The organism is Lysobacter solisilvae, assembly GCF_016613535.2.
In the GTDB taxonomy this organism is placed as follows: domain Bacteria; phylum Pseudomonadota; class Gammaproteobacteria; order Xanthomonadales; family Xanthomonadaceae; genus Agrilutibacter; species Agrilutibacter solisilvae.
In genome coordinates, this window is the sequence record NZ_CP071518.1 from 2,616,482 (window position 1) to 2,673,324 (window position 56,843).

Genomic DNA, 56,843 nt, shown 5'->3' on the forward strand with positions numbered 1-56,843 from the left:
GGTGCTGCCGTCGTGCTGCTTGACCGAGACCACGTTGCCCGGCTGCAGCTGGCCGAAGCCGTAGAACGGGGTGACCTTGTTGGCCTTGAACAGCGAGGCGATGCCGCCGGTGAACTGCTTGACGATCTTGTCCTTGCGGCCAACCATCGTCTTGACGTCGATCTTCGCGTTGTCGAAGCCGATGCCGTGCTCGCCGAAGATGTGGCCCATGTTCCAGAACTGGCGCGAGCTGTCGAGCAGCGCCTTGGACGGGATGCAGCCCACGCGCAGGCAGGTGCCGCCCAGGGCCGGCTTGCCGTCCTTGCCCAGCGCGGCGTCGATGCACGCGGTCTTCAGGCCCAGCTGCGCGGCGCGGATGGCCGCGTGGTAACCGGCGGGGCCGGCACCGATGACGACGACGTCGAAGTTCTGCTGTTCGCTCATGGGGGAAATCCTAAAAGGCGGGAACAGGGAACGGGGAACGGGGAAGCGGGGCAGGCTCTGCTTCCCCGTTCCAGGTTCCCCGTTCCCGCTTCAATTACATGCCCAGCAGCATCCTGTGCGGATTCTCGAGCTGGTTCTTGATGTCCACCAGGAACAGCACCGCGTCCTTGCCGTCGATGATGCGGTGGTCGTAGGACAGGGCGATGTACATCATCGGCGCGGCCACGACCTGGCCGTTCTCGACGATCGCGCGCTCCTTGATGGCGTGCATGCCCAGGATCGCGCTCTGAGGCGGGTTGACGATCGGCGTGGACATCAGCGAGCCGAAGGTGCCGCCGTTGGTGATGGTGAAGGTGCCGCCCTGGAGATCTTCCAGCTTCAGGCCGCCCTCGCGGGCCGCCTTGGCGTAACCGGCGATGCCGGCTTCGACGTCGGCGAAGGTCATGCGCTCGACGTTGCGCAGCACCGGCGTGACCAGGCCCTTGTCGGTGGAAACGGCCACGGAGATGTCGGCGTAGCCGTGGTAGATCACGTCGTTGCCGTCGACCGAGGCGTTGACGATCGGGTGGCGCTGCAGCGCGTTGGCGGCGGCCTTGGCGAAGAAGCTCATGAAGCCCAGCTTGATGCCGTTGGCCTTCTCGAAGGACTCGCCCAGCTCCTTGCGCATGGCCATGACCTTGCCCAGGTTGACCTCGTTGAACGAGGTCAGCATCGCGATGGAGTTCTTCGACTGCATCAGGCGCTCGGCGATGCGGCTGCGCATGCGCGTCATCGGCACGCGCTCTTCCGGTCGCGCGCCGCCCGCGACGCCGGCCGTCTTGCCGGAGGCGTAGTTGACGATGTCTTCCTTGGTCACCGCGCCGCGGCGGCCGGTGCCTTCGACCTGGCTGGCGTCGACGCCCGCGGTGGCGGCGGCGAAACGCGCGCCCGGCGGCAGCTCGACACCCGCGGCCTTGGCGGCGGCGGGGGCGGCGGCAGCGGCGGCCTTGGACATCACCGGCTGCGCCTCGGCGACGGTCGCGGCCTTGTTCTTCGCGTCATCGGACGCGGCGGCCTTGGCCGGTGCGGCCTCGGCCACGGCGCCGGCTTCCACGATGCCGATCAGCTGCTGGCTGTTGACGGTCGCGCCTTCGGCGAACTTGATTTCCTTGAGCACGCCGTCGACCGGCGAGGGCACTTCCAGCACGACCTTGTCGGTTTCCAGGTCGACCAGGTTCTCGTCGCGCTTGACCGCGTCGCCCACCTTCTTGTGCCAGGTGGCGATGGTGGCGTCGGAAACCGACTCGGGCAGGACGGGAACTTTGATCTCGGTGCTCATGGCGGATCCTAAAAGGGGAGGAGTGAGTGGGGAGGAGTGAGAAATGAGTGGAGGCAAAAGGCGAGATCCCGGGCGTTCTGCTTCCTCTCTTTCCTCACTCCCTGGCGGCGCGGCCGCCCACTATTTTTCGGGGTTACTCGGCGCAGCCTTCGCCGCGCACGGGGTTGACCAGGGCATCGGCGACCAGGGCGGTCTGTTCGATGACGTGGTCGGAGAAATGTCCGGCCGCCGGCGACGGCGAGCGCGCGCGCCCGGCGTAGTGCAGCGACTGGCCCTTACCCAGGCAGGCGGCGAGGTGGTGGCGGATCTGGTACCACGCGCCCTGGTTCTGCGGCTCTTCCTGGCACCAGACCACGTCGGTGGCGCCGGCGAAGCGCTTGAGTTCGGCCGCCAGCTGCGTGCGCGGGAACGGATACAGCTGCTCCACGCGCACGAGGGCCACGTCGGTCAGGCCCTGCTTGGTCGCCTCTTCCAGCAGGTCGTAGTAGACCTTGCCGCCGCACAGGACCACGCGCTTGACCTTCTTGGCGTTGGCCGTGGCGTCGGGGATCAGTTCCTGGAAGCGGCCCTTGGCCAGCTCGTCCAGCGAGGACACCGCCAGCTTGTGCCGCAGCAGCGACTTGGGCGTCATCACCACCAGCGGCTTGCGCGTGTTCATGCGCATCTGCCGGCGGATCATGTGGTAGGCCTGCGCCGGCGTGGTCGGCGTGCAGACGATCATGTTCTCCAGCGCGCACATCTGCAGGAAACGCTCCAGTCGCGCGGAGGAGTGCTCCGGGCCCTGGCCTTCGTAGCCGTGCGGCAGGAACAGCGCCAGCCCGCACAGGCGGCCCCACTTGGCCTCACCCGACGACAGGAACTGGTCGATGACCACCTGCGCGCCGTTGGCGAAGTCGCCGAACTGCGCTTCCCAGATGTCCAGCGTCATCGGATCGGCCGTCGAATAGCCGTATTCGAAGGCCATCACCGCTTCCTCGCTCAGCAGCGAGTCGATGATGGTGACGTCGTTCGTGTTCTTGACCAGGCGGCGCAGCGGCAGGACGTATTCGTCGGTCGCCTGCTCGTGCAGGATCGCGTGGCGGTGGAAGAACGTGCCGCGGCCGCAGTCCTCGCCGACCAGGCGCAGCTTGAAGCCTTCGTCCAGCAGCGTGGCGTAGGCCAGGTTCTCGGCGAAGCCCCAGTCGCCCGGCTGCTCGCCGGCGCTCATCTTGCGGCGGTCCTCGTAGATCTTGGCCACGCGCGGGTGCAGCTTGACGGAATCGGGGATCTCGTTGATCACGTCGGCCAGCTTGCGCAGCTTCTTGCCGTCGAACGTGGTGTCGACCGGGTCGCTGATCTTGCCGGTCAGGTAGTTGCTCCAGTCGATCGCGAACTCGTCCGGCTTGACCGCCACCAGGTCGGTGGTCACCACGCCGTCGTCGAGCTTCTGGCGCAGGCCGTCGACCAGCGCCTGCGCGTCGGCCTCGGACACCACCCCTTCGGCCAGCAGCTGCGCGGCGTAGAGCTCGCGCGGCGTCTTGTGCTTGCGGATGACCTGGTACATCAGCGGCTGCGTGGCAGCCGGTTCGTCGGCCTCGTTGTGGCCGTGGCGGCGGTAACAGACCAGGTCGATGACCACGTCCTTGCCGAAGGTGTTGCGGAAATCCAGCGCCAGCTCGGCGCAGAACACCACCGCTTCGGGGTCGTCGCCGTTCACGTGCAGCACCGGGGCGCCGACCATCTTGGCCACGTCGGTGCAGTACAGCGTGGAGCGGGCGTCCTGGCGGTCGCTGGTGGTGAAGCCGACCTGGTTGTTGATGACCACGTGCAGCGTGCCGCCGACGCGGAAACCACGCGCCTGCGACATCTGGAACAGTTCCATCACCACGCCCTCGCCGGCGAAGGCCGCGTCGCCGTGGATCAGCACCGGAACCACCTGCCGCGCGCCGTTCTCGCCGCGCCGGGTCTGGCGCGAGCGCACGCTGCCGGCCACCACGGGGTCGACGATTTCCAGGTGCGAGGGGTTGAAGGCCAGGGCCAAGTGGACCGGGCCGCCGGGCGTGGCGACGTCGGCGCTGAAACCCATGTGGTACTTGACGTCGCCCTGGTGGGCCAGGTCGTTGTGGACGTGCTCGAACTTGCCTTCGAACTCGTCGAACAGGTGGCGCGGCGGCTTGCCGAGCGTGTTGACCAGCACGTTGAGGCGGCCGCGGTGGGCCATGCCGATGATCACGTCCTTGGCGCCCTGTTCGCCGGCGCGGCGGATGGTGGTGTCCATCAGCGGGATCAGTGCATCGCCGCCTTCCAGCGAGAACCGCTTCTGGCCGACGTACTTGGTGCCCAGGTAGCGCTCCAGGCCGTCGGCCGCGGTCAGCCGCTCCAGGATGCGCAGCTTGTCGTCGGCGGTGCGGCCGTACTTGCCACCGGCGCGCTCCATGCGCTCCTGCATCCAGCGACGCTGTTCGACGTCGGTGATGTGCATGTATTCGGCGCCGATCGAGCCGGTATAGGTCGCGCGCAGCAGGGTGACCAGGTCGCCGAGCTTCATCCGGTCCTTGCCGGCGACGCCGCCAGTGCTGAACTCGGTGGTGAAGTCGCGCTCGGACAGATGGTGGAAGGCCGGGTCGAGGTCCGGCGCCGGCGGGGCGAACATCATGCCCAGCGGGTCGAGCTTCGCCGCCAGGTGGCCGCGCGAGCGGTAGGCGGTGATCAGCTTGCCGACCGCGCGCTCGCGCTCGTCACCGGGCCCGGCCGCCGCCGCCAGCTTGCCGCTGGCCGCCATCCGGCCCGCCACCGCGATCTGGTCGATGACCGCCGAGTGGGGGACGTCGCCGGCCTCGCGGCCCTTGAAGCCGTCGAAATAGGCTTTCCATTTCGGCCCGACACTGTCCGGGGCGACCAGGTATTGCTCGTACAGGTCTTCGATATAGGCGGCGTTGGCGCCGAGCTGCGAGGACTGGGCAAACTGCTTGAGAAGACTGTCCACGATGGTGTCGGGAAGATCCGGTTGGATGGGCAAGCCGTTGATCCGGCGGGCTTTTGGGGGAAATCGCCGGCGTCACCGGCGAGCCGGTCACGAAAGGGCCAAAATTATAGCCGGACCCTATGTCGCGCTGCATCAAGCGCAAAAGGAATAAGTCGTCCCAATGACGACGGTGGGGCTCGGATATGCCCGCCAGGCAACGCCGGTAGGGGCGACGAGGTCCGCGGCCGCCAGGCCGTCTAGATGCCCAGGGCCCGGTATTCCGTGCAGGGCCGCGCGCGCTCCCAGAACGGTTCGAACACGTTTTCCAGCTGCCGTGCGCGGGCGGGCTGGTCGATGCGGGTCTCGCCGTCGGTGCGGTGTCCCAGCAGCCGGAAGTACCAGCCGCCGGCGTCGTTGCAGGCGAAGGCGGACGGATAGGCCCGGTCGACCGTCTCCTCGATCACCCGGAACAGAAAGGCGCTGGGCAGCCGCTGCGACAACGCGATCAGGGGCGCGTGCGCGGACTGCGGGGCCAGCACGTCCTGCAGCAGGATGCGTGTCTCGCCGCCGCGGGTGGCGAAGCGGCGCAGCGCTGTCATCACATCGGGCCGATCGAGCAGGCCCGGGTCGAGTTCGCGGCTGTAGAGCCACAAATGGCGGCGAGCGGTGCCGATCACGCCCAGCAGGGCTGCGACGGCGGCGTCGTGCGATTCGACCGGGTTGGGGCCGTCCAGCAGCCGGCGCATCGTCTGGTGTTCGATGCCCGCCTCCTCGAAGCGGGGGCCCTGCGGCAGGAAGCCGTGCCGCGCGTAGAACCCGATCGCCGACGCCTGGGCGTGCAGCGAGATCTCGTGCCAGCCCTGGCTGCGTGCCTGATCGATCAGGGCGTGCAGCAGGGCCTCGCCGACGCCGTGTCCGCGCCAGTCGGACAGCACGGCCATGCGGCCGATCTTGTGTTCCGGCGTCAGCCGCCCGGTGCCGATCGGCGCGCCGTCGGCGTCCAGGGCCAGGACGTGATGGCAGCGGGGGTCCAGGTCGTCCCACTCCAGCGACACGGGCACGCCCTGCTCCTGCACGAACACTGTTTCGCGGACCAGGCGCAGCTGCGGCAGCCCGCTCTCATAGTCCACCGCCGACACCGTGAACCGGCCCTTGGCCGTCAGACTGGCGCTCATGCCTGCTCCTCGTCCCCATCCCCGTCGTGGTCGTCGTTCGCCCCGGCCAGGCGGTAGTGGCCGGCCTGGAGGAGCTCGAAGACGCAGTCACGCCCGGCCTGCGACAGCGCCGCATAGGCCGGACCGTCGAGCTCTCCTGAATTGGCAACGCATTTGGCGTCGCGGACCGGCAACGTATGGTCCTCGCCGTTGACGTACAGGCGCGCCTGCTTGCCCGACTTGCGCCAGGCCATCCGCGACCACGGGTGGCGCTGCAGGCCGCCGCCCTGCTGCAGGTCCCACTCCACTTCGATGCGTGAGCGCGGCTCCGGCGCGGCCAGCACTTCGCCGGCATTGCGGTAGAGCGTGACGAAACGGCCGAACCAGTCGCCCAGGCGGTCCGGGTCGTTCATCCGCAACGCGTTGAGCGCCGCCACGGCCCGCGCCATGGCCGCGTCGTCGATCTGTGCCGGGTCCGTGGCGGGAGCGAGGTCGGGATCCTGGTAGCGCAGGGCCTCGTCGGCGTCGGCGGCCAGCGTGTCGACGAAATCCCCCAGCAACTCGGCCGCGCTCGGCGCGCGCATGCCGACCGAGAACGTCAGGCAGGCGTCCTCGGCCACGCCGTGGTGGGGCACGCCCGGCGGCAGGTAGAGCATGTCGCCCGGCCCGAGCACCCACTCATGGGTGGGCGAGAACCGGCTCAGCAGCTTGAGTTCCACGTCGTCGCGGAATCCGGTCGGCGGATTGGGCGAGGCATCGATCTGCCAGCGCCGATGGCCCTGAGCCTGCAGCAGGAACACGTCGTACTGGTCCACATGCGCGCCCACCGAGCCGCCCGGCGCGGCGAAGGACACCATGACGTCGTCGATGCGCCAGCGCGGCAGGAAGTCGAAGGCTTCCAGCAGGCGCGCGATGTCGGCGTCCCACTTGTCCATGTCCTGCACCAGCAGGGTCCAGTCCTCGTGCGGCATGTCCGGGAACATCGCCTCGTCGAAGGGCCCGGTGCGCAGCGTCCACGCATCGCGCGCGCGGTCGTGTTCGACGATGCGCGCCAGCGTGCCTTCCTCGCAGGCCAGCCCGGCGAGGTCTTCGGGTTCGATCGGCGAGACGAAGCCCGGGAAGGCGTTGCGGATCAGCAGCGGGCGCTTCTGCCAGTAATCGCGCAGGAACTCGCGCGGGTTCATGCCCAGTGGCGGGGCAGAAGCGGCGTCCACTTCGATGGGCGGAGCGGCGGCGGCGCTGGATTTACCGGCGGCCGCGGCAGCGGGCGTGGCGGAAGGGGATTTCTTTCGGGTGACCATCAGCAGTATTCAGTCCGGACGCGCCGGCAGGCGGGGGAGGGCGACGGCGGCGTGCGATCAGCCGTCGGCCAGTGCATCGTACCCGCGCGCGGTGAATTCGATCAGGCACCAGCCGTGGCCGAACGGATCGGCGACCTGCACGATCCGGCCCCAGGCCGCGCTGCGGACCTCGCCTTCCTGTCGCGCGCCGGCCCGGACCGCATCGTCGAGCGCAGCATCCAGATCCTCCACCGCGATGTCGCCGTGCACGGGTGTCCAGTGGCGGCCGTAGTCGCGCACGGATGTCCCCGCGCCCGTGGTGCCGGCGGCTTTGCGGAGCAGGTACACGGGAACCTGCAGGCCCAGCAGCTCGAGCACATCGGGGCCCAGCTGCCGTGAGGGCCGCAGCCCGAACGCGGCGGTGTAGAACGTCGTCGCGCGCTCGAGATCGGGAACGTCGATGTTGAGCAGGAAGTTCATCGTGGCTCCTTGCTACTTCCCCCCGCTCGCGGGGGAAGGTGGGGATGGGGGAAGACGGTCGCGGCGGTCTGGCCGGACGTCCCACGCACTACGTCCCTGCGGCCTGTTCCACCCTGACCACCCGCGCCCCAAGGAACCAGAAATTGTCGAGGTTCGACGGCTTGCCCTCGACCGCCGGATCCAGACAGAGGTAGAGCCCATCAGAACGCTCCACCAGCGTGCACTTGGTGATCCACTGCGTGTCGAAGTTCTGGTGGATGCCCCAGGACGTGAGCCGTTCGACGCGGAACAGTCGGTCCGCGCCGAAGGCCGTGCGCAGCGCCAGTTCGGCGAAGTGTTCCGACCGCTCCCAGTCGTAACCGACGAACAGTGCGGTGACCCAGCTGTCACGGAAGTCGGAGGAGGTGATCATCCGGGCGCGTCCGGCAGTTCCTCACGCCGCGCGCCGGCGTGCCTGCGACCGCTTCGGCTGCGCCTGCCTGGGAACGGCCACCCGTTCCTTCAGCTTCATCCCCACCTCGACGATCGCCCGGATCGCGGGAATCAACTCGCGCCCCAGTTCCGTCAGCGCGTACTCGGCCGAAGGCGGCGAGGTATCCAGGACGCGTCGCGTGATCAGTCCCTTGGTCTCCAGCTCGCGCAGCCGCGCGCTCAGCACGCGCGCGGAGATCGGCGGGATGTCGTGGCGCAGTTCCCCGAATCGGCGAGGTTCGCCGCTGAGGTACCAGATCACGTTCGGCGCCCACGCGCCCTGCAGCAGGCGCATGCACTCGGTCAGCGGGCAGACCGACGAAGGTTCGATGACTTTGCTCTTGCGCAGCGGCAGGCCCATGGCGCGGGTCCTCGGCAGTGACTGGTTACTTCGCGGTTACCACATTCTATCCCCGGGGCGGCCGAAGCGGTATACATCAGTAACTAGGTGGGCCTAGGATACGGCCATTCCATTGGCACGGACGGCACATGGCTCCCACCATCGCGAACGAGGCAACCCGCAGGCTGGGCATCGCCCATCCGGTCATCCAGGGCCCCTTCGGCGGCGGCCTGTCGACGACGGCGCTGGCGGCCGCGGTCTCCAACCTGGGCGGCCTGGGTTCCTTCGGTGCGCACATGCTTCCGCCCGAGCGCCTGGGTCCGCTTGCCGACGAACTGCGCGGACTGACGCGCGCACCGTTCGCCTTGAACCTGTGGGTGTCCGACCACGATGCGGGCGGCGAGCGCATCGACGCGGCGACCTTCGAGCAGGCATGGCCGCTGTTCGAGCCGTACTTCCGCGAACTCGGCCTGGAGCAACCCTTTCCGCCCGAGCGTGGCCATCCGCGCTTTGATGAACAGGTCGACGCGTTGCTGGAAGCGCGCCCGCCGGTCTTCAGTTTCGTTTTCGGCATTCCGTCACCGCGCATCCTGGCCGAGTGCCGGCGACGCGACATCGTCACCGTCGGCGCCGCCACGACCGTGGCCGAAGCGCTCGCGCTGGACGCGGCGGGCATCGACCTGATCGTCGCCACGGGCGCGGAGGCCGGCGGACATCGCCCCTCGTTCCTGGAAAGCGCCGAGGACTCGCTCACCGGCACCTTCGCCCTCGTGCAGCTGGTCGCTCCCCGCGTGCGCGTGCCGGTGATCGCCGCCGGCGGCATCAGCGACGGACGTGGCGTGCGCGCGGCGATGCTGCTGGGCGCACAGGCCGCGCAGATCGGCACGGCTTTCCTGGTCTGCGCGGAGTCCGGCACCACCGATGCCCATCGCGCCGCGCTGTTTTCCGGGCAGGCGCACCACACGACGCTGACGCGCGCCTTCACCGGTCGCCTCGCGCGCGGCCTGGTCAACCGCTGGACACGCGAACTCGCGCCGAGCTTCAGCCAGCTGCCGCCATTTCCGGTGACCAGCTGGTTCGTCTCGCAGTTGCGTCCCGCGGCGATCGCCGCCGGCCGCACGGATCTGGTCTCGCTCTGGAGCGGACAGATCGCCCCCAATCTGCGTCATCGCACCGCGGCGACGCTGATGCAGTCCCTGCTGGCCGACCTGGCCGGCGAGGCGCTGCTCCCACACCCCCACCCGGAGGCATCCCCCGCATGAAGCTCTACTACTCTCCCGGCGCCTGCTCGCTCTCGCCCCACATCGTCGCCCGTGAGCTGGGCCTGGACATCACCCTGGACAAGGTCGACCTCAAGGCGCGCCGCACGCAGTCGGGTGAGGACTACCTGCAGATCAATCCCAAGGGCTACGTCCCCGCGCTCGAACTCGACAACGGCCAGGTACTGACCGAAGGCACCGCGATCGTGCAATACCTCGCCGACCGCCACACCGGCGCGAAGCTCGCCCCGGCGAACGGCACGATCGAACGCGCGCGCCTGCAGGAGATGCTGGGCTACATCAGCACCGAACTGCACAAGAGCTATTCGCCGCTGTTCAACCCCGCCACGCCCGAACCCGTGCGCGAGGAGCGCAAGGCCTACCTGCGCAAGCGCTACGCGCTGCTCGAGCAGACACTGACCCAGCAGCCCCACCTGCTGGGCGATGACTTCACCGTCGCCGACGCCTACCTGTTCACCGTGACCAACTGGGCCGGCGGCGTCGACCTGGACCTGTCCGAATTCCCCGCGCTGCAGGCATTCCAGCAGCGCGTCGGCCAACGCCCGGCCGTGCAGGCGGCACTGGCGGCGGAAGGACTGGGCGGCAAGCAGCAGGCCGCCTGACACAGCATCAGCCCCTTCCCCCGTTTCACGGGGGAAAGTTGGATGGGGGCAGCCGATCGCCGCGACCCCAGCCAACGCAGCCAGGCCCAATCTCCTTCCCCCGTTTCACGGGGGAAGGTTGGGATGGGGGCAGCAGGTCGCCAGGATCCCAGGAGAAGCAGCGCTCAACTTCAATTCTTCCCGCATTCCACGGTGGAAGGTTGAGATGGGGCCAACTGATCGCCTCAATCCCACCACAGCACCCCAATTTCCCCATTCCACGACCCACGGTCTGCACGTTCCTCCCGCCACCCCAGCGCATGTATCAAAGTATGTCTGCATGTATCAAAGCAGATACAAATCCGCTGGCCGGCACGACACCATCTCCGCGTTTCCACCATGAGCGCGAACCCTCGCGCTTCTGGAACGCCGGCGCCGCCGACGAACAGACACATGGAACGCAAAAGGAGATTGCTGTGTCGCAGAACCTGATTTCGATCACCATTACCCAGGAACAGCAGGAAGCCGCGCTGGCGGCCATCGCACAACTGGAAGCCGCATTGCCCGGCCTGATTTCGCTGGGCACCGCCGAGCGTAAGACCCTGCATCACATGGGACACAAGAGCGAAGTCTTCGCCCGGGGCACCATCCGCGTGCTGTCGCAGAACCCGTCGATCGTCCCACCCAGCATGGACATCGCCGGCGCCCACCAGGACCTGGCCGCGTTCGACCGCTTGCGGCCGATCCAGGAGATCCTGTCCCGGGTCAACGCCATGGTCGCCTCCACCAGCGCCGCCCTGGGCCACGACCTGATGGACTTCGCCTTCGACGGCTACAGCCAGCTCAAGGTCTCCGGCGCCGCGCAAGGCCTCGAAGACCTGCGCCGGGAACTCGGCACCCGCTTCTCGCGCCGGCGCAGGGAGGTTGACGCCGGCCAGTGAGTCCACGACACGGGTTGAAAGGAAGCCGCCTTCGGGCGGCTTTTTTCGTGGCTGAAGTTGGGGGGCGCGGCAGGGGCAAGAGCGGGCAGGGCGCTCGCAGGTGCCAAGGCCGGGGTGCGACGCTCCCGGTGGGAGCAGCGGGGCCTTCCGGACCGGGCCTTCAGAGCCAAACGCTGGGGTCCGAAAGCCAAATGTTGGGGTTTGGGAGCCAAACGTTTGGCAATCAAAGCCAAACGCTGGGGTCCGAAAGCCAAACGCTGGGCTTTCAAAGCCAAACGATGGGCTTTCAAAGCCAAACGCTGGGCATTCAAAGCCAAACGATGGGGTCGGAAAGCCAAATGCTGGGCATTCAAAGCCAAACGATGGGGTCGGAAAGCCAAATGCTGGGCTTTCAAAGCCGAACGTTGGGGTCTGAAAGCCAAACGCTGCGCGTCCAAAGCCAAACCCTGGGGTCCGAAAGCCGAACGCCGGTGTCAGAGAGCCAAAGCCCGAATGTCTAAAGGCAGACAGGCCGCAGCGCCCGCGTTTGCCAGGGGGCAAGAACTCCGGGTGGGGCGGCAATCATATGGAGTGGAGCGCGTAACACTTACACCCGCTGGCTTGCGGGTGTAACAGACGGCACCATCGAACAGGAAGGCGCAGGACGTTGCAATCATCAGGTCGGGCCGCTTCAGGACCCAAGTCGATCCACGGCATACTTGCCGCAACGCCCCTGCGGAGGGGACAGGAACAATGGTCGCTCGCCCAGGCCAAGCAGCAATCGCTGGCTGGCGTCATCGAGGTTCATCTGGATACCGGAGCGGCATTCGAGTCTGGCCGAGTTGTCTGCTATCGACCTCAAGGCCAGAAGGCCTGGGAGGAGAAAGTCATGTTCAACTTGGGCGGCGGTGAAGAGCGCATCGCCAGACGCTTCGCGGACAGTCTGGCCGAGAAGATCAGGGGGCGCAGCTGCCCGTGACTGGGAAGTCGCATGACAGTTCTCTTCGCGGCCTTGCCTGACTCTGGCATTTGGCCTCGCACAACCCACATCGCAGGTTTCCGGCCATGAATGACGAAACGTACCCGTACGCCACACACCTGGACATCAAGTTTCCGGCGCTCGCCACCGTGGACGTCCCGGCGCTGGTCAAGGCGTGCACCGACCGCTGGTATAACCAGACGCTGTGCAAGGTCAACGACTCGGTCGTGCGCCTGGGTGTCATGCAGGGCGAGTATCACTGGCACAAGCACGAGAACGACGACGAGTTCTTCTTCGTGCTGGAGGGGCATTTCATCATTGATCTGGAGGACCGGTCGATCGACCTGCAGCCCCACGAAGGATTTGTCGTGCCCAAAGGCGTGGTCCATCGCACGCGCGCCCCGGACAGGGCTGTCATCCTGATGGTGGAAACGGCCGCCATAGTGCCCACCGGCGATGCCTGATCCGAAGTCGCTTCCGAGTTGGCTCGATCCCGGCGTAGGCCACCCACGACGCACCCAGGGAAAACCCATGATCACCACGCAGATTCCACCGTTCCTTGCAGAGCTCGAGGAGCGTTTCAACGCGGCGATGGTTTCCAACGACGTGGGGCGGATTGCCGGCTGCATCACGGACGACTGGCTCCTGGTCACGCCGGAGGCGGGGCCCGTGCCTCGCGCCCGCATCCTCGACGTGGTGGGTTCCGGCCGTCTGACGCATGCTTCAATGACCAAGGTGGCCACGCATGCGGCGGTGGTGGGCGACATGGCCTGGGTGACGGGCCGGGGGCAGAACACCGGCACGTTCAATGGGGCCCCGATCCAGGCGGACGAGTACATTACCGATGTCTATCGCCGGGTAGGGGACTGCTGGCTGTGCATGCTCACGCACCTCACGCCGGCGCAGAGCTAGGCGCCGCAGAAGTACGCTGCCTACCAGCTCATTCAAGCCCAAGCCGCATCGCGGCCCGGCCAGGTTCAGACGTTCAGGGGCCATGTGAGACTTCTTGCGATCCTTCTACTGAGCACCGCGGCGATCACGGCCAGCGCTTGGGTTCCCGCGAAGAAGGCCACCTTCGTCTACGTGGACAAGTCGGCGCGCGAACTCTTCCTGTTCAATGGGACGCAGTTGATCGCGAAATACAAGGTCGCGCTGGGGCGGTCGCCTGTCGGCCACAAGCAGCGCGAAGGCGACAAGAGGACGCCTGAGGGAGCGTACGTACTGGACTACAAGAACCCGAACAGCCAGTACCACCGCTCAATCCATATCTCGTATCCCTCCCGGCGCGATCAGGCGCTGGCCCGGCGAAAGGGTGTTCCGCCCGGGGGCGCCATCATGATTCACGGTCAGCCAAACGGGTTCGGGCGTGGCGCTCCGATCCTGCAGCAGTCCGACTGGACGGATGGCTGTATTGCTTTGACCGACGAGCAGATGGACGCGGTCTGGGACATGGTGGATGTCCCGGTCCGCATCCTGATTGCTCCCTGACAATTCACTCAAGCCAAGGCTTTCGCGGCCCGGCTTGTTTCAGGCGCCAGGCGCCAAGGAGACGCGGTGACCACAAGGGACATCCTCAGCACCTACCTGCACGTGCGCGACGGCGGGAAGACCGACGCCATTCCCGCGTCGGAATCGTTCTGGGAGGCGTTGGCGGGCGGCGGATATCCGCAGCTGGACCAGGGCAGGCTGATGTCTGCTTTCACCTTCAGCGAGTCATGGTCCACGTGGGAGCGGCATCCCGCCGGCGAGGAGGTGGTGCTGCTGCTGTCGGGGGCGGCGACGGTGGTGCTCGAGGAGCCTGGCGGGGAGCGCGCGGTGCCGCTCAGTCAGCCGGGCGCGTATGTCCTTGTGCCACCGAACACCTGGCACACCGCGACGACCACCGTCCCAACCACCATGCTCTTCCTCACGCCGGGCGCCGGCACTGAGCATCGGCCAGTGGACGAGCCCATTCGCGGCTCGACTTGATCCAGGCGTCAGGCTCCATGAGATTCACGCCACTCGAAAAGCCGTCGATCGCGAAAGCCGCTCTAGCCGCACCGCTCGTAACACCGTTGGTCGCATTCCTCCTACTGCATCGGTCCCGGGCGTGCCCGAAGTGGACCCGCTCGACCTTGTCGTCTTCTTTCCCATCCTATGCGTGGTCTCGCTGACCTGCGGGTACCTGGGCATGCTCCTGATCTGCATGCCTGCACTGGCGCTGCTGAGACATTTCGGCAGACTCAACGCGTTGAGCCTCTGTCTGACGGCCACGCTCGTCGGCGGCTGCTTGTGGGCGCTCAATGCCGCGGTGGACGCAGACGCGGAGTCGTCGAGGATCCTGGGCAGTTTCGTGATTGGTTCAGGCTGCAGCCTTGCCGTTGTCCTGCTCTTTTGCATAATGGCCGAGATTCGGTTTCGCCGTCCCGCCAGACCTGATCAGGCACGCTGAAGGCGTTTCGCGGCCCGGCTCGTTTCAGGGGTCCGGGTCCCTCGTTTGCAGGTTCAGAGGGCATTGTGAACATCCTCCTTCGCGGTACGCTACTTGGCATCGTTGCGTTCGGCCTCGCGGCCTGCGCGAGCAAGAGCCCCGGGCCGCTCGAGGGCACATGGAGGATGACCGACCCGTTTCCACTGACCGTGTCTTTCCGTCGTGGAGAACTGGAAGCCATGGGTGCCGTCAAGCGGGTTTCCTACAAGCGGTATTGGAGCGATGTCCTGGTCACGTACGAAGAGGGTGTCAACAAGGGCGCCAGCTTCCGGTACACGGTGATCGACGCTGATACCATCCGCTCGGATTCGGGCACCTTTCGCCGGGTGCGGTGAGGGCCCGGATTGTTGGTCCAAGGTGGTGTTCCAGGGCGCGCACTCGTCTCGCGGCACTGCCGACGAACTTTCAGTAGCGCTTCACTGGACGGCATCGTTTCGACATCCGCGGAGCGATTGACTCAGGCGGTTTTGGACCGTCCACCGACCCGGTAACCGATCCTGAAAGAGAACATCCTCCAACTGAAGGCAGACTGGCGTTTCGAGGAAAGCGAAGCGCCGCGGCACTACGTCATCGAGCCCTGGCTCGACGGCCGCCGTGTGGGCCGCGCCTATGGCTGGTTCGACCCCGGCGAGCTGTTTGTACTGGAGAAGATCGAGATCGACCCGGGCCAGCGCTCGCGCGGCTATGGCAGTGCCGTGATCGAGCAGTTGCGACAGAAGGCGCGTGAGAAGGGGTGCCGGGAGTTCGTCATCCAGAATGTGCGTTCGACCAATCGCCGGGCGATATCGCTTTACGAAGCGATGGGTGCCAAGGCCGTCCAGACGTCGGCGCAGTTGTACTCATTTGTCATTGCCCCGCCGTAAGCCTGACAATTGGGCCAGGCCGAAACCGCTTTTCGGCCGCGTATCCAGGCGCCGGGGAGCGCAACATGGGCATGACCGGTCTGATTGGAAGTCCGTATGCGTGGCTTGCTGCCTTCTTCTGCGGGGCTGCGTTCTGTGTCTGGAGAATCGACAGGGCGGCTGCACGACTCGGCATCAAGCGTTCCATTGAGCGGCGCCCGGCCCCGGGAGCAATCGTCGTCATGAGGGCGGTGTCGGTTACCGTGGCTCTGATGTTGGGCAGTCTCTATCTGCTCAACGGAACGTCCTTTCCGATCGCGCTGGTCTTCCTGGTGGCGGGAAGCCTCTATTTCTGGCGCCTGGCCTACACGGGCCGCGTCGTCCCGTTGGTGGCGGCTGGAATGCCTCGGCCAGAAGCCCGGCTTTTCGCCTTCATGCAATGGCTCTGGCTGGGGCCGTTGACGGTGGCATTGGCGCTGTTCGTCCGGGCCAAATACAGTACGCACTGATCGGTGCTGTTCTGGGTGTCGACCACGCATGGCTTGAGTCGGTGTCGGCCGGCGATTGTGGGGCCAGGGAGAGGCGATGAAACTTTCAGTTGCTCTTGCAGTAGCACTGGCGTGCATTTCGTCGAGTGGAAATGCCAAGGAAACAGCCGTTCCGGCGCAGTTTGTCGGTCACTGGGCCGGTAGCGTGGAATCGTGCGGTTCTGACGCTGACGACCTCACCCTGCGCATCACTGCAAGGCACATTTCCTTCTGGGAGAGCGAGGGGCCGATTCGGGCTGCCGTATCTCGCGGTGCAAGAGAGCTTGCACTGATCGTCGAGCTGACGGACGAAGGTGAGACCTGGCTCGCGACGATGACGTTCGAACTCTCCGCGGACGGCCAACGGCTCGTCGACAGCGGCAGGCAGATTGTGCGGTACAGGTGCCCAGCGTCGGGTGCCATCCGTCGGGACTAATCAACCCGAGCGGACGCCTGCGGGGGGCTCCCTGGCTGCCTGATTTGCGAAGACTTCCACCGTGCTTTACCGTCGCGACTGAGGCGGCTGCGGTCGCCCGCGCTCGTGTTCTGCAAGGGGGAAAACATGAGAAGCCTGCTCGTCCTGGCCATCCTGGGCGGACTCATCTGGTTCGGCTATACGCGGCATCTGAGCGAGGCGGCTTCGTTGGCGCCCGATCCGGTTCGCGCTTCCGCGTCGGCGTCGCCCGTTCCGGCGGCGGGGGCTTTCGCCTGTGATGGCCGCACGCACTGCTCGCAGATGAGGTCCTGCGAGGAGGCGACGTATTTCATCCAGCATTGCCCCAACACCAAGATGGACGGGAACCACGACGGCGTGCCGTGCGAACGGCAGTGGTGCGACTGATGAATCACGGGATGCGTGCGTGCCCAGTCGGGGCCCGGGTCCCTCCGGTTCGACAGTCCCCCCGTTCTCTTCGTCGCCGCGGGCGCCCTCATGAATGTCATGGAGAAGCTGCGTTCCGGCGCTGACGCATGATGCGGGCTGGAGTTCCCCCTGCAGTGATGAAAAGGGTTCTCGTGATCGGCTGCGGCGGCTCGGGCAAGTCGACGTTTGCGCAGCGGCTCGCGCAGAAGACCCGTCTGCCCGTCATCCACCTGGACACGCTCTACTGGAAGCCCGGCTGGACGGAAACGCCGCGCGCACAATGGCAGCAGATGATTCGCCAGCTCACCGCGGAAGACGCGTGGATCATGGATGGGAACTACGGCGGGTCACTGGACCTTCGCCTTGCCCAATGCGATACGGTCATCCTCCTGGACATGCCCACGCTTACCTGCCTGTCGCGGGTGTTGAAGCGTCGGCTGGGGTTCCATGGCAGGTCGCGCCCGGACATGGCGCCGGGTTGCCCCGAGCGCCTGGGCGTCGGATTCGCGTGGTGGATCCTGACGTATCGCCGCCGCCGGCTTCCCGGGATCCTGCGCAAGCTGGCCGTCGCCGCCACGGACGGTAAACAGGTGCAGCTCCTCCGGTCCGCGTCGGCGGTGGAGGATTTCCTGGCACAGGCCGACCGGCCTTCCACGGACAGCTAAGGCCCGGGCCTGCCAGCGGTCGGGCTCGTTGCATTGCGCTGGCCTTGCCGACGCTACACCTGCGAGCAGTTCGCTGGCAGGTCGCGTGCGCCGTGCTGGATCAGACCTCGCGCGCCAGCCGCTCGGCCAGGCCGGTGTAGCTGCCCGGGGTCATGTCGAGCAGGCGCTGTTTCGCGTCCGCCGGCAGGTCCAGCGTGGCGATGAACTCGCGCATGGAGTTGGCGGTGATGCCCTGGCCACGGGTAAGGGCCTTGAGCTGCTCGTACGGATTGGGCAGGCCATGGCGGCGCATCACCGTCTGCACGGCCTCGGCCAGCACTTCCCAGGAGGCGTCGAGGTCGGCGGCCAGGCGTTCGGGATTGACGCTCAGCTTGGCCAGGCCGCGCTGCAGCGAATCGAAGCCGATCAGCATGTGGCCGAAGGCGGTGCCCAGGGCGCGCAGGACGGTGGAGTCGGTGAGGTCGCGCTGCCAGCGGCTGATCGGCAGCTTGGCGGCGAAATGCTCGAACAGCGCACTGGCGACGCCGAAGTTGCCTTCGGCGTTCTCGAAGTCGATCGGGTTGACCTTGTGCGGCATGGTCGAGCTGCCGACTTCGCCGGCCTTCACCGCCTGCTTGAAGTAGCCCTGCGAGATGTAGCCCCAGATGTCGCGGCACAGGTCGATGGCGATGGTGTCGATTCGCTTGGCCACGTCGCACAGTTCGGCCACGCCGTCGTGCGGTTCGATCTGCGTGGTGTAGGGCTGCCAGGTGAGGTCGAGCGATTCGACGAAGCGTCGCGAAAGCGTCGCCCAGTCGACGTCGGGGTAGGCGGCCACGTGCGCGTTGTAGTTGCCGACCGCGCCGTTGATCTTGCCCGGCATCGGCAGGCCCGCCAGCACTTCGCCCTGGCGCTGCAGGCGGGCGACCACGTTGGCCAGTTCCTTGCCGACGGTGGTGGGCGAGGCCGTCTGGCCGTGGGTGCGCGACAGCATGGGGGCGGCGGCGTGGTCGTGCGCCATGGTGCGCAGGGTCTGGATCAGGGCGTCCAGGCGCGGCAGCAGCACGTCCTGGCGCGCCTGGTTGAGCATGAGGGCGTAGCTGAGGTTGTTGATGTCCTCGCTGGTGCAGGCGAAGTGCACGAACTCCAGCGCGGGCCCCAGTTCGGCGTCGTCCTTGAGCCGTTCCTTGATCAGGTACTCCACCGCCTTGACGTCGTGGTTGGTGGTGCGCTCGATCTCCTTGACCCGCGCGGCGTCGGCGACGGACAGGTGGTCGGCCCAGGGCGCGCAGGCGCGCTGCGGCGGCGTCGGAGAAGGGCGCGAGTTCCCCGATGCCCGGCTCGTGCGCCAGCGCGAGCAGCCACTCCACTTCCACCTTCACGCGGGCCTTGATCAGGCCGAACTCGGAGAAGATCGGCCGCAGCGGGTCGACCTTGCCCGCATAGCGGCCATCGAGCGGGGAGAGGGCGAGGAGCTGGGTTTCAGGGGACATGGCGCGGTCTGGCGGAAGGCAAACCGCGATTCTACCGGGGCCGGCGGGCCCGGTCGCCTGTCCCCGGCCCCCGGTGTCCCCGCCCGGCGCGATCGCATGCACCGGCCCTCGCCGGCCCGGCGTTATCCTGCGGAGCGGCCCGCGATGCGCCGGGCGATCGGAGAGGCGACCCATGGCGTCCAGCAAGATCGGCGGTTACCGGCTCGAGCACGACAGCATGGGCGAACTGCGGGTGCCGGCCGATGCGCTGTGGGGGGCGCAGACCCAGCGGGCGGTGCAGAACTTCCCGGTGTCGGGCGTCCCGATGCCGCGCGAGTTCATCCGCGCCCTGGGCCTGGTCAAGGCGGCCGCCGCGCAGGTCAACGGCGGCCTGGGACTGCTGGGCAAGGGCGACGCCGCGCTGATCCGCGCCGCCGCGCTGGAAGTGGCGCAGGGGTTCCACGACGCGCAGTTCCCCATCGACGTGTTCCAGACCGGCTCGGGCACCTCGAGCAACATGAACGCCAACGAGGTCATCGCCACGCTGGCGTCGCGGGCGGGGTCGGGCAAGCGCAAGACTGCGCGGGCGATCCATGCCAACGACCACGTCAACCTGGGCCAGAGTTCCAACGACGTGATTCCCAGCGCGATCCGCGTGAGTGCGCAGCTGGCCTGCGTGGAAACCCTGCTGCCGGCGCTGGTGCACCTGCGCACGACGGTGGACCGCCGGGCGCGCGAACTGGCCAAGGTCGTCAAGACCGGGCGCACGCACCTGATGGACGCGATGCCGCTGACCTTCGGGCAGGAGTTCGGTGCGTGGGCTTCGCAGCTGGTGTCGGCGCAGGCGCGCATCGACGATGCACTCAAGCGGCTGCGGCGCCTGCCCATCGGCGGCACCGCGATCGGCACCGGCATCAACGCCGACCGCCGGTTCGGCAAGGCGATGGCCAAGGCGCTGACGGAATTGTCAGGGGTCCGCTTCGACTCGGCGACGGACAAGTTCGAAGGCCTCGCCGCGCAGGACGACGCGGTGGAACTGTCCGGTCAGCTCAGCGCACTGGCCGTGGCGCTGATGAAGATCGCCAACGACCTGCGCTGGATGAATTCCGGCCCGCTGGCCGGGTTGGGCGAGATCGAGCTGCCGGCGTTGCAGCCGGGCAGTTCCATCATGCCGGGCAAGGTCAATCCGGTGATTCCCGAGTCGGTCGCCATGGTGTGCGCCCAGGTGATGGGCCACCACACCGCGATCACCATTGCGGGGCAGAGCGGCAACTTCCAGCTCAACGTGATGCTGCCGCTGATCGCCCACGACCTGCTCGATTCGATCCGCCTGCTGGCCAATGCCATGCGCCTGCTGGCCGACTCCGCCATCGCCGGCCTGCGTGCCCGCGAAGCGCACGTGCGCGAGGCGCTGGACCGCAATCCCATCCTGGTGACCGCGCTCAATCCCCTCATCGGCTACGAGAAGGCGGCCGCGATCGCCAAGCAGGCCTACAAGGAAGGCCGGCCCATCCTGGAAGTCGCGGTCGAGGCGACCGGGTTGCCCGAGAAGCAACTGCGCGGCCTGCTGGATCCGGGCGCGCTCACTCGCGGGGGCATCCACGGCGGGGGCGGGGCTGGCGGTTGAGCGACTCGAAGCGGACGGTCAGACAGCCATGAAAAAGGGACGGGCACCTGCGTGCCCGTCCCTCATCGATGACGCCATGCCGGTTCAGTTCGACAGTGCGTTGGCGGCCTCTTCGGCGGCATCGGCGGCTTCCTGGGCGGCATCCTTGGCTTCCTGGGCGGCGTCGGCGGCATCACCCGCCGCGGCAGCGACGTCCATGGCGGCGCTGGCCGTGTCGGTGGCCATCGTTTCGGTGTCGTCGTTCACTTCCTTCAGGCAGTCCTTGACGTCGGACTCGGTCATGTTCGCGTAGGGCTTGAACTCGGGCAGGACGGCGGCCAGTTTCTGCTGCGTGTCACGCATCGCCGGCAGGCGCCCGCAGAGCTTGGCGGCGCTGGCCTTGATCCTGTGCGTCTGGGCTTCCACGGACTTCTCGATTTCCTTCTCGGACTTGCCCGAGAACAGTCCCTTCACGGCTTCGCCCATCGCCTTGGCGGCCCAGGTCCGCGCCCTGCATCCCGATTTCCACGCCCGCCTCGGCGACCGAGGCGACATGGCCCCGGTACTGAAGCAGCAGGGCGCGCTGTTCGGCGTTGATGGTGACCGGCTTGCCTTCGATCAGCAGGTCGCCCTTGGGCGTGATCTCGGCCTTGGGCAGGTTCTGGCCATTGCCATGGTTGGAGATGGTGATGTTGCCTTCGTGGATTTCCTTGCGGGCTTCGGCGACGGCCTTGGCCGTGGCGGAGGAAATCACGGAGCTGTCTTCCTGCGGATCGGCCTTGTCCTTGCCGCAGGCGGTGAGCGCCAGGGCCAGCAGGGCGCAGCCTGCGATGGAGCGGACGACGTTGGAGCGTGCAAGCTTGGGGCGTGCGGCGTTGGAGCGGGCGTTGTTCACGAATGCGTCCTCGATGGGTTGGAGTGGAGTGGAGAGGGCCTCAGCCCTCTTCACGCCAGCGGCGCAGGCGGATCGCGCCGTAGATCATCGCCGCGCCGATCAGGGCACCGATCCAGACATCGGCGTGGCCGAACACCTGCCAGCTGTGGGCGGCGTCCAAGGCGCTGCCGAAGTCGGACGGATCCTGGATGCGCGACATGTCCATTTCGACCGTCGGCGCCCAGCTGCCGGGAACCACGCTGACCAGGCCGCGGTAGACGATGGTGTACCAGAGCTTGTCGTGCGGGATTTCCACGCCCGGGAAGATGCCCATGAAGCTGATCATCGCGCAGGTCAGGATCGGCAGCATCGTGGCCCAGAGGAAGGGCACGCGCCGCGACCAGGCCGAGCACAGCATCAGCCAGCCCACCGCGGGGAGCGACCACATGATCTGCACCGGCAGCGCCAGCAGGATGTTGCCGATCACCCTGAAGGGGTGCGAGTTGACCAGGATGCCAGTTCCACCGGGCAGGCCGTTGACCGTGGTGGTCGTGATCGCGATCAGCCAGAAGGCCAGGCCGATGATCAAGCCGATGCCGAGCGCGATCAGCGGCGCCAGCACCAGGGCCCAGGCGGCCTTGGACAGCACCATCTGCGCGTCGGAAACCGGCATCGACTTCCAGAACAGGATGCTGCGGTCGCGGCGGTCGTCGTACAGCGAACCCAGCGAGTAGAAGAAGACGACGAAGGCCAGGACCGCCATCGCCAGACCGATGCCGCCCATCAGGGCGCCATCACCCACGGCACCGGAGATGCGCGCCGCTTCGGACGGGACATCCTGGTCGAAGTGGACGCCATGCTTCTGCCCGATGACGGTGCCGGCGACGGCGGCCACCAGGGCGAACAGGATGGCGATGCCGCCGGCGATCAGCGGGGCCCAGAGGAAGCCGCCCTTGTGCTCCCAGAACTCGCGCCGCAGCAGCAGCTTGAGCTTGTGGGTGGCGTGCGGCGCCGCCAGGGGGGAACGGGGGTGAGCAATGGCGTTCATGCGTAGGTTCCCTTCATGGTGGCCACGAACAGGTCGGCCAGGCCGGGAGTGCGGGTTTCACCCAGGGCCGACAGCTGGCCTTGGTCGATGCCGTCGAACAGCATCACCGTCTTGCCGAACGGCAGGGCGCGTTCGTCGATGGGGCGCAGCCGGCGGGCTTCATCCTGCTTGCCCGCGTCGACGAGGACTTCGACGTAGCGGTTGGCGATGTCGTCCATCGGCGCGTCGATCACGATCTTGCCGTCGCGGATGAACATCACGTCGGTGAGGATGTGCTCGATCTCCTCCACCTGGTGGGTGGTGACGATGATGGTCTTCTCCTCGTCGAAGTAGTCCTCCAGCAGGCGCTGGTAGAACTGCTTGCGGTAGAGGATGTCCAGGCCCAGGGTCGGCTCGTCCAGGACCAGCAGCTTGGCGTCGATGGCCATGACCAGTGCCAGGTGCAGCTGCACGATCATGCCCTTGGACATCTCGCGAACCTTCATGTTCGGCGTGAGCTGGGTCTTGTCCAGGTAGCTCTGGCACTTGGCGCGGTCGAAGCGCGGGTGCACGCCGCTGACGAACTCGATGGCGTCCTTGACCTTCATCCAGCGCGGCAGCACGGCCACATCGGCGATGAAGCACACGTCGCGCATCAGGTCGTCGCGCTGGGTGCGGGGATCGCGGCCGAGCACGGACATGTGGCCGTCGAACTGGATCAGGCCGAGCATCGCCTTCAGTGCGGTCGTCTTGCCCGCGCCGTTGGGGCCGATCAGGCCGACGATGCGGCCGGTCGGGATGTCGAAGCTGGTGTCGTTCAGGGCCGCCTTGCTGCGGTAGACCTTGCGCAGGTTCCGTGCGGTCACGACCGAGCCGGTGGCGCCGGCGGCGTTGTGCGCGGGGGAGGGCGAGGGGGCGGTGGTGTCGAAGGCGGCGTTCACTGCACACCGTCCTTGCGGTCGTTGGACAGCAGTTCTTCGATGCTCAGGCCCAGCCGGCGGATGCGTTCGACGACCAGCGGCCATTCGTCGCGCAGGAAACGATCGCGCTCATTGACCAGCAACTTCCGTGCGGCTTCTTCAGTGACGTACATGCCAAGACCCCTGCGCTTTTCGACGAGAGCCTCGTCGGCCAGTTCCTGATAGGCCCGCGAGACTGTGATGGGATTGAGCTGATACTCGGCGGCGACCTGCCTCACGGAGGGCAGGGCATCGCCGGGCTTGAGGACACCGTCGAGCATCATCGCGATGACCCGGTCCTTCAGCTGGCGGTAGATGGGAGCGCTGTCGCTCCACTGGAATGCGGTCATGGTTCAGCCCCGCGGCGAGAAGGAGAAGTACGGCATGACGAGGGTCTGCCGGCGATGGCGCGCGCCCGGGGTGGACGTGCGGGTTTCTGGGGTCACTTCCATGTCGCGGGCTTCCAGGGCCAGGACGGAGGCCGCAGCCGCCGAACGTGCGACCGCGTGGGCCAGCGTCTGCAGGTGGGGCGCGGCCGGATCGAGGCCGGCGCCGGAGGCGTGCAGTTCGACCGCCTGAGGGGCGGCCTGGGTCACGACGTCCATGACTGGCGACGTCGTGGCCGGCACGGCCACCATCAGCGCGATCGCCAGCGACGCACCCGAGGCGACGAAGGCGGCGAACGTGTTGCGGAGCTTGCGGTTCATGGGAACGTCCTGCTCGTTGGTAGACCGGTGTTGTAGGCAACTATAACACCAGATTACGGAGAGTCAACAAGCACGTTCCCCAACTGAAGTCACGGTTGGGCCAGCGCCATGCCGGCGGCGAAAAGATTCTGTGAAATCAACAGGTTGCGCTACCCGTCAGATCGCGGATCTAAGGCAACGGCTGGTTAGCCTCAGCCGTGGAGGGGCTTGAGGCCAGCTCAACAGCGCTCGGAGTCGTGCCGCGGGGGCTGCCGACCATTGAAAAGGAGCTACTGCAGCCGGCCCTACGCGGGCGCTGCGCGCTGCGGGGTCCGCGGCAGCGGCCGCGAAGTGCGCCGACGCCCACTCGCGCCGCCGGTTCAGAGCTTGTCGATGTTCGAGCCGCCCATCAGATTGCAGACGATGCTGTACGTGATCCCGGACGTGGGGCCCGACGTCCACGTGTAGGCGAATCCGCTGACGATGTTGTCGCGCGCGTGGCTTTCGCCACCTTGGCAATAGATCGAATACTGCGCGGCCTTGTTCAGTGCCGGCCCGACGATGTGGTTGTAGCGGATGTAGTTCTGGCTGCTCGCTGCGTGGATGCCCCACGCATATCCGTTCCCGGCAGGCTGCAGGTTGCGGATGCGGTTGCGTTCGATGGCGCCGAAGCTGCCCGACACCGAAATGCCGGTGACGAAGCCATTGAGATTGACCAGGGGATTGGCGAAGACCGTATCGATCACGTTGTCGGTGATGTCGCTTCCACCGACGATGCCGGCGTTATGGCCCTCGAACGTCGCGTCGCCGCCCACGCGCAGGATGTGGTTGCGCCGGATCACCGTGGTGGGATCGGTCTGGATGCCGACGTGGCCGATGTCCTGGAGCAGGTTGTCCTCGATCGTGTTGCTTGCTCCCGACATGAGGACGCCGACGAAGAACCCGCGCACGTCGCAGTTGCGCACGATGTGGTTGGTGCCGCTGGCCCAGATTCCGCTGGAGCGGTTGCCAGGCAGGGTGTTCTCGATCCGGTAACCGTTGCAGTCGACCACGACGTTGTTGCGGTTGATCTGGATCCCGCCGCCGCCGCCCGCCGACGCCGTGGTGAGGTTGCCCCGCATGCACCAGGTGCCTGCCGTGTCGAGTTGCGCCGGAAGGCTGTCGATCCAGCCCACGCAGTTGTCGCGGCTCTCTCCGGCGAAGGCCGCCAGCGGGGCGCAAAGCAGCAGGGCGGCCCATGCGGCCAGGACCGGCCAGCGGGACTTGCGGCGCAAAAGATGGAAGTCCATCGGACGTTCTCCTAGCGCCGGTTCAGAGCATGTGGACGTTGCCGCCGCTGTCCGTGCATCCCTGGATGCCTGCCGGATAGCCATTGGCGACATTGCGCACCGCGGTGCCCTGGCTGCTGGCGCAGGTGATTCCCACGCCGTTGGCCTCGGCGCTGCCCGAGAGCAGGTTGTCGACGATCGCCACGCGCCCGCTGCCGATATTGCGGATGCCCGCGTGCGAACCGGTTCCCGCGGCCTGGACACCCCGCACCCGGTTGCCGATGAGGGAGCCGGCGAGGTTGGATTCGGTGCGGATGCCGGTGCCCGTTTTCGCGCCCGTGGCGTCGCTGGCCGCCAGCACGCCGTCGACCGTGTTGTCCACGATGTCGACGTTTTCGACGGTACCCACGCCGATCGCCGTGCCCTGGAAGCCGGGCAGGGTGGAGCCGCCGGTGTCCAGGATCGCGTTGCGGCGCACGATCGAGCCGTCGCCGGACACGCGCAGGCCCATGTAGGTGTTCGCGTTGAGGTTGTTGTCCTCGACCAGGTGGCCGCCGCCGTCCAGGTCGATGCCGGTATGGAAGCCCCGGATATTGCAGTTGCGCACGCGGATGTTCTGGCGCCCCTCGGCCTGCACGCCCCGCGCGGCCGTGGCCGTGCCGGCGGACAAACCGCCCAGCTTGAAGTCGTTGCAGTCCAGGGTGACGTTGTTGGTCGCCACGGTGATCGCCGCGCCGGCGGCGATGGCGGTGGAGACGTCCTTGCGCAGGCACCACACGCCCTCGGTGTTGATCGCGGCCGGCAGCGAGTCGATGAAGCCGGCGCAGTTGTCGTAACTCTCTGCCGCGCGGCCCTGGAAGGGCACGGCCATGGCCAGCAGGCCCAGCAGCGCCAGGCGTGTCGCGAAATGGTTCACGGATTTTCCCCTGTTCTGGCATTGCGCCAGGCACGGACTTTAAGCAAAAGCCGGGGGAGCAGGGAAGCGGGGGGGCGGATGGCGCCGCATGCGCGGCCCCGGCCACAAAAAAGGGTGGGCATGCCGGGCATGCCCACCCCCTTTGCCGTACCGGGCCTTACTGCTTGCGCAGTTCGGCCTTGATCAGCGCGATTTCCCGGCGCAGCTGCGCCAGTTCCGCGTCGCGCTTGTCGACGTCCTTCTTCAGGCCCTGCACGTCGCCGTGGAGCTGCTCGATGTACACGTGGGCGTACTCGAGTTCCTCCAGCATGCCCTGCGCGCGCTGGCCGACGTTGATCACGCCCTGGCCGTGCGCATTGGTCTGCGCCGGCTGCATCTTCGGCAGGTGGCTGTTCTTCCACATGAGCTTGGCGTGTTCCTGGATCGACGGGATCCGGAAGTCCTTCTTGAACACGTAGTCCGGCGTGATCGTGCCGGTGACCACCAGGTTGCCGTTGATGTCGACCGTGTTGCTGGCCAGTGCGCCAACGCGAAGCAGGTTGTTGTCGGCGCCGGCGCCCAGCTTGAACGGGATGCGCGCCGCGGTGGGATCGTCGGTGATCGTCAGGCGGCCCGAGCCGCTGTTGTTCTTGATGTCCCAGTCGGTGGTGACGCCGGTGGTGAGCAGGTTGCTGATACGGATCGTGGCGTCGCCGGCGCGGCCGACGTCCAGGCTGGCGGCGGGGGAGGCCGTACCGATGCCGACGTTGCCGGAGGCCGCGATGTCGAGGCTGCTGGTCGGCGCGCCCGGGCGGATGCGGAAGGGCAGGCGGCTGCCGGAGGTGACATCGCGCACGAAGAAGTTGGCTTCGTTGCCGGCCACGTCCCAGGTCTGCGCGCTGAAACCACCGGCGTTGTTCTGCTCGAAGCGGATGGCCGGCGTGTCGCTGGTATTCATGTGGAGGTCGAGCACGGGCGTGCTGGTGCGGAAGCCGACCTTGCCGTTGCTGCCCACGTAGAAGCTGTTGGTCGGTGCACCGGCGACGACGGTGAACGGCGTCTTGGCGCCCGTCACGTCTTCAATGGAGAACTTGCTCAGGCCGCCGCTGGCCGAGTCGTTGGCGAGCAGCTGCCAATCGTTGGCCGGGAAACCCGCCGATGCCGAGGTGTCGTCGAAGGCGATGCGGAGGTTGTTCTCTTTCAGGCGGATGGTGTCGAAGCCGAAGGATTCGTTCAGGACGCAGTCCAGGCCCACGCAGGTGCTGCCCTGGACGATGAGGTCGTCGGGAATCACCTGGTCGGCGGCCGGATTGTCGTCGGCCAGCGCCTTCATGCTGCGGCGCGTCTGCTCGGTGGCGCTGGTGGACACGAACAGGCGGCCGTCCTGGATGCGGAAGGAGCCGGTTTCCGACTGGGTCAGGGCCTTGACGGCGCCCCCGCCGGCCTGGCTCGCGCCGCGCACGGTGACGCCGCGCACCGGGGTGATCTCGTAGGTGAAGCTGCCATTGCCCCAGCCGCCCTTCATCTGACCGGGGGTCAGGATGATCGGCTCGTTGGCCATGTACAGGTTCTCGAACACCGCGCCGCTCGGCGCGACCAGGCGGACCTGGTAGGCGGGGGCGGCGATGCGCGGGTACAGCTGGACCGAACCGCCTCGGGCTTCGGCCTGTCCACCGGGCGAATTACCGGCGCTGGTGGGGAAGGCGACCGTCGAGATGAAGACGGCGGTGGACAGAGCGAGCGCCGACACCAGCATGGCGGTCGGGAAGGAATGAGGTCTCATCAAGTGTTTCCCCTGCATTGGATGTCATATCCCCCACGCCTGGCAGGCGTGTCACAGCGCGCGGCCGACGACCGGGGCGCGGGTCCTGCTGTGGCTGCACACGATAACGTGACGGCGTTCACTTGTCGGTCATTTTTGCGAAAATCCTGTGATCCCCGCGGGAGGGGCCGGCAGGCCCTTGAAGGGGGGCTGAAAGGCCGTGATTGCCCAAACTCGCACCGCCCCGCGACAATGGTGGTCTTGCGCCGCCGTGGCGGTGCACCCATAGGGAGTTCCCATGAAGTTTTCGCTGCGCGGCCTGGTCGCGCTGTTTTCCGCCGCGGCCCTGCTGTTTTCGACCGCCTACGCCCAGGACAAGACCGTGCTCAGTACCGAACGCGACAAAGTGAGTTACATGGTGGGTTCCGACATCGGCCGGTCGATCGCGCCGGTCGGCCCCGACCTCGACCTGGCCGCTTTCGAGCGCGCCATCCGCAATGCCTTCGATGGCGGCAAGCCGCTGCTGACGCCGGATGAGGCGCGCAGCACGGGCCAAGCCCTGATGGCCCGCATCAGCGCGCGCAGTGGTCAGACGCCGCCCCCGGGTGAAACGCCCACGGTCGGCAAGGACAAGGTCGGCCTGCTCGTCGGTACCGACGTCGGCCGTTCCCTGACCCCCATCAAGGAGGAGATCGATCTGGCGGTGGTCCTGCAGGCCGTGCGCACGGCGCTGGCCAAGGGCACCCCGCTGATGACCGACGCGGAGTCGGAAGCCGTCCGCAAGGCGTTCTCGACGCGCATGAACGCGCAGATGGAAGCCAAGGCCAGCGCCGCGCAGAAGAAGAACCAGGAAGATGGCGAGCGCTTCCTCGCGTCCAACAAGGCGAACAAGGGCGTGGTCACCACCCCGTCGGGCCTGCAGTACATGATCCTGCGCCCGGGCTCGGGCCCGCGTCCGAAGACCACCGACACTGTCCGCGTGAACTACGAAGGCTCCCTGCTGGACGGCACCGTGTTCGACAGCTCCTACCAGCGGGGCACCCCGGCCGAGTTCCCCCTCAACCAGGTGATCGCCGGCTGGACCGAAGGCGTGTCGATGATGCCGGTGGGCGCCAAGTACCGCTTCTGGGTGCCGGGCAACCTGGCCTATGGCGCCAAGGGCACCCCGGGCGGCCCGATCGGCCCCAATGCGACACTGGCCTTCGACGTCGAGTTGTTGTCGATCGTCCCCTGACCCCGATGGGCCAGGCCTCGTGCCGGGCCCATTCTCCAACCGCCGTTCGCGAGTGGCCCACGGCCACCATCGTGGACTGGCGGTCCCGTTTTCCCCGAATCAACAGACCCAGGAGTTCCAGATGACCCGTTTCCCGCGCCACGCCGCCGTGGCCCTGGCCGTGGCCACGCTGGCCGTGTCCGTCACCGCCTGCAACCCTCCGGCCGACAAGGCCAAGCCCGCTGACAAGGCCGAAGCCGCCAAGGGCGATGAAGGCCCGCAGATCGCCGGCCTGCCGACCGAGAAGGAAAAGGTCAGCTACATGATCGGCATGCAGATGGCCAAGAGCCTGGAGCCGGTCAAGGAAGAGGTCGACGTCGACATGATCGCCAAGGCGATCAAGGCCTCGCTGGCTGGCGAGAAGATGCTGATGGACGAAAAGCAGGCGCAGGCCATTGCCGAATCGTTCGGGCAGAAGATGCAGGCCAAGCAGATCGCCAAGATGATGGCCGATGCGAAGAAGAACCTGGCCGACGGCCAGAAGTTCCTGGCCGAGAACGCCAAGAAGCCGGGCGTCAAGACCACCGCGTCGGGCCTGCAGTACGAGATCGTCAAGCAGGGCACCGGCCCGGTCCCGAAGGATACCGACGTGGTGCGCGTGCACTACAAGGGCATGCTGCTCGACGGCAAGACGTTCGACAGCTCGATCGATCGCGGCGAGCCGGCGACCTTCCCGCTCACCGGCGTGATCCCCGGCTGGCGCGAAGGCCTGGCCCTGATGCCGGTCGGCAGCAAGTACAAGTTCTGGATCCCGTCGAACATCGCCTACGGCGAGAGCGGCACGCAGGGTGGCCCGATCGGCCCGAACGCGACGCTGGCCTTCGAAGTCGAGCTGCTCGAGATCGTCAAGTCCGACGCGAAGTAACACCATCCCGCGCCGCCGTCGTTTGACGGCGGCGCGGCGTCTTCGGCCCCCAGGTCCTGGCTCGTCCGTGGACCTGCACGGCTTGCGATACCCTGCGCTCCCACGTCGCGGCCCGGCCGCGACCCCGGACCCAAGAAGAAGAGAATCCACATGCGCGCCACCATTTTCGGCACGGGCTACGTTGGCCTGGTCACCGGTACCTGCCTGGCCGAGGTTGGCCACGACATCGTGTGCGTCGACATCGACGCGGCCAAGGTCGAGGGCCTCAACAATGGCGTGATCCCGATCTACGAGCCCGGCCTGGAGCCGATGGTGAAGGCGAACCACGCGGCCGGCCGGCTGCACTTCACCACCGATGCGGCCACCGCGGTTGGTCATGGGGACATCATCTTCATTGCCGTGGGCACTCCCCCCCGACGAGGACGGCAGCGCCGACCTGAAGTACGTGCTGGCCGTGGCCCGCACCATCGGCCAGAACCTCGGGCGCCCCGCGGTGATCGTCGACAAGTCGACCGTTCCGGTGGGCACCGCCGACAAGGTGCGCGCCGTGATCGCGCAGGAACTGGCGGCACGTGGCGTCCAGATCGACTTCGACGTCGCATCCAATCCCGAATTCCTGAAGGAGGGCGATGCCGTCAACGACTGCATGCGTCCCGACCGCATCGTGATCGGTGCCAGCAACCCGGCATCGATCGAGCACCTCAAGCGCCTGTACGCGCCGTTCAACCGCAATCACGAGCGCATCGTGGCGATGGACGTGCGTTCGGCCGAGCTGACCAAGTACGCGGCCAACGCGATGCTGGCCACCAAGATCAGTTTCATGAACGAGATGGCCAACATCGCCGAACGCGTCGGGGCGGACATCGAACACGTGCGCCATGGCATCGGCTCGGATCCGCGCATCGGCTACAGCTTCATATATCCCGGCGCCGGCTACGGCGGCTCGTGCTTCCCCAAGGACGTGCAGGCGCTGGAGAAGACGGCCAAGCAGTACGGCTACCGCGCCCAGATCCTGGAAGCGGTCGAGGCGGTCAACGATCGCCAGAAGAGCCGTTTGTTCGAGCTGATCCAGGCCCATTACAACGGCAACCTGGCCGGCAAGACGTTCGCCGTGTGGGGGCTGGCCTTCAAGCCCAACACCGATGACATGCGCGAGGCCTCCAGCCGGACGCTGCTGGCCAAGCTGTGGGAAGCCGGCGCCAAGGTGCGGGCCTACGACCCGGAAGCCGGCCACGAAGCGCAGCGCGTCTTCGGCGAGCGCGACGACCTGGTGCTGTGCGATTCCGACCACGCGGCCGTGGCCGGCGCCGATGCGCTGGTGGTGGTGACCGAGTGGAAACAGTTCCGCAGCCCGGATTTCACCCGCCTGCGCGATGCGTTGCCCGACAAGGTCATCTTCGACGGACGCAACATCTATCAGCCTGCCGAGGTCGAGGAATCGGGCATTGCCTATTACGGGATCGGGCGCGGCCGCTCGGTGCAGGGCAGGGGATCGGCGTGAGCCGGCGACATGACGCCTGAACAGCTGGAGATGCGGCTGGCTGAACTGGAAACGCGCGTGGCGTTCCAGGAGCACGCGCTGGGAGAGTTGAGCGACGCGCTGGCGATGGCCCGCGACGACGAGGCGCGCACGGCGCTGCTCCTGCACCGCGCGCTGGAGGAACTCAAGGCGATCCGCAGTACCCTGTCCGCCAGCCCGGTCACCGGCGATGCCTCGCTGGAACCGCCGCCTCCGCACTACTGATCCACTCGAACACGCTGGCGTTACGAAATGACCGACAGTCTCCGCGACCAACTTCTGGGTCTGGGCTTCAAGCCTGCCCCCAAGCCCGAGCGTCCCGCGCAGGGCCGTCCCGCCGGTCAGCCGACGGGCAAGGCACAGGGCCGGCCACAGGACCGTCCTGCGCACGGCAAGCCCGGCGGGCGTCCCGGCGACCGGTCGCAACAGCGGGCGGGCGAGCGCACGCAGCCCCCCCGCGGCGATCGCCCGCAGCAGCGTTCCGGCGACCGGCCGCAACAACGCACCGGCGGAAAGCCGCGCACCCGCGAGGAGATCGATCTCGCCAAGGCATACGCCTTGCGGGCGCAGCGCGAGAAGGACGAACGCATCGCGGCGGAGGCCGCCAAGCAGGAAGAGGCGCGCAAGCGCCGCGAAGCCCGCGCGCAGGTGACCGAGCTGGTGAAGGACAAGGCCCTCAACCAGGCCGACGCCGACATCGCCCGCCATTTCCCCTACGGCGGCAAGATCAAGCGCATCTACGTGACCGCCGACCAGCTCAAGGCGCTCAACGCCGGCGAGCTGGGCGTGCTGCAGCTTGACGGGCGCTACCTGCTGGTAACCGCGACGCTGCTGGCGGAGGCCGAAGGCATCTTCCCCGCCGCGGTGGCGCTGAAGGTCGACCCCGATGCCCCGGCTGGCGATGACCCGTATGCCGATCCGATGTACCAGGTGCCCGACGACCTGGTCTGGTGAGGCGCGTACGCCGGCGCCTGCGCCGGCGCGCCCGGACCGCGTTCAGTCCACGTCCAGTCCGACGATTTCTCCGGCCCTGCGGGCCAGACGTCGGACCGAGGATTCGCCGGGATCGCGGATCAGCCGGTGCGACCCATGCGGCACGGGCGAGGCATCCAGGTCGTGCGGCGCGACGTTCTTGCCGGGGACACCGGCATGGAACTCGATACCCGCCGCGGCGTAGCAGTGTTGCACCATCGCCGAGCAGTACAGCGCGCCTTCCTGCGCCAGGAGGTTGTCGCGACGGCGCAGGCGTGTGCTGTGCATCGCCAGCAGCGTGCCGGCCAGTTCGCGCAGCGAGTAGCAGCACAGGCCGGCCAGCAGGTCGAGCGCGGCGACCTGCACCTGCCGCGTTTGCACGTCGTCCAGGTTGAAATCCAGGATCGCCAGGTTGGGGAAAGCCTGGTCGTCGAAGTAGCGCGAGGCACGATTTTCCTGCACGCCCAGGCGGATCTGCTTGAACCTCAGGTCCAGGTCGGACTCGATCACCCACCAGTGGCCGTCGCTGCGCTGCTCGCTGAAGATGAAGGCGTGCGACCACAGGCTGCGGCGGCTGTCGGGCGTAAGCGGCGCCTGCGCCTTGCGGATCAGCTTGTTGACCAGGTCGCGGCCACCGCACAGGCCGATCCGGCCGGGCGCTGCGTGCTGGGCGATGAAGTCGGCGTTGTTCATGAGGTGGGAAGCCGGGTGGACGCCGTCATCGTGCCATGCCGCTTCGAGCCTGCACATGGCGTCTGGAGGCCCGTGCCGTTACGGGGGGCGGCGCACGACGAGTGTCGGCTGCGGGGCCGCAAGGCTCAAGCCGGTGGGGCAGGCGTCCTACCCCCCGCTGACGTACCCGCGGCCTATTCCGGGTCGTAATCCAGGTTCGACGCGAGCCACCGCTCGGCCTGCGCCAGGCTCACACCCTTGCGCCGCGCGTAATCCTCGACCTGTTCCTTCGATACCCGGCCCACCACGAAATACTGGCTCTGCGGGTGGCTGAAGTAATAGCCCGACACCGCGGCCGCGGGATACATCGCGAAGCTCTCGGTGAGCTGCACGCCGGCATTGGCCGGCGCGTCGAGCATCGCGAACAGCGTGGCCTTCTCGCTGTGCTCGGGACAGGCTGGATAGCCCGGCGCGGGCCGGATGCCCACGTAGGTCTCGTCGATGAGCGCGCTGTTGTCCAGCGTCTCGTCGGCGGCGTACCCCCAGAACTCCTTGCGGACGCGCTCATGCAGGCGTTCGGCGAAGGCCTCGGCCAGGCGGTCGGCCAGTGCCTTGAGCATGATCGCGTTGTAGTCGTCGTGCCCGGCCTCGAAGCGCGCCACGTGCGGCTCGATCCCCAGTCCGGCGGTGACCGCGAACCCACCGATCCAGTCCGCTAGGCCGCTGTCGCGCGGCGCGATGAAATCGGCCAGGCAGAAGTCCGGGCGGTCGGCGGGCTTGTCAGCCTGCTGTCGCAGGAAGCACAGCGTTGTGGGCTGGCCGTCGACATCGACCACCACGTCGTCGCCGACGGCGTTGGCGGGCCACAGGCCGAACACCGCCCGCGCCGTGAGCCACTTCTCGTCGATGATCTGCTTGAGCATGGCCTTGGCGTCGCGGAACAGTTCGGTGGCCTGCGTGCCCACGACCGCGTCGGTGAGGATGGCCGGGTACCGGCCGGCAAGTTCCCAAGTGTTGAAGAAGGGCGTCCAGTCGATGTAACGGGCCAGTTCGTCCAGCGGATAGTTGTCGATCACGTGCAGCCCCGGCTTGCGCGGCGTCGGCGGCACGTAAGATTCCCAGCCCCCTTCGAAGCGCTGGCCGCGCGCCTTGGCCAGCGATACCAGGCGCTTGCCGTCCCCGCGGTGCTTGTGGCGCTCGCGGATCTCCGCGTAGTCGGCGTCATTGGCCGCGACGAACGGGGCGCGCAGGTCGGCGCTGATCAGCGATTGCGCGACGCCCACGGCGCGCGAGGCGTCCTTCACCCATACCGTGGGCGATTTGTAATGCGGGTCGATCTTCAGCGCGGTGTGCGCGCGCGAAGTCGTCGCGCCGCCGATCAGCAGCGGCACGTGGAAGCCCTGGCGCTGCATCTCACGCGCGACGTGGCTCATCTCCTCCAAGGACGGCGTGATCAGCCCGGACAGGCCGATCAGATCGGCGTTCTCGGCCTTGGCCCGGTCCAGGATGGTCTGGGCGGGCACCATCACGCCCAAGTCGACGACGTCGAAGTTGTTGCAGGCCAGCACCACGCCGACGATGTTCTTGCCGATGTCGTGCACGTCGCCCTTGACGGTCGCCATGATGATCTTGCCGTTGGATTTGCCCACATCGCCGGTGCGCAGTTTTTCCGCCTCGATGTACGGAAGCAGGTAGGCGACGGCCTTCTTCATGACGCGGGCCGACTTCACCACCTGTGGCAGGAACATCTTGCCGGCCCCGAACAGGTCGCCGACCACATTCATCCCGTCCATGAGTGCGCCCTCGATGACATCCAGCGGGCGGGTGGCCTGGGCGCGGGCCTCCTCGGTATCGGTCTCGATGTACAGGTCGATGCCGTGCACCAGCGAGTGGCTCAGGCGTTCGCGCACGGGCTTGCCGCGCCAGGCCAGGTCCTCGACCCTCTTTTCGCCCTTCTTGCCCTTGAAGCGGTCGGCGATCTCGAGCAGCCGCTCGGTGGCGTCGGCGCGCCGATTGAGCACGACGTCCTCGACGCGCTCGCGAAGGTCCGCCTCGAGGTCGTCGTAGAGCGGCAGGGCGCCGGCGTTGACGATGCCCATGTCCATGCCGGCGCGGATCGCGTGGTACAGGAACACCACGTGGATGGCCTGGCGCACCGGCTCGTTGCCGCGGAAGGAGAACGACACGTTGGACACGCCGCCGGAGACATGGCAGTGCGGGAAGCGGCGCTTGAGCTCCCGGGTGCCTTCGATGAAGGCGACGGCATAGTCGTTGTGTTCCTCGATGCCGGTGGCGATCGCGAACACGTTGGGATCGAAGATGATGTCCTCAGGCGGGAATCCCACCTCGCGCGTCAGCAGTTCGTAGGCGCGTGAACAGATCTCGACCTTGCGCTGCACCGTGTCCGCCTGCCCCACCTCGTCGAAGGCCATCACCACCACGGCTGCGCCATAGCGGCGCACCAGGCGGGCCTGTTCGAGGAACTGCGCTTCGCCTTCCTTCATCGAGATCGAGTTGACGATGCCCTTGCCCTGCAGGCATTTGAGGCCGGCCTCGATGACGCTGAACTTCGAGCTGTCGACCATCACCGGCACGCGTGCGATGTCCGGCTCGGCCGCGATCAGGTTGAGGAAGGTGACCATGGCCTGCTCGGAATCGAGCATGCCCTCGTCCATGTTGACGTCCAGTACCTGGGCGCCGTTCTCCACCTGCTGGCGCGCGACCACCACCGCCTCGTCGAAGCGGCCATCCATGATCAGCTTCTTGAACTGCGCCGAGCCGGTGACGTTGGTGCGCTCACCGACGTTGACGAAGTTGCTCTGCGGGGTGATCTGCAGCGGCTCCAGGCCGCTCAGTCGGGTCTGTCGGGGAAGGGTGGGCAGCGACGGCGTCATTACGTTCAGGGCGGTGTCCGTGAGGAATGGAACGGTGGGCGGGCGGCCCGGCCGCGCGGGCCGGACCGTGCTCAGGCGGCGTCGGCCAGTTGCGGCACCTGGCGCGGGGCCACGTCCGCCACGGCCGCGGCGATCGCGGCGATGTGCTCGGGCGTCGTGCCGCAGCAGCCGCCGACAAGATTGAGCAGCCCTGCCTGGGCGAACTCGCGCAGGACTCCGGCCATGTCTTCGGGCGTCTCGTCGTAGCCGCCGAAGGCGTTTGGCAGGCCCGCGTTCGGGTGCGTGCTCACGTAGGTGTCGGCGACCTGCGCCAGCACGTCGACGTGCACGCGAAGGTCCTTGGCGCCGAGCGCGCAGTTCAGGCCGATGGACAGCGGCTGCGCGTGGCGCACCGAGTACCAGAACGCTTCCGCGGTCTGCCCGGACAGGGTGCGGCCCGATGCGTCGGTGATCGTGCCGGAGATCATGATCGGCAGGCGGCCACCGCGGGCGTCGAAGACTTCCTCGACCGCGAACAGCGCGGCCTTGGCGTTGAGCGTGTCAAAGATCGTCTCGACCATGATGATGTCCGCCCCGCCGTCGATCAGGCCTTCGGTGGCTTCGCGGTAGGCCACGCGGAGCTCGTCGAAACTGATCGCGCGGAAGCCAGGCCGGTTGACGTCGGGACTGAGCGAGGCGGTGCGGCTGGTCGGGCCCAGCACGCCGATCACGAAGCGCGGGCGCGACGGGTCCAGCGCCTGGGCGTCTTCACAGGCGGAACGGGCCAGGCGTGCGCCGGTTTCGTTGAGTTCGCGCGCCAGGTGCTCCAGGCCGTAGTCGGCCAGCGAAATGGTGGTCGAATTGAAGGTGTTGGTTTCGATCAGGTCCGCGCCGGCGGCCAGGTACTGGGCGTGGATCTCGGCGATGATTTCCGGGCGCGAGAGGCTGAGCAGGTCGTTGTTGCCGCGCTGGTCGCGCGCGCAGCCGCAGTCTGCGCCGTGGTCGTGGTCGCCGGGGCGGTGCTCGTGGTCGTAGCCGCTCGCGAAGCGCGTGCCGCGATAGTCCTCTTCCTGCAGTTCGTGGCGCTGGATCATCGTGCCCATTGCGCCGTCGATGATGGCGATGCGTTCGCGCAGCAGCGTTTCCAGCGACTGGGCCCGGACGGGGTCGAGCCAGGGGAGGGTCTTCATGTCAGTTCTTCCTCGCGGTCTTGAGGGTCTCGCCGCCGGGGCGCTGGGCAATCAGGGCGATGACCTCGAAATGCGGCGGGCGGCGTTCGCGGGTGACGGTGTCGCAGCTGATCACCTCGAGCCCGGCCTTGGTGGTGAAACGGGTGAGGTCCTTCTCGCTGAAGCCCAGGTTGAGGTGCCCGAAGGCCTCCACCGTCTGCCGGTGCTCGTGGCGGGCCAGGCTGGTGAGCAGCAGCAGGCCACCGGGGCGCAGCACGCGCCCGGCCTCCGCCACGGCCTGGGCCGGGTGTTCGGCGTAGGTCAGGGCGTGCATCAGCACGACCATGTCGAAATGGGCGTCGGGAAAGGGCAGCGCGTGCATGTCGCCCTCGCGTACCTCGACATTGCGCAGCCGGCGCAGGCGCTCGGACGCCGCTGCGACGACCTTGGTGCTCGCGTCCAGGCACACGTACCGCCGGGCGTGCGGGGCCAGCAGCTCGGCGAGCACGCCGTCGCCGGAGGCGATGTCCAGCACGTCCCCGGGCTGCAGCAGGGGCAGGGCGGAGCGGGCCAGCGCTTCCCAGGTCCGGCCGGGGGAGTAGTGGCGCTCCATGTCGCCGGCCACGGTGTCGGCCCAGTTCTGGTCGTTGGCGCGCGCGGCCAGGACCTCGCCCACGCGATCGCGGTCCTGGCGCAGCAGGGGGTCATCGCTGCCCTCGCGCAGGGTCTGCCAGAGCGCCCGCTGGGCGGCGTCGAGCGCGGCGTCGTCGAAGCGGTAGTAGGCCGACACGCCGGCGCGGCGATCGCGCACCAGGCCGGCCTCCTTGAGTTTGGACAAGTGCGTGGAGACGCGGGGCTGGGCCAGGCGGGTGATGGCCGACAGTTCGGCCACGGTGAGCTCCTCGCGCTCCAGCAGTGCGAGCAGGCGCACGCGGGTCGCGTCGGCGAACACCTTCAGTCGTAGCGACCAGCCTTCAAGATCCATGTTCAGCCTTATATCAACCTATCGCGATATAGCGATAAGTGTGATCCGCGCGGGCCCGGGGGTCAACCCGCGGGCCGTGCCGGACATGGCGGAGTGCCGGCACGGTGGGGTTCTCCGGCCGTCGCGGCTACAATTCTTGTTTCAACAACACGCGCAGGGTGCCCACGTGGATTTCCGCTTCACCGAAGAGCAGTTGATGATCCAGGATGTGGCCCGCCGCATCGCCCAGGAAAAGATCGCGCCCAGCGCCGAGCACCACGACCGCACGGGCGAATTTCCGCTGGAAAACATCCGCACCCTCGGTGAAAACGGCCTGATGGGGATCGAGGTGCCGGCCGAATACGGCGGGGCGGGCATGGACCCGGTTTCCTACGTGCTGGCAATGGTCGAAATCGCCGCCGGCGACGCCGCGCACTCGACCATCGTCTCGGTCAACAATTCGCTGTTCTGCAACGGCATCCTGAAGTTCGGCACCGAAGCCCAGAAGCAGCTGTACGTGCGCGCCATCGCCGAAGGCCGGGAAATCGGCGCCTTCGCCCTGACCGAACCGCAATCGGGCTCAGACGCCACCGCCATGCGCTGCAAGGCGGTCCGCCAGGCCGACGGCAGCTACGTGGTCAACGGCAAGAAGAGCTGGATCACCTCGGGCCCGGTCGCCAAGTACATCGTCCTGTTCGCGATGACCGATCCCGACAAGGGCGCGCGCGGCATCACGGCCTTCATGATCGATACCTCGCGCGAAGGTTTCCACCGCGGGAAGACCGAACCCAAGCTCGGCATCCGCGCCTCGGCCACCTGCGAGATCGAATTCGCCGACTACGTGGTCCAGCCGGACGAAGTGCTGGGCGCCGAAGGCGAGGGCTTCAAGATCGCCATGAGCGTGCTCGACGCCGGCCGCATCGGCATCGCATCCCAGGCCCTAGGCATCGCCCGCGCCGCGTACGAGGCCACCCTGGCGTATGTGAAGGAGCGCAAGGCGTTCGGCGCGGCGATCGGCACTTTCCAGATGACCCAGGCCAAGATCGCCGACATGAAGTGCAAGCTGGACGGCGCGATGCTGCTGACGCTGCGCGCCGCGTGGCAGAAGGGCGAGTTCGAGAAGGGCGGCGCCCGTTTCAGCAATGAGGCCGCCATCGCCAAGCTGACGGCATCGGAGGCCGCCATGTGGATCACCCACCAGGCCGTGCAGATCCACGGCGGCATGGGCTACTCCAAGGAAATGCCGCTCGAGCGGTACTTCCGCGACGCCAAGATCACCGAAATCTACGAAGGCACCAGCGAGATCCAGCGCCTGGTCATCGCGCGCAACGAAACCGGACTGCGCTGACTCACGCCTTTTCGGCCCGTGCCGCCTGCCGGCGGATCACGGGCCGCGTTCCATCGGTCGCCGCTTCAAGTAATTGCACTAGATCCATTCATCTTTCGCAATTGGATTCCCCATTGCCATGAGCACAGCCCGCAAAGCCCCCTCCCGCGCCGCCGCCAAGCCGGCCGCCAAGTCCGCTGCCCGCCCCGGCGCGAAGAAGTCCGCGCCGGCCCGCGCCGCCGCGCCCACTGCGCCCGCCGCGGTGCAGGGCCAACCGGTATCCCTTGAGCCCATCCTCGCCGCCGTGCGCAAGCGCCTGCCCAAGGCGCGCCACGCGGAAGGGGAAGCTTTCGTCAAGGCGTTCTATCGCCGGATGGGCGAGGACGAACTTCCGCAACACAGCGCCGATGGCTGGGCGGCCCTGGCGGTCGACTTCCTCGACTTCGCCCGCGCGCGCAAGCCGGGCACGGCGCTGGTACGCCTGTTCAACCCGACCCTGGCCAGCCACGGCTGGGAATCGGGGCATACCGTTCTGCAGATTGCCAACGACGACATGCCCTTCCTGGTCGACACGGTGACGATGGCGCTGGCAGAGCAGGGCATCGGCGTGCACGTGCTGGGCCATCCCGTGGTGACCTTCCAGCGCGACAAGGCGGGCAAGCTGCTGGCCGTTGGTGACGGCGTGGCCGAATCGCTCATGCACCTGGAGATCGACCGCCAGTCCACCCAGGCCATGGCGCAGATCCGCAAGTCGGTCGAGGGCGTCCTGGCCGACGTCCGCGCGATCGTGCGCGACTGGCAGCCCATGCGCGACAAGATGGCGCAGGTCGCAGAGGAAGTGGGGGCCCGCACCAACGGCAACCTCGCCGAACTCAATGAGGTGCGCGAGTTCCTGCGCTGGGCCGCGGACAACCATTTCACGTTCCTGGGCTACCGCACTTATGAAGTGGGCAAGGAAGAGGGCAAGGAAGTGCTGCGCGGCGTCTCGGGCACCGGTCTTGGCCTGCTGCGCGGTCATGAAGCCGGCGCGCCGCGGCCGCTGACCTCGCTCCCGGCGCACAACAAGCAGCGCGATCCCGCCGACGCGCTCATCCTGACCAAGACCAACGGCCGATCGACGGTGCACCGCCCCGGCTACATGGACTACATCGGCCTGCTCGAGTTCGACGGCAAGGGCAAGCCGGTGCTGGAGCACCGCTTCCTGGGCCTGTACACCTCCAGCGCCTACAACCGCCGCCCGTGGGACATCCCGCTGGTGCGCCAGCGGCATGAATACGTGATGCAGAAGTCGGGCCTGGCGCCCCACAGCCACAGCGGCAAGGCGTTGCGCCACATCCTGGAAACGCTGCCGCGCGACGAGCTGTTCCAGTCGACCGGAGAGGAACTGCTGCGCACCAGCACCGGCGTGCTGGGCCTGCAGGAACGCGTGCGCAGCAAGCTGTTCCTGCGGCGCGACCAGTATGGGCGCTTCTTCTCCGGCCTGGTCTACATCCCGCGTGACCGTTTCAACACCGACGTGCGCCACCGCATCGAGGCGATGCTGAAGCAACGCCTGCAGGGCGAACACATCGACACCACCGTGCTGCTGGGTGAGTCGCCGCTGGCGCAGCTGCATCTGGTGATCCGTCCCAAGGCGGGCGAGGTGGGCGATGTCGATTACGCCGCGATCGAGTCCGATCTGGCAGGCATCATCCGCAACTGGCACGACGACCTGCGCGAGCAGCTGGTCGCCGCGCACGGCGAGGCCCGTGGCCTGGCGCTGACTACCCAGTACGGCCGCGCGCTGCCGCCTGGCTACATCGAGGAAGTCGGCCCCTCGGCCGCGTCGCAGGACATTTCCAACCTCGCCGCGCTGACCGGGCCGACCGACCTGCGCCTGAGCCTGCATCGCACGCACAGCGGCGCGGGCGGACTGCGCTTCAAGTTCTACCGCCAGAACGACGACATCCCGCTGTCCGACGCGCTGCCGATGATGGAGAACATGGGCCTGCGGGTGATCGCCGAGCATCCCTACCGGCTCACCGTCGACGGTCAGGTCTTCTACATCCAGGACTTTGAAGTCGAAACCACCGGGGCCGAGCTCGACATCGCTTCGCTTGACGAGAACTTCGAGGACGCCTTCTCGCACCTGTGGCGCGGCGCGGTCGAGAACGATGGCTTCAACCGCCTGATCCTCGGCGCCAGCCTGTCCTGGCGCCAGGTCGCGATGCTGCGCGGCTACTGCAAGTACCTGCTGCAGGTGGGCGTGCCCTTCTCGCAGAGCTACGTGGAAGCCACATTTGCCCGTTATCCGGTCCTCGCACGCCTGCTGGTGGAAGTGTTCGAGGCCAAGTTCGACCCGAGCACCGGCAGCGAGAGCAAGGCCGAAATCAAGGCCGGGATGGAAGTGTTCGGCAAGCAGCTGGCCGCGCTGGCCGGTGGCGACGGCGCGATGATGGCGGCGCTACTGCCGGTCGTCGAAGCGCGCACCGGGAAGCGCGATGCGCAGGTCGAGGCAACGCGGGCCGCGTTCAAGTCCCTGCTGGACCGCGTGTCCAGCCTGGACGAAGACCGCATCTTCCGCAGCTTCCTGGGCGTGATCGATGCCACGCTGCGCACCAGCTACTACATCCAGTACAAGGACGGCGTGCGCGCCGACGGCGGACCTGCCGATTACGTCAGCTTCAAGTTCGACTCCAGCAAGGTGCCGGACCTGCCCAAGCCGCGCCCGTACCGCGAGATCTTCGTGTACGGCCCGCGCGTGGAAGGCGTGCACCTGCGCTTTGGCCCGGTCGCGCGCGGCGGCCTGCGCTGGTCGGATCGCCGCGAGGACTTCCGCACCGAAGTGCTGGGCCTGGTCAAGGCGCAGATGGTGAAGAACACGGTCATCGTGCCGGTGGGTTCGAAGGGCGGCTTCTACTGCAAGCAGTCGCCGGACCCGGCCGTGAGCCGCGATGCGTGGTTCAACGAAGGCGTCGAGTGCTACAAGCGCTTCATCAACGGCCTGCTCGACATCACCGACAACCTCGACTCGTCCGGCAAGATCGTCTATCCGGCCAACGTCGTACGCCATGACGGCGATGACCCGTACCTGGTGGTCGCGGCGGACAAGGGCACCGCGACGTTCTCCGACATCGCCAACGGCATCGCGCGCGCGCACGGCTTCTGGCTGGACGACGCGTTCGCATCGGGCGGCTCGGTGGGTTACGACCACAAGGGCATGGGCATCACGGCGCGCGGCGGCTGGGAGTCGGTCAAGCGCCACTTCCGCGCGATGGGGCGCGACAGCCAGTCCCAGGACTTCACCGTGGTCGGCATCGGCGACATGTCGGGCGACGTATTCGGCAACGGCATGCTGCTGTCCAGGCACATCCGCATGCTGGCGGCGTTCGACCACCGCCACATCTTCCTGGATCCGAATCCGGACGCGGCGATCTCCTTCAAGGAGCGCGAACGCCTGTTCGCCCTGCCGCGTTCGAGCTGGGAGGACTACGACAAGAAGCTGATCAGCAAGGGCGGCGGCATCCATCCGCGTTCGGCCAAGTCGATTCCGGTCTCGGCCGAGATCCGCGCCGCGTTGGACATCGACGCATCCGTGGCGGCGATGAGCCCGAACGAACTGATGAACGCCATCCTCAAGGCCCCGGTCGACCTGCTGTGGAACGGTGGCATCGGCACCTACGTCAAGGCGACCAGCGAGAGCCACCAGCAGGTAGGCGACCGCGCCAACAACGGCCTGCGCGTAGACGGCCGCGAGCTGCGCTGCAAGGTGGTGGGTGAGGGCGGCAACCTGGGCCTGACCCAGCTTGGCCGCGTCGAGGCCGCCCAGCATGGCGTGCTGCTCAATACCGACTTCATCGACAATTCCGCCGGCGTGGACACCTCCGATCATGAGGTGAACATCAAGATCCTGCTCAACGGCGAAGTCCAGAAGAAGAAGCTGACGCTGCCCGAGCGCAACAAGCTGCTGGCATCGATGACGGACGAGGTCGCCGGCCTGGTGCTGGCCGACAACTACCGCCAGAACCAGGCCATCAGCCTGATGGAACGCATGAGCGTGTCGCGCATGGGTTCCAAGCGCCACTTCATCAGCACGTTGGAAGCGCAGGGCCTGCTCGACCGCCAGATCGAGTTCCTCCCCAGCGATGCCGAGCTTGTCGATCGCAAGTCGCGCGGCCAGGGCCTGACCCGTCCGGAACTGTCGATCCTGCTGTCGTACTCCAAGATCGTGCTGTTCCAGCAGCTGCTCGACTCGGACGTGCCGGAAGACCCGTACCTGTCGAAGGAACTGGTCCGGTACTTCCCCGAGCCGCTGCAGAAGAAGTATGCCAAGGCGATGGAAGGCCATCGCCTGAAGCGCGAGATCATCGCCACCGCGGTGACCAACTCGATGGTCAACCGCATGGGCGCGACCTTCACGCTGCGCATGACCGAAGACAGCGGCCGCACTCCGGGCGAGGTGGCCAAGGCCTTCAACATCACCCGCGAGGCGCTGGAGACCCGCAAGCTGTGGGCGCAGATCGACGCGCTCGACGGCAAGGTGCCCGAGGCCGTGCAGCTCGATGCCCTGCAGGTGATCTGGAATCTGCAGCGTTCCTTCACGCGCTGGCTGCTGTCGCGTCCGGGCGCGATTCCGGATATCGCCACGGCGGTGGAACGATTCCACGACGGCTTCAAGGACATCCGCGCCGGTGCGGACATCCTCGGGCCCGTGCAGCGGCCCGGCTACGAAGCCGCGTTGCGCATGTGGAAGGACAAGGGCGTGCCGGCGGAGTTGGGCGGCCAGCTTGCCGCGCTTCCGTACCTGGAGCCGACCTGCGACATCATAGAACTGGCGCGCGAACGCAAGCTCAAGCCGGTGGAGGTTGCCCGCGTGCATTTCCGGCTGGGCGAGGCGCTCAACCTGCCGTGGCTCAGCACGCAGATCGACGGGCTGGCGGTGGAAGGCCGCTGGCACGCGGTCGCGCGCGGTGTGTTGCGGGAGGAGCTGGGTACGCAGCAGCGCGCCCTGGTCAAGCAGGTTCTCGCCATGCCCGGCGCCACGCCGGAAGCCAAGGTCAAGGCCTGGCTCACCCGCGACGACTCCTCGCTCCGTTTCACGCTGGCCATGCTCAGCGAACTGGCCGCGCAGAAGACGCTGGACTATCCGACGGTTTCCGTCGCGGTGCAGCGGCTGTCGCAGCTGGCCACGCGCTGATCGCGGGCGCCAGCTGTCGGGAAAAGGCGGGCTTCGGCCCGCCTTTTCTTTTTGGGTGGCCATGGCGGCGGTGCGCTGGTGCGCCGTGTCACGCCGTGCGCGGTATGCTCCCCGCAATCGCAATGGAGCCGCCGATGACCGCCACGCCCCGCCTGGCCTTCCTCGCCAGTCCCGCCGAAGAGGCGCAGCGCACGCTGTCACAACTGGTCGCGGCCCACGGCGACCATGCTCCCGACGAGGCCGACGTCCTGGTGGCCCTTGGCGGCGACGGTTTCATGTTGCAGACCCTCCACCGGCACGGCAGCCTGGGCAAGCCGGTGTACGGGATGAAGCTGGGGACGGTCGGTTTCATGATGAACCACCAGCGCAGCGAGGACCTCATCGAACGCATCCATGCGGCCGAGCCCGCGGTGTTGCGTCCCCTGGAAATGGTCGCGCAGACCGAATCGGGCGCCACGGTAGGTTCGCTGGCGTACAACGAAGTGTCGCTGCTGCGCCAGACGCGGCAGGCCGCGCACCTGTCGATCGACCTCAACGGCCAGACGCGGCTGGACGAGCTGATCTGCGATGGCGTGCTGGTCGCCACCCCGGCGGGCAGTACCGCCTACAACTTCTCCGCCCACGGCCCGATCCTGCCGCTGGGCGCGAATGTCGTTGCGCTGACACCCATTGCCGCCTTCCGTCCGCGTCGGTGGCGCGGCGCCGTGCTCAAGGCCGACACCGAGGTGCGATTCCGCGTGCTCGACCCCTTCAAGAGGCCGGTGAGCGCCACGGCCGATTCGCACGAAGTGCGCGATGTCGTCGAGGTCATGATCCGGGAGTCGCGGGACCGCACGGTCACGTTGTTGTTCGACCCCGAGCACAACCTCGAGGAACGCATTCTCGCCGAGCAGTTCACCAGCTAGCGCCAGGGGCGGGGCTGCGTCGCGGGATGGGGGCGCCTGGAGCCGGCAATGTCGGGCTTGGGGCGGCACGGACCGCTCTCCGGGGATTCATCCGTCGCAACCATTGCGACCGGGAATGGGCACAATGGCGGCATGCCCGACCGTGATGCCAATCCCCTCATCGTTGCGATCTCCTCGCGCACGCTGTTCGACATGGAGGACAGCCACGCGCTGTTCGAGCGCGAGGGCATCGATGCCTATGCGAAGTTCCAGCGCACCCACGAGGACGACATCCTCGAACCCGGTGTCGCCTTCCCGCTGGTGCGCAAGCTGCTGGCGCTGAACGAGGGGGCGCCGCCCGAGGCGCCGCGGGTGGAGGTGATCCTGATCTCGCGCAACTCGGCCGACACCGGCCTGCGCATCTTCAATTCGATCGCCCACCATGGCCTGGCCATCAAGCGCGCGGCCTTCAGCAACGGGGCGGCGCCGTTTCCCTACATCCGCCCGTTCGGCGCGGACCTCTTCCTATCCACGCATGCGCAGGACGTGAGCGCCGCGCTGGCGGCCGGTGTCGCCGCGGCCACGCTGTTGCCGGCCCGTGCGGCGCGGCAGCGCCACGACCAGCTGCGGATCGCCTTCGACGGCGATGCGGTGATCTTCGACGACGAGGGCGAACGGGTGTCGCGCGAAGGGGGGCTGGCGGCCTTCGCGGCCCATGAGCGCGCCCATGCGGGCGAGCCCCTGTCAGGTGGTCCGTTCCGTGGCTTCCTGGACGCACTCCATCGCCTGCAGGCGGCGTTTCCGACCGGCGAAAACGCCCCCATCCGCACGGCGCTGGTCACCGCGCGTTCGGTGCCCGCGCACGAGCGAGTGATCCGGACCCTGCGCGACTGGGGCGTGCGCCTGGACGAGGCGCTGTTCCTGGGCGGACGGGCGAAGGGACCTTTCCTCGAGGCCTTCGGCGCCGACATCTTCTTCGACGATTCCGAGCACAACATCGTGTCCGCGCGCGACCATGTCGCTGCCGGCCACGTGCCGCATGGCGTGGCGAACGAGCGTTAGGGAGAGGGCCGTCGGAGAAGCCGCGCCCGGCCTGACCGTTCGCCGCCGGGCTCAGCCGATGAAGCGAAGCGGGACGGTGTTCGCGTCGCGGCCTTCCAAGTGTACGTTCACCCGTTCGCCGTGCTGCTGGAAGACCACGTCGACGCGCGCTGGTCCCACCGCGATCCGGCGGACCGCGATCCGGTCGATGCCCGGCGGCAACTGCGGACTCTCCACGCGTACCTCGCCGCGCCAGCCATCCACTTCCAGGCCCAGGCAGGCCTGCAGCAGCATGAACGCGCATCCGGCGGCCCACGCCTGCGGCTGGCAGGCGACCGGGTAGGCCACGGGTGTGGTTCCCTGCACACGGGGGAAGCCGCAGAACAGTTCCGGCAGGCGGAGGTCGAAGTGCATCGCCGCTTCGAACAGGTCCCGCAGCAGTCGCACGGCGCCGGCGCGCTCGCCGTAGCGCGCCATCCCCATGGCGCAGAGTGCGGTGTCGTGCGGCCACACGGAACCGTTGTGGTAGGACATGGGATTGAAGCGCGCCTGGCCGGCCGCCAGCGTGCGCAGGCCCCAACCATTGCGGAATGCCGGCGTGAGCAGCTGCGCGCAGACCTGCTGTGCCCGCGATGCTCGGGGGAGGCCGACGTACAACAGGTGGCCGGCGTTGCTTGCACGGACCCGGCAAAGATCGCCCAGGCCATCGACTGCGATGCCGTAGAAGCCGGATTCTGCCATCCAGAAGCGTTCCTCCACCGCCTCCCGAAGCCTTTCGGCACGCGTATGCCAATGCAGGGCGTCGTCCACTTCGTTGCGCCGACGCGCCAGGCGCGCCATCGCGTGGAAGGCGGCAAAGGCATAGCCCTGCACCTCCACCAGTGAGATGGGCCCTTGCGGGAAGCGTCCGTCGGCATGGAAGACCGAATCGGAGCTGTCCTTCCAGCCCTGGTTGGACAAGCCCGTCGGCGAGGCGCGCGAGTAATCCAGGAAGCCATCCCTGTTGGCGTCGCACACACGCTCGATCCAGCCGGTGGCCGCGCGCAGGGCCGGCCACAGGCGGTCGAGGAAGGCGAGATCCCCCGTGCGGTCCGCGTAGGCACCGGCGAGCGCGACGAACAGCGGCGTGGTGTCCACGCCCCCGTAATAGCGCCCGAACGGGAGCTCGCGCATCGTGGCCATCTCACCCTTGCGCGTCTCATGCATGATCTTGCCAGGCGCCGAATCCAGGAATGCGGACTCTTCCTGGGCCTGATGGTGGGCGAGGAAGGCGAGCACACCGCGGGCAATGTCCGCATCCAGCCACAAGGTCTGCAGTGCGGTGATCACGGCATCGCGGCCGAACGGGGTGGAGAACCACGGGATGCCGGCGTAGGGATAAGGACCGGTTTCCAGTTCGCTCGTGAGCAGCGCCAGGTCGGCGCGCGACTTGGCCATCCATGCATCGAAAAGCGGTCCGCCACTGTGGATCAGGCCGCTGCGGCGTTGACGTACGCGCATCGCGGCCCGGGCACGTACGGCAGCGTCGCGGAAGCGCTGCGACGACGGCACGTCGGCGCCATCGACGCCGCACTCCAGATACAGCTCCTCGCGGACGCCGGGCGCCAGGGCGAAGTCGAACGTCGCCGACAGGCCATCGACGGCATCGGGTGTCCGCGAGAACGCCAGGTGCGACGTGCGCAGGGCGTCATCCAGTCCGCGGTATCCGAACTGCACGCCCTCCTGCGCCACCCGCGCGACCAGCTGTTCGCCGCGCCGGGGCCTGACGCTGCCGCGCACCTCGAACATGTCGCGGAAATCAGCGTCGAACTGGAGCGTCAGTGGCAGGCGGACCGGCGCCTGCCCGTAGTTCACCAGGCTGAGCCGCTCGAACATTCTTTCGCCACGCAGGAAGCGCTCGCGCTGCAGGTGTATCACCCCTTGGCCGGGCGCGTTGTCTCCGAGCACGGGCAGCGGCCGGTTGGTCAGGTGCGCGACGAACAGGACGTTGTCCCGACTCACGCTCGAACTGAGCAGCGTGGGCTGCGAATCGCCCAGCCTTAGCCTGAAGCGGGAGAGCAGCCGGGTGTCGTTGTGGAAATAGCCGTCGCTGCCGCCTTCGATGTCGCCGGCGGCGTCGGCCACGAGGAAACTGTCGCCGTCCTTGAGGACGTACGTGGTGAACGTGGCGCTGGCGGTGGCCGAGGAGTCCATGGCCTCAGGCGGTGCGACGCAGCGCCTCTCCGTCGCCGCGCAGGAGTCCTTCGTAGAGTTCGACGTAGTGCCGCGCCATCACTTCCGCAGTGAACCGGCGCTCGAAGGTCTGGCGGATGCGCGCGCGGGAGAGCTCCGGAAGCCTGGCGATGGCGGCCACGGCCCCGTCCTCGTCGTCCACGACAAATCCGGTCACGCCCTGGTCGATGACTTCAGGCACCGAGCCGCAGCGCCAGGCGACTACCGGAGTGCCGCAGGACATCGCCTCGATCATGACCAGCCCGAACGGTTCGGGCCAGTCGATGGGAAACACCAGAGCCGCCGCATTGCCGAGGAATTCGGCCTTGCCGGCGTCGTCGATCTCGCCGATGTACTCGATGAGCGGGTCATCGAGCAGTGGTTCGATCTCGTCGCGGAAATAGTGCCGGTCCGCGTGGTCCACCTTGGCGGCGATTCTCAGCGGCAAGCCGGTACGGTGCGCGAGCGCGATGGCGCGATCAGGCCGCTTCTCGGGTGAAATGCGTCCGAGAAAGGCAAGATAGCCGCCGCTCGGGACCGCCTTGAAGGGCAGCAGGTGCTGTGGCAGCCCATGCTGCACCGTTCCCAGCCACGTCGCGAAGCGCAGCGGCCTGCGCTGGTGGTTGGAGATCGACACCAGCGGGAATTGGGGCCACCGCCAGTACGCGTCGGCCAGGTCCTTGAGGTCCAGGCGCCCATGCAGGGTCGTGAGCGTGCGTGATGCGGCTTCTTCGAAGAACGGAAAATGCAGAAGGTCGACATGGAAATGCAGGACGTCGAACTCCCCGGCGCGGCGTCGCACCTCGTGCAGCATCGAAAGGTGCGCGGCCAGGTCGGACTTGAGCGGCGCGGGATCGAGCCGGATGGCCTGGTCGCGGGCCGGAACGAGGGTGGCATGCGTGCGCGCGTCGGCCGCGGCGAACAGGGTGACATCGTGACCGAGGTCGACCAGCGCATCGGCCAGGTACGCGACGATGCGCTCGGTCCCCCCGTAGAGCTTGGGCGGAACCGCTTCGTAGAGCGGCGCGATCTGTGCGATCTTCATGAATCGGGAGCCCTCTCGATCTCCACTTTGCTATGAGCTGTGGACGGTGCAGTGCTTCCACCGGCATGCCAACCACCGGGCGCATCCACCGGCGCGGGAGGGCAGGGTGACCTGTCAGGCGTGCACGTGACGTCGTCGGCGCGTGTGGATTGCGTCGCGCAGGTTCACATGGGCAGGCGTACGTCGGTGACCTTCCAGGTGAATCCCTGCCGCGTCAGCACGAATATGACGGGGTCGCCGTCGGCATTCATCACCGTGGCCGTGAATCGGGAGGGTGATTCAAACCGGTAATGCGCGCCGGCGAGCGGATCGTGCGGAGGTTCGGGTGTGATGGCGTCTTGGCCGCTGCGCGAGCCGTCCAGGCGATGCCAGAAATTGCGGCCTTCCAGCAGTGCAGCCAGGCCCGCGGGCGTGGCTGCGGCATCGACGAGACCGCCGGTGGCGCCACTGGCCATTCGCAGCGCGATGGATCCCAGCAGGCTCGACTGTGCCTCGGGGCCCGCACGGCGGACGACGTAATCCTCCACCTGCGCCTTCAGGCTCTGCCGGATGGCGGGAAAATCCACGTGCCGGGAGATGGCGGCTGCGTCTTGCGCCTGAATGGCCTGGCGGATGTCGTTGATGGTCATGAAGGGCCCTGCGCCCACCCAGGCAAGGAGGGCCAGCAGGACGAGCCCTACGATCGCGATCCACTTATTCATGACGGCCTCCGTGTGGAAGCCGCAGCTTAACGCGTGCCGCGTGGGGTGGTCGGCGAACAGGCTTGAACGCGTCCGGCCAGCGTGGCGCGCGCACCGGGTGCCCGGTGCGCGCGCCAATCAACGCCAGGTCAGAAGCGCACCGCCCGCGCACGCAGTTCCAACGGGGCCATGCGGGTCTGGTCCAGCAGTTCGAGCTGGCGGACCTCGAATGGCGCGCCGTAACCGGCCGGCAGGTGGGCCCGCTCGAAATCGAGCACGAGCACGCCCCGCGCCTTCTCGAGCCAGGCCGCGGAATGGGCCTGCGCGACCGGGCGCAGCGTGCGGTCCGGGGCGGTGGCGTAGAGCGTGCCGCGGACCTCGTAGCGACCCGGCGAGGCGGCCTGGATCGGCAAGCTCATCCGCAACGCACCGGCGTCGACTGCGTATCCGCCGTCGAAGCGTGCCGTCGGCTGGATTACGGCGAACGCGGTGCGGCTGTCGCGCTGGATCCCCTGTGCCGAGGCGAACACCTGGAGTTCCCACAAGCCCTGGCCGGCCTGGGCTGAAGCCGGGACCGCCGCGATGGCGGTCATGCGGCCCGCCGTGCCGGCGCGCACCTGCGCCGGATAGCTGCGGCCACCAGGCGCCACGAGCAGCGCCTGCGCCTGAACGCCGGGGCTGATGGCCGCGCCGCGGGTGAGGGTCAGGTCGACTGCCACCTGGCTGCCCGCCAGCGCACGATCCGCACGCGCCTGCGCCGACAACACGACATTGCTGTCCGGCTCGAACACATGCAGCAGATAGCGACCATGCGCCGCGATCGGTGCCGTGAGCCGATAGCGGCCCGCGCCATGGTCTGCCGCCAGCTTGACCACCACCGTTCCCCGATCCACGTCCATCCCCGCCGCCTTCAGTTGCGCATCGCTGGCGATGCTCTGGAGCCGGACCGGGCGGTCCCCGGCGTCGCGCAGAGCGACCTGCGCTGGCGCGAGAGGGGTAGCCCCACGCGCCGGACTAACCCGGATCAGCGCTCCGGCCGAGGACAAGGTGAGGTCCACGCCCTTTGCCAGATCGGGCGCCTCCACGGTCTGCCAGTACTCGCGGCTTTGCGAACGATGGGGGGCAGGTCTTGCGAGCGCGTCCTGCGGATCCAGTGGCCAGCTGAAATTCACCGGGGCGCGCTCGAACTGCCCCGCAGGCAGGGGCAGGGCTACCAGGCGGACAGGCACCTGATCGCCCTGGCCAGTGGGCAGGAGCGGGCGCGCGGCCAGGCAGTCGAAACAGGCCGCGGCCAGCGCGGCAAACACAAGGGTCATGCGCATGGGCGGCCTCCTCACAGTTTCACATCGTTGCGGAGAATCAAGTCCAGGCCAAAACAGGCCCGGCGACTCTGGTTGTGGCTCAGCGGTTCGGCGCCGGCCATGCGGGATTTGTCGGTGAACCACACCGCTCCCGCGGCGGACTGGCTCGAACAATTGAGGAATCCGTCGGAACAGCTGTCCAGCCAGTTCTGGGTGGTCTCCAGGCCGACGTTCTCGGCGTAGCCCGCGCAGTAGCTGTCGGGGTCCCAGATTGCCGAGTCAACGTCGGTGCCAACCACGCTGCGGAACTGGCGCGGCAGGGCCGGTCGACCCCCGGTCCCGTAGAGGTAGTTGGTGTTGTAGTAGCTCATCCACCCGACCTGCTGCTGGCGCACGGCATCGGACTTGAAGCCCAGCAGCCAGCCCAGCGAGGTCTCGAAGACATTGCCGTTGATGACCGCGTCGGCCAGCGGCGTGCCGGCAGAGGAAGGCGCGAGTGCGTTGACCCGCACGACGCGTTCGATGATCGCGGGGTAGCGGCTGTCCCAGGTGGGGTTGGAGAGGATCCAGCGCATGACGTTGCCGCCGTTGGAGTGCGTGAGCACGACCAGGCGCGTGACGCCGCGGGTATTGATGAAGTCGGTCAGCTGTCCGGCGAGGCAGCCAGCGGCGCGGCTGTCCCACATGTACTGCGTGAAGTCGCAGTTGATGACCACGTAGTTCGATGCATTCGGCAGACCCTGGCGGACGGAGTCCACGAATTTCGGCTGCCAGTAGTCCTGGTAGGCGTTCGACTGCGATCCGGTGCCATGAACGAAGGCGACGCCGGTGATATCGGCCGCGATCGCGCAGGGCGATCCGACGGCCAGCAACAAGCCGCAAACAAGTGTGCGCATGTGTTTCCCCGATTGCAGCGGCGTCGGCCACGGTGGCCCGACCGGGGCGGATGACGCCGCGGTTCCATTGCCATGTGTCGCGCGCGAGGGGGTCGGGCGATTCCTGCCCGGAACGAGCGGCACGTCCTGTGCCGAAGGCCCGTCCTGAGTGCGGGCGGTCCCGGCGCATCGGGATCGAGCATACCCATACGTATGGGTATGTCATGCGGCGGTGCGGCATCGGCCGGACGGTCGACCGGAGCTCTGCCGTCAGAACTCCAGGTCGAGGGCCGCGCAGAGGTAGTCGACGAAGGGGGCCAGCCCCGTCAGGTCAGTCTCCAGCGTGCGCAGCAGGCGCGGCCCGGTGACCGTGTCGTCGTCAAGAGACCGGAAGGCCGCGTAGTTCTTGCGGCGCAGGTCCTCGGCGAACTCGAATTCGGCGGGAAAGCCACGCGGCATGCGCGTCAGCATTTCGTCGTCGTCCAGGCTGTAGCGCCTGCGGAACGCGGCTGCGTGGGCCGCGGCCTTCCAACTGCCCGGGTTGTCGACGATGAAGTGGCGGATGCGACGCAGGGATTCGGGCTGCGGGTGCCAGACGCCAGCGGCAACGAAACATGCGCCTGGCTGCAGGTGCAGATAGAACGCGGGTGCTTCCACCTGTTTGCTGCGCGCATGGAACAAGCGTGCACCCTGCCAGTTCTTGTATGGCGTCTTGTCGTTGGCGAAACGGGTGTCGCGGTGGATTCGGAACAGCGAGCCGCCGTTGCCCCTGGGCTCGGACCGGTAGTGCTCGCTCACCTGCGCCAGCACCGGCTGGAGGTCGGCAAGCAGGCGCTGGAAGGGTTCGCGCACGTGCTGCTCGTAGTCGGCCTTGTGCGCCAGGAACCATTCGCGCTCGTTGTGGCGCGCCAGGCCGCGAAGGAACTTGAAACTGTGCTGGCTGAAATAGGTGCTCATGGGAACGCGCAGTCCGCAAGGAAAGGAGGCGCCAGAAGTGGGGAACGCAGCAGGCCACGGTCCTCGCCGTCATGGCGTGAAACGCGCCTAGACCAGGCCGGTTTCCAACTCCTGGCCCCAAGCCTGGAGCCGATCGAGCAGGGCCAACCTGTCTCCATCGCCGGCGTGCTGCATGCGCAGCGCATGCACCTCGGCGCGGAAGGTCTCGAAGCTGTATTCCGATCCGCTGCCGCCCACCAGCCGTTCTCGCCGGTACGAATCCCAGCGTTCGCGCTCCTGCGCGGTCAGCGTATGCGGCCAGTTTCGCGCCCGATAGCGGAACAGCAGTTCAGGCAGTCGCGGATCCTGGAAGGAAAAGGCCCGCTCGCCCAGCGCCGCCGGCGCCGTAGCGCGGACCTGGGTGAACTGGCGCTTGTCGCCATCGCCGAGGAAGCCACCATAGATCGAACCGTCGACATCGCCGGCAGGGCGGTCCCGCGAGATTGCGAACACGCGTCGCACCTTTTCGGCCAGTTCAGGACCCGCCTCGCGCAGCTGCGCGCTCCGGCGGGCCACGACGTCGGCATCGATACCCAGTCGGACCAGGTCGTCGTCGCGCAAGTGGCTCCAGGCGACCAGCGCGGGGCAACGGTTGAGATGGATTTCCTTGAGTGCAACGCGCTGTTCGCCTTCCGGCAGGTCCGCCTGGGAGATGTACAGACGGTCGGCGATGCCTTGCACGTCAAGGCGGAGAAGCGCCTCCGGATCCTGTGCCAGGTCGAATACGACCACGCGATTGTCGATCTGCGGGTGCCGGGTGATGGGCGCCACGGGAGCGGCACACAACCGGCTGGCGGGAAACCGCTGTGACACGTTCAGGAGCGGCGTCATGTTCGCCACGTCGATCAGGCTCGCAGCGAAGCGCTTGTCGCGCAGCTTCAGTGCGTACTCCCACAGCCGCGGCTGGGCCTCGCGCAGCCGACGCGCCAGGCCGATCAGCGCACGCACGTCCGACAGGGCTTCGTGGGCCTCGCCACTGCGCACATCGTTGGCCAGCGCCAGGTGCTCCAGTTTGAACGAGGTGGTGCCGTCCTCGCGCTGCGGCCACTGGATGCCCTGCGGGCGCAGTGCATGTGCCAGCCGCAGCACGTCGAGCAGGTCCCAGCGGCTGTTGCCGCCGCGCCATTCGCGCTCATAGGGATCATGGAAGCTGCGGAACAGTCCGTGCCGCACGAACTCATCGTCGAACCGGAGCGAGTTGTAGCCGGCGGTGCAGGTTTCCGGCCGCGCCATTTCCTCGAAGATCAATCCGAATGCTTCGGCCTCGGTCAAGCCGTGCGCCTTCGCGTCCTGCGGCGCAATCCCGGTGATCAGGGTCGCGGTGGGCGAGGGCAGCAGGTCGTCCGCGGGCTGCACGAACACGCTGATCGGCGCCTCGATCTCGTTGAGCGCAGCATCCGTGCGGATCGCCGCGAACTGAGCGATCCGCGAGGTGCGCGGATCGGCGCCGAAGGTTTCCAGGTCATAGAACAGGAAGCTGGCAGGCATGGGCCGTCAGGCTTCCAGCGGCGCGAGCCGTTCGCGAACCAGCGTGTCGAGCGCGTTCCAGTCCAGGCTGTCCAACGCCGTGTGTCCGCGCGTGGCTTCGACCAGGATGTCGCGCTGCACTTGTCCGCGTCCGAAGGCGACGGCGTAGGGCAGGCGGCTGAACGTCACCATCGCGTAGCGCGGCACGAAGCGGTCGGGATGACGATCGGCCAATGCCCGCTCCAGCGCGCGTTGCATCAGGTAGTCATCGTCATCCACCCGGTCGCGCATCTCCAGGTAGTTCTCCAGTGCCATCTGCTGGATCGCGCGCGCATTGGGCAGGCGCTCGGCCTGGAAGGCGGCGAAGGCCTCCGCGCGGTCCTGGTGGGCGTCCAGGTGGCGCGCCAGCGCCACGCAGTCCTCGAATGCGCAGTTCATGCCCTGGCCGTGGAAAGGCACCATCGCGTGAGCCGCATCGCCCAGCAGGACGGCGCGCTCATCCAGGTGCCACCTGTCCAGGTAGAGCGTGGCGAGCAGGCCGGCGGGATTCTGCTCGAAGTCGCGTTCCAGGTGTGGGATCAGCGGCAGGGCGTCGGCGAAGTCACGCTCGAACAGCGCGCGTGCCTGCGCGCCATCGCGCACGGTCTGGAAGCTCGGGTCACCCTCGTTGGGCAGGAACAGGGTGACGGTGAAGGTCTGCTCGTCGTTGGGCAGCGCGATGCACATGTAGCGCCCGCGCGGCCAGATGTGCAGCGCGTGGGGCTCCATCCGGAAACTGCCATCCGGCGCCGGCGGGATCTCCAGTTCCTTGTAGGAATGCCCGAGCGACTGCGTGCGCTCGCCCAGTTCCACCGCACCGCGCATTGCGCCACGAAGGGCCGAGCCGGCGCCGTCGGCGCCGACCAGGGACCGGAAGCCCACTTCATGCAGACTGCCGTCGCCCTCGTCCTTGAACGTGGCGCGACGCGCGTCGAAATCCACGGATTCCAGGCCCCGCTGAAAGTGAAGGCGCGCGCCCGCTCGCTCTGCGATGCCCAGCAGGATCAGGTTCAACTCGCCGCGATGCACCGACCAGATCACCTCGCTGTCATCGCGACCATAACGCTGCAGGTCGACGCGCCCGTCGGCGAAATGCACCATGCGGCCACGCATCATCACCGCCTGCGCCATGACCTCGTCGTCGGCGCCTGCTTCGCGCAAGGCGTGGCGTCCGCGCTCGGCAAGGGCCAGATTGATCGAACGACCGCCGGCATATCCCTGCACGCGCGGATCGCCGCGCTTCTCGTAGACATCCACCGACCAGCCGCGTTGCGCCATCAACGTGGCGAGCAATGCGCCGGCCAGACCCGCGCCGACAATCGTCAGGTGTCGCTCGTCCTGGAATTCAGCGGCCATCGCGCCATGCCTCCACGGTCTGGGCGAAGCGGAGGATGTCGCCGAAGCTGTTGTAGAGCGGCGCCGGCGAGATG

At 67.4% G+C, this 56,843-nt stretch carries 52 protein-coding genes and 4 pseudogenes (2 of these 56 running past the window's edge); 25 read left to right on the forward strand and 31 right to left on the reverse strand.

Going from position 1 to position 56,843, the window contains the following annotated elements:
• The 8 genes from lpdA to I8J32_RS11620 all read right to left on the reverse strand — a co-directional run.
• Positions 1-423: the 5' portion of a dihydrolipoyl dehydrogenase gene (gene lpdA / locus I8J32_RS11585; protein WP_200612242.1), read on the reverse strand. Its footprint begins 1,005 nt before the window's first position; only the first 423 of its 1,428 coding nucleotides appear in the window; its start codon is at positions 421-423; its stop codon lies off the left edge, out of view.
• A gap of 94 nt (positions 424-517) precedes the next feature.
• Positions 518-1,741, reverse strand: coding sequence for a dihydrolipoyllysine-residue succinyltransferase (gene sucB, locus I8J32_RS11590; RefSeq protein ID WP_200612243.1), 1,224 nt, complete (start codon positions 1,739-1,741; stop codon positions 518-520).
• A gap of 133 nt (positions 1,742-1,874) precedes the next feature.
• On the reverse strand, positions 1,875-4,706 hold the full coding sequence (locus I8J32_RS11595; RefSeq protein WP_207526888.1) for a 2-oxoglutarate dehydrogenase E1 component: 2,832 nt from the start codon (positions 4,704-4,706) through the stop codon (positions 1,875-1,877).
• Positions 4,707-4,942: 236 nt separating this feature from the next.
• Positions 4,943-5,860 (reverse strand): GNAT family N-acetyltransferase, encoded by a 918-nt coding sequence (locus I8J32_RS11600; RefSeq protein ID WP_200612245.1) that lies wholly within the window; start codon positions 5,858-5,860, stop codon positions 4,943-4,945.
• Positions 5,857-7,140: a cupin domain-containing protein gene (locus I8J32_RS11605; protein ID WP_207526564.1), complete on the reverse strand. Its 1,284-nt coding sequence runs from the start codon at positions 7,138-7,140 to the stop codon at positions 5,857-5,859. The genes I8J32_RS11600 and I8J32_RS11605 overlap by 4 nt, the downstream gene beginning before the upstream one ends.
• Positions 7,141-7,197: 57 nt before the next feature.
• Positions 7,198-7,599: a VOC family protein gene (locus I8J32_RS11610; RefSeq protein WP_200612251.1), complete on the reverse strand. Its 402-nt coding sequence runs from the start codon at positions 7,597-7,599 to the stop codon at positions 7,198-7,200.
• Positions 7,600-7,687: 88 nt separating this feature from the next.
• The gene (locus I8J32_RS11615) at positions 7,688-8,011 is read right to left on the reverse strand and encodes a hypothetical protein (RefSeq protein ID WP_200612254.1); all 324 of its coding nucleotides are present in this window, start codon (positions 8,009-8,011) and stop codon (positions 7,688-7,690) included.
• Between the two features lie 21 nt (positions 8,012-8,032).
• Positions 8,033-8,431: a winged helix-turn-helix transcriptional regulator gene (locus tag I8J32_RS11620; RefSeq protein WP_200612256.1), complete on the reverse strand. Its 399-nt coding sequence runs from the start codon at positions 8,429-8,431 to the stop codon at positions 8,033-8,035.
• A 128-nt stretch (positions 8,432-8,559) separates the two neighbouring features.
• Between I8J32_RS11620 and I8J32_RS11625 the strand changes: the two genes are divergently transcribed.
• The 14 genes from I8J32_RS11625 (at position 8,560) to I8J32_RS11690 (ending at position 17,536) form a co-directional block, all read left to right on the forward strand.
• Positions 8,560-9,672 (forward strand): NAD(P)H-dependent flavin oxidoreductase, encoded by a 1,113-nt coding sequence (locus tag I8J32_RS11625; RefSeq protein ID WP_200612259.1) that lies wholly within the window; start codon positions 8,560-8,562, stop codon positions 9,670-9,672.
• Complete coding sequence (gene gstA / locus I8J32_RS11630; protein ID WP_200612262.1) at positions 9,669-10,292, forward strand: glutathione transferase GstA; 624 nt, start codon at positions 9,669-9,671, stop codon at positions 10,290-10,292. The genes I8J32_RS11625 and gstA overlap by 4 nt, the downstream gene beginning before the upstream one ends.
• Positions 10,293-10,747: 455 nt before the next feature.
• On the forward strand, positions 10,748-11,212 hold the full coding sequence (locus I8J32_RS11635; RefSeq protein ID WP_207526565.1) for a hypothetical protein: 465 nt from the start codon (positions 10,748-10,750) through the stop codon (positions 11,210-11,212).
• A gap of 1,044 nt (positions 11,213-12,256) precedes the next feature.
• Entirely contained in the window at positions 12,257-12,634 is a 378-nt protein-coding gene (locus tag I8J32_RS11640) for a cupin domain-containing protein (protein WP_200612270.1), read from the forward strand.
• A gap of 67 nt (positions 12,635-12,701) precedes the next feature.
• Positions 12,702-13,082, forward strand: a complete 381-nt coding sequence (locus tag I8J32_RS11645) for a nuclear transport factor 2 family protein (RefSeq protein WP_200612273.1) — start codon at positions 12,702-12,704, stop codon at positions 13,080-13,082.
• An 84-nt stretch (positions 13,083-13,166) separates the two neighbouring features.
• On the forward strand, positions 13,167-13,658 hold the full coding sequence (locus tag I8J32_RS11650; protein ID WP_200612276.1) for a L,D-transpeptidase family protein: 492 nt from the start codon (positions 13,167-13,169) through the stop codon (positions 13,656-13,658).
• A 66-nt stretch (positions 13,659-13,724) separates the two neighbouring features.
• On the forward strand, positions 13,725-14,138 hold the full coding sequence (locus I8J32_RS11655) for a cupin domain-containing protein (protein ID WP_200612279.1): 414 nt from the start codon (positions 13,725-13,727) through the stop codon (positions 14,136-14,138).
• A 121-nt stretch (positions 14,139-14,259) separates the two neighbouring features.
• Complete coding sequence (locus tag I8J32_RS11660; protein WP_200612282.1) at positions 14,260-14,601, forward strand: hypothetical protein; 342 nt, start codon at positions 14,260-14,262, stop codon at positions 14,599-14,601.
• Between the two features lie 65 nt (positions 14,602-14,666).
• Positions 14,667-14,975 carry a hypothetical protein gene (locus I8J32_RS11665; protein ID WP_200612285.1) on the forward strand — a complete coding sequence of 103 codons (309 nt, stop codon included), beginning with the start codon at positions 14,667-14,669 and terminating at the stop codon, positions 14,973-14,975.
• A gap of 234 nt (positions 14,976-15,209) precedes the next feature.
• Positions 15,210-15,503 carry a GNAT family N-acetyltransferase gene (locus tag I8J32_RS11670; protein WP_245156516.1) on the forward strand — a complete coding sequence of 98 codons (294 nt, stop codon included), beginning with the start codon at positions 15,210-15,212 and terminating at the stop codon, positions 15,501-15,503.
• A gap of 71 nt (positions 15,504-15,574) precedes the next feature.
• Complete coding sequence (locus tag I8J32_RS11675) at positions 15,575-15,991, forward strand: hypothetical protein (protein ID WP_200612287.1); 417 nt, start codon at positions 15,575-15,577, stop codon at positions 15,989-15,991.
• Positions 15,992-16,067: 76 nt separating this feature from the next.
• Complete coding sequence (locus I8J32_RS11680) at positions 16,068-16,445, forward strand: hypothetical protein (protein WP_200612290.1); 378 nt, start codon at positions 16,068-16,070, stop codon at positions 16,443-16,445.
• Positions 16,446-16,571: 126 nt separating this feature from the next.
• Positions 16,572-16,850: an excalibur calcium-binding domain-containing protein gene (locus tag I8J32_RS11685; protein ID WP_200612294.1), complete on the forward strand. Its 279-nt coding sequence runs from the start codon at positions 16,572-16,574 to the stop codon at positions 16,848-16,850.
• Between the two features lie 158 nt (positions 16,851-17,008).
• A complete protein-coding gene (locus tag I8J32_RS11690) occupies positions 17,009-17,536 on the forward strand; it encodes a P-loop NTPase family protein (protein ID WP_207526566.1) in 528 nt (175 codons plus the stop codon).
• A 100-nt stretch (positions 17,537-17,636) separates the two neighbouring features.
• Here I8J32_RS11690 and purB read toward each other — a convergent pair.
• Positions 17,637-19,008 (reverse strand): annotated as a pseudogene (purB, locus tag I8J32_RS11695) (adenylosuccinate lyase).
• A gap of 172 nt (positions 19,009-19,180) precedes the next feature.
• Between purB and I8J32_RS11700 the strand changes: the two are divergent.
• Positions 19,181-20,614 (forward strand): class II fumarate hydratase, encoded by a 1,434-nt coding sequence (locus I8J32_RS11700; RefSeq protein WP_200612303.1) that lies wholly within the window; start codon positions 19,181-19,183, stop codon positions 20,612-20,614.
• Positions 20,615-20,698: 84 nt separating this feature from the next.
• Here the strand turns inward: I8J32_RS11700 and I8J32_RS11705 are convergent, their stop codons facing one another.
• The 9 genes from I8J32_RS11705 to I8J32_RS11745 form a co-directional block, all read right to left on the reverse strand.
• Positions 20,699-20,956: a hypothetical protein gene (locus I8J32_RS11705; protein WP_207526567.1), complete on the reverse strand. Its 258-nt coding sequence runs from the start codon at positions 20,954-20,956 to the stop codon at positions 20,699-20,701.
• The gene (locus tag I8J32_RS11710) at positions 20,949-21,488 is read right to left on the reverse strand and encodes a YggN family protein (protein ID WP_207526568.1); all 540 of its coding nucleotides are present in this window, start codon (positions 21,486-21,488) and stop codon (positions 20,949-20,951) included. Before I8J32_RS11710 ends, I8J32_RS11705 begins: the two co-directional genes overlap by 8 nt.
• Before the next feature lie 40 nt (positions 21,489-21,528).
• Entirely contained in the window at positions 21,529-22,515 is a 987-nt protein-coding gene (locus I8J32_RS11715; protein ID WP_245156320.1) for an ABC transporter permease, read from the reverse strand.
• Positions 22,512-23,435, reverse strand: coding sequence for an ABC transporter ATP-binding protein (locus I8J32_RS11720; protein WP_245156321.1), 924 nt, complete (start codon positions 23,433-23,435; stop codon positions 22,512-22,514). The genes I8J32_RS11715 and I8J32_RS11720 overlap by 4 nt, the downstream gene beginning before the upstream one ends.
• Entirely contained in the window at positions 23,432-23,803 is a 372-nt protein-coding gene (locus I8J32_RS11725; RefSeq protein ID WP_200612309.1) for a GntR family transcriptional regulator, read from the reverse strand. Before I8J32_RS11725 ends, I8J32_RS11720 begins: the two co-directional genes overlap by 4 nt.
• 3 nt (positions 23,804-23,806) lie before the next feature.
• A complete protein-coding gene (locus I8J32_RS11730) occupies positions 23,807-24,160 on the reverse strand; it encodes a hypothetical protein (protein ID WP_200612310.1) in 354 nt (117 codons plus the stop codon).
• A 359-nt stretch (positions 24,161-24,519) separates the two neighbouring features.
• Entirely contained in the window at positions 24,520-25,428 is a 909-nt protein-coding gene (locus I8J32_RS11735; protein WP_200612311.1) for a right-handed parallel beta-helix repeat-containing protein, read from the reverse strand.
• A 22-nt stretch (positions 25,429-25,450) separates the two neighbouring features.
• Positions 25,451-26,323, reverse strand: coding sequence for a right-handed parallel beta-helix repeat-containing protein (locus I8J32_RS11740; protein ID WP_207526569.1), 873 nt, complete (start codon positions 26,321-26,323; stop codon positions 25,451-25,453).
• 157 nt (positions 26,324-26,480) lie between these two features.
• The gene (locus I8J32_RS11745; RefSeq protein WP_200612313.1) at positions 26,481-28,085 is read right to left on the reverse strand and encodes a bZIP transcription factor; all 1,605 of its coding nucleotides are present in this window, start codon (positions 28,083-28,085) and stop codon (positions 26,481-26,483) included.
• Between the two features lie 277 nt (positions 28,086-28,362).
• Between I8J32_RS11745 and I8J32_RS11750 the strand changes: the two genes are divergently transcribed.
• From I8J32_RS11750 to I8J32_RS11770, 5 genes and pseudogenes are all read left to right on the forward strand, one after another.
• The gene (locus tag I8J32_RS11750) at positions 28,363-29,298 is read left to right on the forward strand and encodes an FKBP-type peptidyl-prolyl cis-trans isomerase N-terminal domain-containing protein (RefSeq protein WP_200612314.1); all 936 of its coding nucleotides are present in this window, start codon (positions 28,363-28,365) and stop codon (positions 29,296-29,298) included.
• 121 nt (positions 29,299-29,419) lie between these two features.
• Positions 29,420-30,202, forward strand: coding sequence for an FKBP-type peptidyl-prolyl cis-trans isomerase (locus I8J32_RS11755; RefSeq protein ID WP_200612317.1), 783 nt, complete (start codon positions 29,420-29,422; stop codon positions 30,200-30,202).
• 150 nt (positions 30,203-30,352) lie between these two features.
• Positions 30,353-31,703 (forward strand): annotated as a pseudogene (locus tag I8J32_RS11760) (UDP-glucose dehydrogenase family protein).
• A 9-nt stretch (positions 31,704-31,712) separates the two neighbouring features.
• Entirely contained in the window at positions 31,713-31,946 is a 234-nt protein-coding gene (locus I8J32_RS11765) for a SlyX family protein (RefSeq protein WP_200612321.1), read from the forward strand.
• Positions 31,947-31,973: 27 nt separating this feature from the next.
• Positions 31,974-32,675 (forward strand): DUF2058 domain-containing protein, encoded by a 702-nt coding sequence (locus tag I8J32_RS11770; protein WP_200612323.1) that lies wholly within the window; start codon positions 31,974-31,976, stop codon positions 32,673-32,675.
• Between the two features lie 42 nt (positions 32,676-32,717).
• On the opposite strand, the gene I8J32_RS11775 is transcribed toward I8J32_RS11770, so the two are convergent.
• The 4 genes from I8J32_RS11775 to I8J32_RS11790 all read right to left on the reverse strand — a co-directional run bounded on the left by I8J32_RS11775 (position 32,718) and on the right by I8J32_RS11790 (position 38,392).
• The gene (locus I8J32_RS11775) at positions 32,718-33,386 is read right to left on the reverse strand and encodes a hypothetical protein (RefSeq protein ID WP_200612325.1); all 669 of its coding nucleotides are present in this window, start codon (positions 33,384-33,386) and stop codon (positions 32,718-32,720) included.
• 173 nt (positions 33,387-33,559) lie between these two features.
• Positions 33,560-36,259: a methionine synthase gene (gene metH, locus I8J32_RS11780; protein ID WP_200612360.1), complete on the reverse strand. Its 2,700-nt coding sequence runs from the start codon at positions 36,257-36,259 to the stop codon at positions 33,560-33,562.
• 71 nt (positions 36,260-36,330) lie between these two features.
• Positions 36,331-37,428, reverse strand: coding sequence for a homocysteine S-methyltransferase family protein (locus I8J32_RS11785; RefSeq protein WP_200612362.1), 1,098 nt, complete (start codon positions 37,426-37,428; stop codon positions 36,331-36,333).
• Between the two features lies 1 nt (position 37,429).
• Positions 37,430-38,392: an ArsR/SmtB family transcription factor gene (locus tag I8J32_RS11790; RefSeq protein WP_200612364.1), complete on the reverse strand. Its 963-nt coding sequence runs from the start codon at positions 38,390-38,392 to the stop codon at positions 37,430-37,432.
• Positions 38,393-38,432: 40 nt separating this feature from the next.
• On the opposite strand from I8J32_RS11790, the gene I8J32_RS11795 reads away from it, so the two are divergent.
• The 5 genes and pseudogenes from I8J32_RS11795 (at position 38,433) to I8J32_RS11810 (ending at position 46,820) form a co-directional block, all read left to right on the forward strand.
• Positions 38,433-39,719 carry an acyl-CoA dehydrogenase family protein gene (locus I8J32_RS11795; protein WP_407060965.1) on the forward strand — a complete coding sequence of 429 codons (1,287 nt, stop codon included), beginning with the start codon at positions 38,433-38,435 and terminating at the stop codon, positions 39,717-39,719.
• 250 nt (positions 39,720-39,969) lie between these two features.
• A pseudogene (locus I8J32_RS18100) lies at positions 39,970-41,770 on the forward strand (NAD-glutamate dehydrogenase); the annotation flags it as partial.
• Between the two features lie 65 nt (positions 41,771-41,835).
• Positions 41,836-44,874 (forward strand): annotated as a pseudogene (locus I8J32_RS18105) (NAD-glutamate dehydrogenase); the annotation flags it as partial.
• Between the two features lie 134 nt (positions 44,875-45,008).
• Positions 45,009-45,779, forward strand: coding sequence for an NAD kinase (locus tag I8J32_RS11805; RefSeq protein WP_200612372.1), 771 nt, complete (start codon positions 45,009-45,011; stop codon positions 45,777-45,779).
• Positions 45,780-45,911: 132 nt separating this feature from the next.
• Positions 45,912-46,820, forward strand: a complete 909-nt coding sequence (locus tag I8J32_RS11810) for a 5'-nucleotidase (RefSeq protein ID WP_200612374.1) — start codon at positions 45,912-45,914, stop codon at positions 46,818-46,820.
• A 51-nt stretch (positions 46,821-46,871) separates the two neighbouring features.
• On the opposite strand, the gene I8J32_RS11815 is transcribed toward I8J32_RS11810, so the two are convergent.
• The 9 genes from I8J32_RS11815 to kynU all read right to left on the reverse strand — a co-directional run.
• Complete coding sequence (locus I8J32_RS11815) at positions 46,872-48,992, reverse strand: amylo-alpha-1,6-glucosidase (RefSeq protein WP_200612377.1); 2,121 nt, start codon at positions 48,990-48,992, stop codon at positions 46,872-46,874.
• A gap of 4 nt (positions 48,993-48,996) precedes the next feature.
• Positions 48,997-50,055, reverse strand: coding sequence for a glycosyltransferase family 4 protein (locus I8J32_RS11820; protein ID WP_200612380.1), 1,059 nt, complete (start codon positions 50,053-50,055; stop codon positions 48,997-48,999).
• Positions 50,056-50,219: 164 nt separating this feature from the next.
• Positions 50,220-50,756: a DUF2939 domain-containing protein gene (locus I8J32_RS11825; RefSeq protein WP_200612383.1), complete on the reverse strand. Its 537-nt coding sequence runs from the start codon at positions 50,754-50,756 to the stop codon at positions 50,220-50,222.
• Positions 50,757-50,884: 128 nt separating this feature from the next.
• Positions 50,885-52,057, reverse strand: coding sequence for a DUF4785 domain-containing protein (locus tag I8J32_RS11830; RefSeq protein WP_200612385.1), 1,173 nt, complete (start codon positions 52,055-52,057; stop codon positions 50,885-50,887).
• Positions 52,058-52,068: 11 nt separating this feature from the next.
• A complete protein-coding gene (locus tag I8J32_RS11835; protein WP_200612387.1) occupies positions 52,069-52,932 on the reverse strand; it encodes a hypothetical protein in 864 nt (287 codons plus the stop codon).
• A 249-nt stretch (positions 52,933-53,181) separates the two neighbouring features.
• Positions 53,182-53,868, reverse strand: coding sequence for a DUF2461 domain-containing protein (locus tag I8J32_RS11840; RefSeq protein WP_200612390.1), 687 nt, complete (start codon positions 53,866-53,868; stop codon positions 53,182-53,184).
• Positions 53,869-53,955: 87 nt separating this feature from the next.
• Positions 53,956-55,395, reverse strand: coding sequence for an exodeoxyribonuclease I (gene sbcB, locus I8J32_RS11845; RefSeq protein ID WP_200612393.1), 1,440 nt, complete (start codon positions 55,393-55,395; stop codon positions 53,956-53,958).
• 6 nt (positions 55,396-55,401) lie between these two features.
• Positions 55,402-56,769: an FAD-dependent oxidoreductase gene (locus I8J32_RS11850; protein WP_200612396.1), complete on the reverse strand. Its 1,368-nt coding sequence runs from the start codon at positions 56,767-56,769 to the stop codon at positions 55,402-55,404.
• Positions 56,759-56,843: the 3' portion of a kynureninase gene (gene kynU / locus I8J32_RS11855; RefSeq protein ID WP_200612400.1), read on the reverse strand. It continues 1,190 nt past the right edge of the window; 85 of the gene's 1,275 nt are visible here — the last part of the coding sequence; its start codon lies beyond the right edge, outside the window; the stop codon is at positions 56,759-56,761. The genes I8J32_RS11850 and kynU overlap by 11 nt, the downstream gene beginning before the upstream one ends.

What these genes read in the sequence shown, in the direction of transcription:
- I8J32_RS11745 (WP_200612313.1), bottom strand. Translation starts at nt 28,085, where the DNA reads ATGAGACCTCATTCCTTCCCGACCGCCATGCTGGTGTCGGCGCTCGCT.
- gstA (WP_200612262.1), top strand. Translation starts at nt 9,669, where the DNA reads ATGAAGCTCTACTACTCTCCCGGCGCCTGCTCGCTCTCGCCCCACATC.
- I8J32_RS11790 (WP_200612364.1), bottom strand. Translation starts at nt 38,392, where the DNA reads ATGGATCTTGAAGGCTGGTCGCTACGACTGAAGGTGTTCGCCGACGCG.
- sbcB (WP_200612393.1), bottom strand. Translation starts at nt 55,395, where the DNA reads ATGCCTGCCAGCTTCCTGTTCTATGACCTGGAAACCTTCGGCGCCGAT.
- I8J32_RS11715 (WP_245156320.1), bottom strand. Translation starts at nt 22,515, where the DNA reads ATGAACGCCATTGCTCACCCCCGTTCCCCCCTGGCGGCGCCGCACGCC.
- I8J32_RS11615 (WP_200612254.1), bottom strand. Translation starts at nt 8,011, where the DNA reads ATGATCACCTCCTCCGACTTCCGTGACAGCTGGGTCACCGCACTGTTC.
- I8J32_RS11770 (WP_200612323.1), top strand. Translation starts at nt 31,974, where the DNA reads ATGACCGACAGTCTCCGCGACCAACTTCTGGGTCTGGGCTTCAAGCCT.
- I8J32_RS11680 (WP_200612290.1), top strand. Translation starts at nt 16,068, where the DNA reads ATGAAACTTTCAGTTGCTCTTGCAGTAGCACTGGCGTGCATTTCGTCG.
- I8J32_RS11820 (WP_200612380.1), bottom strand. Translation starts at nt 50,055, where the DNA reads ATGAAGATCGCACAGATCGCGCCGCTCTACGAAGCGGTTCCGCCCAAG.
- I8J32_RS11730 (WP_200612310.1), bottom strand. Translation starts at nt 24,160, where the DNA reads ATGAACCGCAAGCTCCGCAACACGTTCGCCGCCTTCGTCGCCTCGGGT.
- I8J32_RS11700 (WP_200612303.1), top strand. Translation starts at nt 19,181, where the DNA reads ATGGCGTCCAGCAAGATCGGCGGTTACCGGCTCGAGCACGACAGCATG.
- I8J32_RS11775 (WP_200612325.1), bottom strand. Translation starts at nt 33,386, where the DNA reads ATGAACAACGCCGACTTCATCGCCCAGCACGCAGCGCCCGGCCGGATC.
- I8J32_RS11805 (WP_200612372.1), top strand. Translation starts at nt 45,009, where the DNA reads ATGACCGCCACGCCCCGCCTGGCCTTCCTCGCCAGTCCCGCCGAAGAG.
- I8J32_RS11735 (WP_200612311.1), bottom strand. Translation starts at nt 25,428, where the DNA reads ATGGACTTCCATCTTTTGCGCCGCAAGTCCCGCTGGCCGGTCCTGGCC.
- I8J32_RS11600 (WP_200612245.1), bottom strand. Translation starts at nt 5,860, where the DNA reads ATGAGCGCCAGTCTGACGGCCAAGGGCCGGTTCACGGTGTCGGCGGTG.
- I8J32_RS11675 (WP_200612287.1), top strand. Translation starts at nt 15,575, where the DNA reads ATGACCGGTCTGATTGGAAGTCCGTATGCGTGGCTTGCTGCCTTCTTC.
- I8J32_RS11765 (WP_200612321.1), top strand. Translation starts at nt 31,713, where the DNA reads ATGACGCCTGAACAGCTGGAGATGCGGCTGGCTGAACTGGAAACGCGC.
- I8J32_RS11605 (WP_207526564.1), bottom strand. Translation starts at nt 7,140, where the DNA reads ATGGTCACCCGAAAGAAATCCCCTTCCGCCACGCCCGCTGCCGCGGCC.
- sucB (WP_200612243.1), bottom strand. Translation starts at nt 1,741, where the DNA reads ATGAGCACCGAGATCAAAGTTCCCGTCCTGCCCGAGTCGGTTTCCGAC.
- I8J32_RS11690 (WP_207526566.1), top strand. Translation starts at nt 17,009, where the DNA reads ATGAAAAGGGTTCTCGTGATCGGCTGCGGCGGCTCGGGCAAGTCGACG.
- I8J32_RS11685 (WP_200612294.1), top strand. Translation starts at nt 16,572, where the DNA reads ATGAGAAGCCTGCTCGTCCTGGCCATCCTGGGCGGACTCATCTGGTTC.
- I8J32_RS11850 (WP_200612396.1), bottom strand. Translation starts at nt 56,769, where the DNA reads ATGGCCGCTGAATTCCAGGACGAGCGACACCTGACGATTGTCGGCGCG.
- I8J32_RS11640 (WP_200612270.1), top strand. Translation starts at nt 12,257, where the DNA reads ATGAATGACGAAACGTACCCGTACGCCACACACCTGGACATCAAGTTT.
- I8J32_RS11835 (WP_200612387.1), bottom strand. Translation starts at nt 52,932, where the DNA reads ATGCGCACACTTGTTTGCGGCTTGTTGCTGGCCGTCGGATCGCCCTGC.
- I8J32_RS11750 (WP_200612314.1), top strand. Translation starts at nt 28,363, where the DNA reads ATGAAGTTTTCGCTGCGCGGCCTGGTCGCGCTGTTTTCCGCCGCGGCC.
- I8J32_RS11840 (WP_200612390.1), bottom strand. Translation starts at nt 53,868, where the DNA reads ATGAGCACCTATTTCAGCCAGCACAGTTTCAAGTTCCTTCGCGGCCTG.
- I8J32_RS11755 (WP_200612317.1), top strand. Translation starts at nt 29,420, where the DNA reads ATGACCCGTTTCCCGCGCCACGCCGCCGTGGCCCTGGCCGTGGCCACG.
- I8J32_RS11785 (WP_200612362.1), bottom strand. Translation starts at nt 37,428, where the DNA reads ATGAAGACCCTCCCCTGGCTCGACCCCGTCCGGGCCCAGTCGCTGGAA.
- I8J32_RS11825 (WP_200612383.1), bottom strand. Translation starts at nt 50,756, where the DNA reads ATGAATAAGTGGATCGCGATCGTAGGGCTCGTCCTGCTGGCCCTCCTT.
- I8J32_RS11620 (WP_200612256.1), bottom strand. Translation starts at nt 8,431, where the DNA reads ATGGGCCTGCCGCTGCGCAAGAGCAAAGTCATCGAACCTTCGTCGGTC.
- metH (WP_200612360.1), bottom strand. Translation starts at nt 36,259, where the DNA reads ATGACGCCGTCGCTGCCCACCCTTCCCCGACAGACCCGACTGAGCGGC.
- I8J32_RS11830 (WP_200612385.1), bottom strand. Translation starts at nt 52,057, where the DNA reads ATGCGCATGACCCTTGTGTTTGCCGCGCTGGCCGCGGCCTGTTTCGAC.
- I8J32_RS11645 (WP_200612273.1), top strand. Translation starts at nt 12,702, where the DNA reads ATGATCACCACGCAGATTCCACCGTTCCTTGCAGAGCTCGAGGAGCGT.
- I8J32_RS11705 (WP_207526567.1), bottom strand. Translation starts at nt 20,956, where the DNA reads ATGCGTGACACGCAGCAGAAACTGGCCGCCGTCCTGCCCGAGTTCAAG.
- I8J32_RS11610 (WP_200612251.1), bottom strand. Translation starts at nt 7,599, where the DNA reads ATGAACTTCCTGCTCAACATCGACGTTCCCGATCTCGAGCGCGCGACG.
- I8J32_RS11625 (WP_200612259.1), top strand. Translation starts at nt 8,560, where the DNA reads ATGGCTCCCACCATCGCGAACGAGGCAACCCGCAGGCTGGGCATCGCC.
- I8J32_RS11810 (WP_200612374.1), top strand. Translation starts at nt 45,912, where the DNA reads ATGCCCGACCGTGATGCCAATCCCCTCATCGTTGCGATCTCCTCGCGC.
- I8J32_RS11725 (WP_200612309.1), bottom strand. Translation starts at nt 23,803, where the DNA reads ATGACCGCATTCCAGTGGAGCGACAGCGCTCCCATCTACCGCCAGCTG.
- I8J32_RS11815 (WP_200612377.1), bottom strand. Translation starts at nt 48,992, where the DNA reads ATGGACTCCTCGGCCACCGCCAGCGCCACGTTCACCACGTACGTCCTC.